The sequence below is a fragment of the Bradyrhizobium sp. genome, assembly GCF_036009065.1.
In the GTDB taxonomy this organism is placed as follows: Bacteria; Pseudomonadota; Alphaproteobacteria; order Rhizobiales; family Xanthobacteraceae; genus Bradyrhizobium.
Genome location: NZ_DASYMN010000040.1, coordinates 1 through 57,208, shown reverse-complemented (window position 1 = coordinate 57,208; position 57,208 = coordinate 1). Strand labels below are relative to the sequence as shown.

Genomic DNA, 57,208 nt, shown 5'->3' with positions numbered 1-57,208 from the left:
CGTCGACCAGTTCGCGCTGGCGAGTTTTAGCGAGGATCACAGGGAAGGCGTGGCGGCGTTTTTGGGCCGACGAAAGCCGCGCTTCAAGGGGCGCTGAGCGCCGCTTTGCATTCCTTGACGGCACCGCCATCCAGGCAGGCTTCGCGGTGGCCGCCTTCTCATCGGAGCAACGGGGTTTTTGTCCGGTCGGCCCTCATGCGGCATAGCGACGCGAGCACGCTATAAAAATGCAATTTTAGATGATCTTACCTTAAGTTGAATACAAAAGATGTTAAGCGCGGAGCTGAACAAGAGGGGGCAGATTACATGTGGCAGCTTCTGAAAAGAGCGATTGGGATAGTCGTAATTTTCGTTTTAGGGGCCATGCCAGCTTCGTCGAACGGCGGCTTGGCGGTCACCAACATGCCCGTCGGGAGCTTCGCCGGCTGGGCCGCTACCGCCAACGTCAATATCCTCCTCGGTGACTTCAACGGTGACGGCTTGACCGATGTGGTCCTGATCGGCGCTGCCGGCTGGACCACCATGCCGGTCGCTTTCTCCAATGGAGACGGCACTTTCAACGTCACCAACTTGCCGATCACGAACTTCGCCGGCTGGGCCGCTACCGCCAATGCCCAGGCGATCGTCGGCGACTTCAACGGCGATGGGCTGGCCGACGTGGCTCTGACCGGCCCCTCCGGCTGGTCCACCCTGCCGGTGGCCTTCTCCAATGGCGACGGTACTTTCAACGTCACCAATCTGCCGATCACGAACTTCGCCGGCTGGGCCACCACCCCCAACGTCCACGTTCTCGTCGGTGATTTCAACGGCGACGGCAAAGCCGATGTGGCGCTGACCGGCCCCGCGGGCTGGGCCAGCTTGCCGGTCGCCTTCTCCAACGGGAACGGCAGCTTCAACGTCACCAATTTGTCCATCATCAACTTCGCCGGCTGGGCCGCGACCGCGAATGCCAAACCGCTGGTCGGCGACTTCAACGGCGACGGCAAAGCCGATGTGGCACTGACCGGCCCCGCCGGCTGGGCGAGCTTGCCGGTCGCCTTCTCCAACGGGAACGGCAGCTTCAACGTCACCAATCAGCCAATCGCCAGCTTTGCTGGCTGGGCCGCGACCGCCAATGCCAAGCCGTTGGTCGGCGACTTCAACGGCGACGGTAAAGCCGATGTGGCGCTGACCGGTGCCTCCGGTTGGTCCACCTTGCCGGTGGCCTTCTCCAGCGGCAATGGCAGCTTCAACGTCACCAATCTGCCGATCGCCAACTTTGCCGGCTGGGCCGCCACCGCCAATGCCAAGCCGCTCGTTGGCGACTTCAACGGAGACGGTTTGACCGACGTCGCGCTGACCGGCGCCTCTGGTTGGAGTACCTTGCCGGTGGCGTTTTCCAACGGGAGCGGCAGCTTCACCGTTACCAATCAGCCGATCGTCGACTTCGCCGGCTGGGCGGCTACCGCCAATGCCAAGCCGCTCGTTGGCGACTTCAACGGCGACGGCAAGGCCGATGTGGCCCTGAGCGGCCCGTCCGGCTGGGGCACATTGCCGGTGGCGTTCTCGCTGTCCCGCGCCGGCGGCGTGGTGAACATGGTTCCGGCAAGCCTCAGCGGCGAGACCAACCAGGACAGCGAGCCGTTCCTCGCGGTCAACCCCGACTTCCCGCAGCGAATGGTCGGAACAGCCTTCACGCCCAACCCCGCCGGCTGCGGCGCGACGGCTCCCGTCTATGTGTCACAGAATTCCGGCTTCACCTGGGTCCTGAACAACATCCTGCCGAGTTGCGGCCCGTTCGGAACCGGAGACATCACAGTGGCGGCCGCGCGGGCTGCGACCGGCAACAGCCTATACGGCGGCATCTTGAAGATTCCAGGCAACCTGCTCCTCAACGAGATGTTCACGTCGGACTTTACGACGTCCACGCTGATGACCGTCCAGGCTTCCCGGAGCCAGGTCGATCAGCCCTTTGTGCAAAGCCAACGTACCAGCAGCATCGACCACGTCTTCGTTGGCAACAACGATTTCGCAGCAGCCCCGAAGACCGCGACGGTAGACGTTTCGGCCAACGGCGGCGCCACGTGGAATTCGGTGCGGATCGACAAACGCAACAGCACCTGTGGTCAGGACTGGCCATCCATCCGGCCGGCGGCGGCGCCGGACGGCACCGTGTACGCAGCGTTTCTCCGTTGCACGAATTGGAACGGCTCGGTTGCGACCATCGAGGTGGTGGTGGTGCGCGACGACACCTGGGGGGTCGGAGCCAACCCGTTCACCGCGTTGGTCGACCCGGGCGACAGCGTGGCCGGGATGCGCGTCGTCACCGGCGTGACGATCCCGTGGGTGAACGGCCCCGCCCTTGGCAATCAGCGGATCGGCTCGACCCTGTCGCTTGCCGTTGATCCGAGCAACTCGGACATCGTCTATGTGGCTTGGGCTGATCGGGTAGGCTCGGGCGACATCTACACCGTCCACGTCCGGCGTTCCACCAATCGCGGCGCCAACTGGTCCGCCGGCGACTTGCTGACGGCCACCAACGCGACCAATGTCGCCCTTGCTATCGGCGCGAACGGCACCGTCGGCGCGCTCTACCAGCAAGTGACCGGCAGCGGCGCTAACCAGCGATGGGTTACCAGCCTCGTACAGACGAAAAACGCCTTCGTGACGCGCCAGTATTCTGTTCTGGCCACCACCCCGGCGACGCCGCCGGGGGCGCCGGCGCCGGCGTTTCAGCCCTATCTCGGCGACTACACCCACGTGGTCGCCGTGGGATCGGAGTTCCGCGGCGTATTTTCGGCCAACAATACCCCTAACCTCGCCAACTTCCCGCAAGGCGTGATCTACCAGCGGCAGGCCGATTTCACCTCGCAAACGTTGAAGAACGGTAGCACCACAGTGGGGATGTCGATCGATCCCTTCTTCTTCAGGGTGCCGATGATACACTGAGACAGAATGGCTTGAGCAAGGGAACGGAACACGGGCTGGAGCAGGAGACATGCGACCATGAGCGCGAATGAAAAAGCCAAGACGTCGCTTGCAGTCGCCGCAGTGGTGCTGCTCTCCTTCGCCGGCAATGGTGCAATGGCACAGCAGGGGGCATCAGTGACTCCGAGCATCGTGTTCGTGGGCACCGTCGAGACCCTGAAGGCGGTCACGTTGCCGAACGTGACGGTCACATCGAATACTTCCGTCGTTGCCGTCGACAGGGTGATCAAGAAGCCCGACGCTATTGCGTTGGACACCGGAGACAAAGTCACGGTGGTGACTGACGGAGGCGCTCCACTGCAAGAGGGGGCGCAGGGCTTGTTCTTCACGGATGGCTTGATATTCGGGGAGAGCTTAGCCGTGCGGGTGCTGAGCTGGGAACCGGTATTGGCAGCTGCGGCAGGCGCCGCCGAGGACACCCGGGTCTCGGCGCAGGTCGGTGCATCCGCGGACAGGGAACTCCAGACCGCGCTGGAAAGCGCCGACCTTGTCGTCGTGGGTCGCGTCAAACGCGTGCAGGCGCCGAGCGCGTTGGCGTTGGCGCCCGAGAGGAGGCGGGTCACCGAGCACGATCCGGAATGGCGTGAAGCGATCATTGAGGTTGAGAGCGCCCTGAAAGGCGCCGCAGACCTGCGGGAGGTCGTCGTCCGCTTCCCGGCCTCGGTTGACGTCATGTGGGCAGCCAGCCCAAAGTTTACCGAGGGGCAGGAGGGCACGTTCCTCCTGCAGCAAGACCGGCTAACGGGCGCTCCAGCAGCAGTGCTGGATGGCAGGCCGGTCAGCGCCTATACGGCCGTCAGTCCGAAGCACGTGCTGAGCAGTGGAGATGCTGCAAGAATCAAGACGCTGCTTGGCAAGTAGCGCAAAAACGCGATGGGTGAGTACCCCACCGCCACGGCTAAGCCAACTGCAGTGACGCTGGGCACGAAATTCGCGGTGCAGCCGCCGATTCGGTCGCCATGACCAAGCTGACCGTCAATCGCCTGGTGCATGCGCTGGACAATCTCGCCAGCCATGTGGACCTCGACCAGTTCGCGCCGGCGAGTTTTAGCGAGGATCACAGGGAAGGCGTGGCGGCGTTTTTGGGCCGACGGAAGCCGCGGTTCGAGGGGGCGCTGAATGCAAATCAGACTGGAGGCATGGCCATGATGAAACTAAAACCGAACTGCGAGTGCTGCGACCGCGACCTGCCGCCGGAAAGCGCGGAAGCGCGGATCTGCAGCTTCGAGTGCACGTTCTGCGCGGATTGCGCCGCCACGGTGTTCGGCGGGGTCTGTCCGAACTGCAGCGGCAATTTCGTCAGCCGCCCGATCCGGCCGCCAGCGATGCTGGCGAAATATCCGGCGTCGGTTGAACGGCACCTGCGGGAGCAGCCTTGCGTGGCGTAAGATGGGTGTGATCCGCGATGGATTTTGGCACTAGGTCCGATTTATCACAAGCTATCTAATCGATCTTATAGGCATTATTCTATCTACAGTTGCTTAGTTCTGGCGCGGCCGGCTGCATTCCTAGGTGTCGATCCTGCCGATACGCGAGAAGATCAACAGTAAGCTCAGCGCGACTACAGCCGTTAGCGCTCCGATCCAACCGAGATCGCTCGCGGTCCCCCACGAGAGGGTCAGGCCGCCCAGTAAGCTGCCTGCCGCCATTCCGAAATACAGGGCAGAAGCGTTGAGCGAGAGCGCTACCATCGGCGCATCAGGCGAAATTCTGACGAGGTGCGCGTTCTGAGCGGGGGGGAATGCCCAAGCCGCGATGCCCCATGGCACCATGAGCGCCAGCAAGATCAATGAAGAATGTGGTCCCGGCGCGATCTTTGACGTGAGCGAGATTGCGCTAAGGACCAGTATGCAGACGGTAAGGGCATAGGCCGTTGTCCTAATCGAGCCGATGCGGTCGAACAGAATGCCGCCTATAATGTTGCCCGCGGCCGCTGCGGATCCGAACAGAAAGAGCGCGAGACTGATCCCCGTGGCCTCAATACCAGCAAATGCGAATGCGGTCGACAGATATGGAAACACGGTGAACCCGCCCATCGCCCACAGCAGAGTAACCAAAAGTGCACGCAGCACTTTTCCGCGACCCGGGACGGCAAGACGCTGCCCCAGGCTTGCAGTTGTGCGCGGTAGGCCGCGTGGCAGGCCGTAGGCGAGACCGACCACCGCCAGCGCACTAAGCGCCGCAATGAGCAGGAAGATCGAGCGCCAGCCCACTTGATAGCCGATGAGGGTGCCGAGCGGAACCCCGAGAGCGGTTGCGATCGTCAAGCCGGAACTGACGGTAGCGATGGCGCGCCCGCGATGTTCCGACTCAGATACAGCAACGGCGACCGCATTCGCAGTAGGCATAAAGAGACCCGCTGCGAGCGCCATCAGGACGCGGGCTGCCACGAGGTGGCCAAAGTTAAGCGAAAAACCAGCCGAAAGATTGGCCAGAGCAAAGCTGATGAGAGCGAATAAGAGGAGGGTCTTGCGATCGAAATTGCTGAAGAGCACCGCCAGAATAGGCGAGCCGATCGCGTATGTCAGTGCGAACACTGTTGCGAGTTGCCCCGCGACTGCCGCCGAAATCCCGAGATCGGCAGACAGCATAGGCAGCAGTCCGGTTAGCAGAAAGGTCTCGGTGCCGATCGCGAAAGCGGATAACGCCAACCAAAACAGAATCATTTCCGACGTCCGGCGTTCGCGAAGGCAACCCGCACTCGACGCCCCTGAAATATCGGCCTGCCAAAAAGCTCAATAGCTTCAGCGGAGCCACTGATAAAATCAATAAGAGGCTCAGTGACAAAATCAAACGCGAACGACCCAAGCCCGATCGCCTTCAGTCCGCAACTAATTCGCATAAGGTATATTATGGAATATTTATATTCATAGCAAATCCAAAAGCTTAGATAGACTTTTATCTAAATCACATGAGTTTGCAGCGAACGAACGCTCAAACGCAATCAAGCCACGTTTGGACCTCCGCCATCGATATCGGCCGCACCCGACTGCACACTGCAATAAGCCCATGCCGAGATGACTGATGACCCAGCGGCGGCCGGTCCTTATGGTCGTTCTCACAAGAACAACAACCGTCAGGGAGACAACCAGATGAGCTTTTCACGACGCACGCTGTTGAAGGCATCGGCCGCGACCGCGGTGATGGGCAGCGTCGGTGCGCCTTACGTGGCGCGCGCGCAAGCGGCCGAATTCACTTACAAATACGCCAACAACCTGCCGGATTCGCATCCGATGAACGCCCGCGCCAAGGAGATGGCGGCGGCGATCAAGACCGAGACCAATAGCCGCTTCGACCTGCAAATCTTCCCGAACAACCAGCTCGGCTCCGATACCGACATGCTGAGCCAGATCCGTTCCGGCGGCATCGAATTCTTCACGCTGTCCGGCCTGATCCTGGCCACCCTGGTTCCGGCCGCGTCGATCAACGGCATCGGGTTCGCGTTTCCGGATTACGACACGGTCTGGAAGGCGATGGACGGCGAGCTCGGCGCCTATATCCGCGGCGAGATCGGCAAGGCCAATCTCGTGGTGATGGACAAGATCTGGGACAACGGGTTTCGCGAAACCACCTCGTCCAGCAAGCCGATCAATGGCCCCGACGATTTCAAGGGTTTCAAGATCCGCGTTCCGGTTTCCCCGCTCTGGACCTCGATGTTCAAGGCGTTCGATGCCGCCCCTGCCTCGATCAATTTCAGCGAGGTCTATTCCGCGCTGCAGACCAGGATCGTCGAGGGGCAGGAAAATCCGCTGGCGATCATTTCGACGGCAAAGCTCTACGAAGTGCAGAAATTCTGCTCGCTGACCAACCACATGTGGGACGGTTTCTGGTTCCTGGCCAACAAGCGCGCATGGGAGAAGGTGCCGGAGGATATCCGCGCCATTGTCGCCAAAAACATCAATGCTGCCGCCGTAAACGAACGTGCGGATGTCGCCAAGCTGAATGCCGGCTTACAACAGGAACTGGCAGGCAAGGGCCTCATCTTCAACCAGCCGAATGTCGCGCCATTCCGCGAAAAACTGCGTGCGGCCGGGTTCTACGGCGAATGGAAGGCAAAATACGGCGAACAGGCCTGGGAGCTGCTGGAGAAATCCGCCGGCAAGCTGTCGTAACGGGTCGTCCAGGGAATCGAGATGGCGCACGCCGAATTCTCGCAAGCTTCGGCCGGTGAGGCGGCTGTTGAATCCCCTCGCCGCCGTTCGCTCGCGGCGTCGCTCGAGGCCCGGCTTGGAATGCTCGTCGAAATTCCGGCGGCCCTGCTGGTGGTCGCGGAAATCGTCATTCTGTTCGCGGGCGTGGTCGCCCGCTACGGGTTGCACCGGCCGCTGATCTGGTCGGACGAACTGGCGTCGATCCTGTTCCTGTGGCTGGCGATGCTGGGCGCCGCAGTCGCGTTTCGCCGCGCCGAACACATGCGGATGACCGCCGTCGTCGCCAGCACGAAGCCCGCGACGCGCGCTTATCTCGACGTGGTCGCGACCTGCGCCGCGCTGGCGTTCCTGCTGCTGATCGCGTGGCCGGCTTTCGAATACGCCTACGAAGAAAGTTTTATCACCACGCCTGCATTGCAAATCCCCAATATCTGGCGCGCGGCGGCGCTGCCGGCCGGCATTGGCCTGATGGCGCTGTTCGCGTTCCTGCGGCTGGCGCGGGTTGGCGACGTCAGGACCCTGCTTGGCGCCGTGCTGTCGGTGGCGCTGCTGATCGCCGTGTTCTGGCTGGCGCAGCCGTGGCTGCGGCCGCTCGGCAATATCAACCTGATCATTTTCTTTGTCGGCGTCGCCGGCTTCTGCGTCTTTACCGGGGTGCCGATCGCGTTCGGGTTTGGCCTTGCGATCTTCGGCTATCTGGCGCTGACCACGCGCACCCCGCTGATGGTGCTGGTCGGCCGCATGGATGAGGGCATGAGCCACCTCATTTTGCTGTCGGTGCCGCTGTTCGTATTCCTCGGCCTATTGATCGAGATGACCGGCATGGCGCGCGCCATGGTGGCGTTTCTGGCTAGCCTGCTCGGCCATGTCCGCGGCGGCCTGCACTATGTGCTGGTCGGCGCGATGTACCTGGTGTCGGGCATATCAGGCTCCAAAGCCGCCGACATGGCGGCGGTGGCGCCGGTGCTGTTTCCGGAGATGAAGGCGCGCGGCGCCAAACCCGGCGATCTCGTCGCCCTGCTCGCGGCCACCGGCGCCCAGACCGAAACCATCCCACCGAGCCTCGTGTTGATCACCATCGGCTCGGTGACCGGCGTCTCGATTGCGGCGCTGTTTACCGGCGGCTTGCTGCCGGGGGTGGTGCTGGCGATCACGCTGTCGGCGCTGGTGTGGTGGCGCTATCGGGGCGAGGACCTCAGCCACGTCAAGCGGGCGAACGGCGGCGAGATCGTCAAAACCCTGGTCATCGCCCTGCCCGCGCTCGCGCTGCCGTTCGTGATCCGCTACGCCGTTGTCGAGGGCATCGCGACCGCAACCGAAGTATCCACCATCGGCATCGTCTATGCGTTCGTGGTCGGCCTGTTGGTCTATCGTCACTTCGACTGGCGGCGGCTGATGCCTATGCTGGTGGAGACGGCATCGCTGTCCGGGGCGATCCTGCTGATCATCGGAACCGCGACCGGCATGGCATGGGGACTGACGCAATCCGGGTTTTCGCGTGCGCTGGCCGCCGCGATGACCGGGCTGCCCGGCGGCTCGGCGACATTTATCGCCGTTTCGATCGTGGTTTTTGTCATCCTCGGCAGCGTGCTGGAGGGAATTCCCGCAATCGTGTTGTTCGGCCCGCTGCTGTTTCCGGTCGCGCGCCTGGTCGGCGTCCACGAGGTGCACTATGCGATGATCGTGATCCTCGCCATGGGCATCGGGCTGTTCGCACCGCCGTTCGGCGTCGGCTATTATGCCGCCTGCGCCATCGGACGGGTCGATCCCGTCGAAGGCGTCCGCCCGATCATGGGGTATCTGCTTGCGCTGCTGGCCGGGTTGATTATCGTCGCGATATTCCCGTGGATTTCGATCGGATTTCTGTGAACCGTAAAATGGATCGAAGCGATGAGTGATCAGGGCCATTACAGCATCGGGCTGGACAAGACGCCGGCCAATTTCGTGCCGCTGTCGCCCTTGAGCTTCCTCGAGCGCTCCGCCGCGGTCTACCCGAACCTCACCAGCGCGGTGTATGAAGGCCGCGTCTTCACCTGGGGTCAGACCCACGAGCGCTGCCGGCGTTTTGCGTCATTCCTGGCAAAGCGCGGCATCGGCCGTGGCGATACGGTGGCGGCGATGCTGCCGAACATCCCGGCGATGAACGAGATTCACTTCGCGGTGCCGATGACGGGCGCTGTCCTGAACACACTCAACATTCGCCTCGAAGCAAATACCATCGCCTTCCAGCTCGACCACGGCGGCGCCAGGATCATCCTGGTCGACCCGGAATTTACCGGGGTGATTTCCGAAGCTCTGGCGCTGATGAAGGGTCCGAAGCCTGCCGTCATCGACATCGACGACGCGGCTTTCCCCGGTGGAAAGCGGATCGGCGAGATCGAATACGAAGCCGCCGTGTCGCAAGGTGACCCCGACTTTGCCGCAAGGCCGCCGCAAGACGAATGGGATGCTATTGCGCTCAGCTATACCTCGGGCACCACCGGAAATCCGAAGGGGGTCGTGACCCACCATCGTGGCGCCTATCTCAACGCCGTCAGCAACATCCTCGCCGGCAATCTCGGACAGCATCCGGTCTATCTGTGGACCTTGCCGATGTTTCACTGCAACGGCTGGTGCTTTCCATGGACCGTCGCTGCAACGGCCGGCATCAATGTTTGCCTGCGCAAGGTTGACCCGGCGAAAATCTTTGAGCTGATTGCTGAACAGAACGTCACTCACATGTGCGGCGCGCCGATCGTCTACAACACGCTGATCAACGCGCCGGACGCGCCGAAAGGGAAATCATCGAGGCCGGTGGTCGGCTTGATCGCCGGCGCCGCGCCGCCGGTCGCAGTGCTGGAAGGTGCCGAAAATATCGGGATCAGGCTGACGCACGTCTACGGCTTGACAGAGACCTATGGTCCCGCCTCGGTGTGTGCCGAGCAGCCGGGCTGGAACGATCTGCCCGCCGACGCGCGCGCGCAAATGAAGCGCCGCCAGGGGGTGTCCTATCCTTTGCAGGAAGCCGTAACGGTGATCGATCCCGAGACCATGAGGCAAGTGCCGCGCGACGGCGAGACCATCGGCGAGGTGATGTTCCGCGGCAACATTGTGATGAAGGGTTATCTGAAAAACGAAAAGGCCACGAAAGAGTCGTTTGCCGGCGGCTGGTTTCACACCGGTGACCTCGGCGTGCTTGACGAGCATGGCTACGTCATCATCAAGGACCGCTCCAAGGACATCATCATCTCCGGCGGCGAGAACATCTCCTCGGTCGAAGTCGAGGACGTGCTCTACAAGCATCCGGCGGTGCTGTTCGCCGCCGTAGTAGCAAAACCCGATGCGAAATGGGGCGAGGTGCCCTGCGCCTTCCTCGAACTGAAAGACAACGCGACCACGACCGAGGCCGAGATCATCGCGTTCTGCCGCGCTCAGATGCCCGGCTTCAAGACGCCGAAGGCGGTGGTGTTCGGAACGATTCCGAAGACATCGACCGGCAAGATCCAGAAATTCATGCTGCGCGATCAGGTCAAATCGGCGAAGGCGATATCGGCGTGAGGTCCGTGCCCCGGACGCAGCGCAGCGCGTAGCACTTGCGAACCGATGCGCTGCAGAGCCAGGGCCGTGACGAGCACAATTCTCTCGTCATGCGCGGGCTTGACCCGGGCATCTATCCCTCTTCAGAAGAGTCTTGCAAAGAAGATGGATGGCCGGGTCGAGCCCGGCCATGACAATTCAGTGTTTGGTACGGTCCCGGCTCAGCGGAACGGCATGAAGAATGCCGCACCGCGTCCGGGACACGCCTCACTCCAGCGTCAGCCGCATGCCGTCATAAGCCGGGATAACACCTGGCGGCAGGCTGAGACGCAGCACCTCGTAATCCAGATCCGAATGCATGTTGGTGATCACGGCGCGTTTCGGCTTGAACCGGTCGATCCATGACAGCGCATCGTTGACGCTGAAATGGCTAGGGTGACCGGTGTAGCGCAGCCCATCGATGATCCAGAGGTCGAGATTTTCCAGCGCCGGCCAGCTCTCCGGCGGGATGTCGCTGAGGTCGGGCGTGTAGGCGGCATCGCCGATCCGGTAGCCGAGCGCCGGAATGTTGCCATGCTGCAGGATGAACGCCGACAGCCCGAGCGGGCCGCCCTTCCCCGCAATGATCCGGGTTTCGCCGGCCTCGACGGCAAAATGTTCGAGAATGGGTGGGTAATCGCTGCCCTCCGGTCTTTCGAAGCAGTAGCCGAAACGCGGCAGGATGTGACGGGCGGTCGATTGATTGAGATACACCGGAATGCGCCGGCGCTGATGCAAGACCACCGAACGCAGATCGTCGATGCCATGAGTCTGGTCGGCATGTTCGTGGGTGAGAAACACTGCATCGATGTGGTCGACATTGGCGTCGATCAACTGTTCGCGCAAATCGGGTGAGGTGTCGATCACGACCCGCGTGACGCCGCTTTCCGTCGTCCGCTCGACCAGCAGTGAACATCTGCGTCGCCGGTTTTTCGGATTGGTGGGATCGCACGCGCCCCAGCCCAGCGCAGGCCGCGGCACACCGGCCGACGATCCGCAGCCGAGAATTGTCAGCGTCAGCGTCATGCCATCGCGTCCGCGCGCGGCACCTTGGCGAACAGGCGGAAGAAGTTTTCGCTGGTCTCGCGCGAGATGTCATCCAGCGAGACTCGGCGCGTTTCCGCCAGCACTTTTGCGATTTCCACGACGTATGCCGGCTCGTTGCGCTTGCCGCGAAATTTTCCCGGCGCCAGATACGGCGCATCGGTCTCCACCATGATGCGGTCGGCCGGAAGCTCCGCCGCGAGGTCGCGCAGCGGCTGCGACTTCTTGAAGGTCAGGATGCCCGTGAACGAAATCGACAGCCCCAGTGAGATCGCTTTCATCGCCAGTTCCCGCCCGCCGGTGTAGCAATGCAGCACGGCGCGAAACGGTCCCTTGGACATTTCGTCTTCCAGGATACGGCCGCAATCGTCGTCGGCGTCGCGGGTGTGAATCACCAGCGGCAGGCCGGTGACGCGGGCCGCGGCGATATGGACGCGAAAACCGCGTTCCTGCGCCTCGCGGGAGCCATGCTGGTAGAAATAATCCAGCCCGGCTTCGCCCAAAGCCACGACTTTTGCATGCTTCGTCAGCTCAACCAATTTCTCTGCGGGAATGCCATCTTCCTCATCGGCGTGGTGCGGATGGGTGCCAACGGAGCAATAAACGTTTGGAAAACGTTCAGCGATCGTGAGCAAAGTATCGAGATGCTTGACCCGCGTGGAGATCGTGACGATGCGCCCTATTCCCGCCGCCGCGGCGCGCGCAACAATGGCATCCAGATCGCCCGCGAAATCCGGAAAATCGAGATGGCAGTGGCTGTCGACAAGCATGGAGTTTTGGCCGTTCACGCCGCTGTGGGTTCGATGTAACGCGGGAAAACCGGCGTCGGCGGAGGCAACGTTATGCCCGGCGTGATGCGTGCCGCGCTGCCGAGCGCTGCGAAGTCGCGTGCACCCGCGGGTATGCCGAGGCTATCGAGCAGCTTCGCCGACGATTCCGGCATCACCGGCTGCCCTAGAATCGCGATCTGCCGGATCACCTCGGCCGTCACGTACAGCACGGTACGCTGACGCGCCGGATCGGTCTTCGCCAGCGCCCATGGCGCCTCGCCCGCGAAATAGCGGTTGGCTTCCGCCACCACGGCCCACACCGTGTTGAGCCAATGGTGAATCTGCTGCGTGCTCATCGCGGTGCGCGCAAGCCCGATCATGCCGTCGGCCTGCACCAGGATCGCCTTGTCGTTTTCGCTCAAATCGCCGGGCTCCGGCAATACGCCGTCAAACTGCTTGGCGATCATCGACAGCGAGCGTTGCGCCAGATTGCCAAGATCGTTGGCGAGATCGGCGTTGGTGCGCGCGACGATAGCCTCGTGGTTGTAGCTGCCGTCCTGCCCGAACGACACCTCGCGCATGAAGAAATAGCGTACTTGATCGACGCCGTATTGATCGGCCATGGCAAATGGATCGACCACGTTGCCGACCGATTTCGACATTTTCTCGCCGCGGTTCAGCAGAAATCCGTGACTGAACAGGCGCTGCGGAACGGCGACGCCGGCCGACATCAGGAATGCGGGCCAGTAGACGGCGTGGAAGCGAACGATGTCCTTGCCGGTCACGTGAAGGCTAGCCGGCCAGTAACGCTTGAAACTTTCGCTCTCGACGTCCGGATAGCCGGCGGCGGTGATGTAATTGGTCAACGCATCCATCCAGACATACATCACATGTCCGGGCGCACCGGGTACCTTGATGCCCCAGTCGAAGGTGGTGCGCGAGACCGAAATGTCCTGAAGGCCGCTTTTGACAAAGCTGGCGACCTCGTTCAGCCGTTCGCGCGGCAGTACGAAATCGGGAATGCTCTCGTAAAGCTCGAGCAATTTGTCCTGATATGCCGACAGGCGGAAGAAATAGGATTCTTCCTCGGTCCACTCCACCGGCGAGCCCAGCGGCTCGCGGCGGATTCCGTCGTCGCCGAGAACGGTTTCGCTCTCGTCGAAATAGCCTTCCTGACGAACCGAGTACCATCCGGCGTATTTGTCCAGGTAGATGTCGCCGTTTTTCTCGATCGCCATCCACAACGCCTGGCAGGCGCGCTCATGACGCGGCTCCGTGGTGCGGATGTAGTCATCATATGAGATGTTGAGCGCCGCCATCATGTCGCGAAAGCGCGCCGAGTTGCGGTCTGCAAGTTGCAGTGGCGTGAGGCCTTCCGCGATGGCCGTTTGCTGCATTTTCAGGCCGTGTTCATCCGTTCCGGTGAGGAAAAGCACGTCGAACCCGTCGAGCCGCTGAAAGCGGGCGATCGCGTCGGTTACCATGGCGGTGTAGGCATGGCCGATGTGCGGCGCGCCATTCGGGTAGAAGATCGGCGTGGTCAGAAAATAGGCCGGTCGGGCTGAATTGGTTGCGGACGCCATGGCTTTGCTTTGAAGACCTAGGATCAAATGAGTGGGCTGGACCTGCGCGAAATCATGGTCGCGTCGATTAGCGCGTCGCTTCCGCGAGCATACCGAACACCGAGAAAACCAGCGGTTTTCGCTCCAGATTGTATTCTGCGGTGTCGCGCGCGGCGCGGCTGATCTTTTCCCATACCTCCGCCAGCCGCGCAAGGCGGGGAAGATTTGCGTTGGCATTGGCGCCGTCGGCGCGCAGGCGCTCGGCGATCCAGCGCTCGACGCTGTCGATGAAAGCCGCAAGCACCGCGCGGTCGCTCCCGCCGAGCGCATCGCCCAGGGCATGGAGCTCACGCGGATCGACCCGCGGCAAGCTGCTCAGCAGCGCCGCCGTGCGCTGGTGCAGCTTCAATGCGTCGCCGCCGAGCAAGGTCAGCGCGCGCGCAACGCTGCCCTCCGCCGCATCGGCGGCTTCCGCAAGCGCGGGATCATCGGCCCGCTTCTGCGCGGCTTCAGCCGCGGCGCGGACGACGTCGCTGGCGCCGAGGGGTCGCAGCGCCAGCTTGCGGCAGCGCGACTGGATGGTCGGCAGCACCCGCGCCGGCGCGTGGCTAACCAGGAGGAAGAGCGACTGCCGCGGCGGCTCCTCCAGAACTTTCAGCAGCGCATTGGCCGCATTGGCATTCAACTCATCGACGGTATCGACGACGCAGACCCGCCAACCCTCCACCGCCGCGGTCGAACCGAAAAAGGAGATCGTCTCGCGCGTCTCATCGACCGTGATGACGGTGCGCATCACGCCCTTGTCGTTGAGCGTCCGCTCAAGCGTGAGCAACCCGCCATGGGCGCCGGCTGCGACATGGCGGGCGACCGGATGCGACGGATCGACGGCCAGGGTTTTCGCGGCCAGGACGGCCGGGACCAGCGGATCGCGATGCGCGAGCACGAAACGCGCCATGCGATAGGCCAGGGTCGCCTTGCCGATGCCCTGCGCGCCGCCGATCAGCCAGGCATGCGGAATGCGCCCGCCGCGGTAGGCATTCAGCAACGTCAGTTCCGCATCGCGATGCCCGAACAGCGATGTGGTCTCGCGCGGGTGTTTGGCCTCGATGGGTGCTTCGACCTGACGTGCGCTCATGCGAGGTTGACCATTCTGGAAACATCGTGAGACAGAAAACGATCACGCACTGATGTCCAGATTCTCCCCGCCACGATGCCGGCGGCAGCGTTGGCGTCGATCAGCACGCAGCGCTGCGGCTCTGCCGACGCGATCTGCCGATAGGCCTCGCGCAGGCCTTGATGAAATTTGACGTCCTCCGCCTCGAACCGGTCCGGCGCGCCGGCGCCGCGCCGTGCCGCAGCGCGCTGCATCCCGACTTCCACGGGAACGTCGAGGATGATCGTCAAATCCGGCTTGAGATCGCCGATGGTGACCCGCTGCATCGCATTGAGAACCCCAGGCTCGACCTTGCCCAGCCTGCCTTGATAGACGCGCGTGGAGTCGAAAAACCGGTCGCATAGCACCCAGACGCCCTGATCCAGCGCCGGCTTGATCACCGCATGGACATGATCGTCCCGCGCCGCCGCGAACAGCAGCGTTTCCGCCTCGGGGCCGAGCAGCTTGCCCATTCCGGACAGCAGCAGATGGCGAATGATTTCGGCGCCCGGCGATCCACCGGGCTCGCGGGTGACCAGGGTGCGCAGATCGGCGCCGCTCAGGCGTTCGGCCAGCGTCTTGATTTGCGTCGACTTGCCGGAGCCCTCGCCGCCTTCGAAGGTGATGAATCGCCCGCGTGACGAGTCGTTTTTGGCGCCTGCCCGAGCCATCGTCAGAGCTTCTCGGCGCCCGCGCGAAACATCCCGATCACAAGTTCGCTGGCGCCGTCGATCGCCCGCCGCACCGTCGACCCCGTTGCGACCGATTCCGCCGCATATACCGGCGCTTCGACAGCGATGTTGGCGCCGCGCCAGACTTTTACAAAACCGACCCGCTGGCCGGGTTCGATCGGCGCGCGCACCGGGCCGCTATAGACGATGCGGGCGATCAGCTTGTCGCTGCCGTTCTTCTGTACCATCACCTTGATTGGCTCCGGGCTCGTCAGCTTGACCGACCGGCTCTCGCCGCCAAACACTTTTGCGTAGCCCACCGGCTGCTGCGCCGCGAACAGCGTTCGTGCCTCGAAATTGCGGAATCCCCATTCCAGCAATTTCTTCGCCTCGGTCACACGGTCGTCGGGATCATCGAGGCCGTTGACGACGACGATCAGCCGCATCCCGTTCTGCACCGCAGAGCCAACCAGGCCGTAGCCGCCGTCCTTGGTGAATCCGCTCTTCAGCCCGTCGGCGCCCTCCAGCGAATTGAGCAGCGCATTGCGATTCTGCTGGCGGATCTTGTTCCAGGTGAATTCCCGCTCGCCGAACATTTTGTAGAAGTCCGGATAGGTCTGAATGATGTGACGCGCTAGTTTTGAGAGCTCGCGAACGGTCATCCTGTTGCCGGGGTCCGGCAGACCGCTCGCATTGGCAAAGGTCGACTTCGTCAGGCCGAGTTCGCGGGCGCGCCTGGTCATCATTTCGGCAAAAGCTTTTTCGTTGCCGGCGATGCCTTCCGCCAGGATCATGCAGGAATCGTTGCCGTTCTGGATGATGGCGCCGCGCAACAAATCGTCCACGGGAACGCGGCTGTGAATCGCCGCAAACATGGTCGGCCCGCCGGCCGGGGCACCTCCCCTGCGCCAGGCATTTTCGCTGACCGGATACTGATCGGTGAGTTTGATGTCGCCCTGCTTGACGGCGCGGAAGACCAGCTCCGTCGTCATCAGCGTCATCATGCTGGACGCCGGCCGCAGTTCGTCCGGATTCTTCTCGAATAGCACACTGCCGCTGCCGGCTTCGATCAGGATCGCCGTGGGCGCGTCGGTATCGTAGCCGCCGTCATCCTTCTTGACGCCCTGCACGCTTTGGTTGGCCGCGAAGGCGATGCTGCCGCAGGCTATGCAGACAGCGACGACACCCGCGAGCAGGCCCCGCCCGCGGCGCAACCCGCTATTCATGAATAATTTGAGGGCCATGCGCGATGTCCTGAAAGCGGCATTTTAACAGTTGCAGGCGACGCAAACAACACTGGCCCGCACGATCACGGTCCGATCTCGAGCGATTGCGAGGGGTTACGATCAACCCTATCCTGCCGCGGCACAAGGCCACAAAATCTTTGAAACAAGGCGGAAAAGCGATGCAATCGTCACGGACCGTTTCCGCCAACCGCGTCGAGATTTTCCTGACCGAACAGGGCCAGGGCCCGCTGGTGCTGCTCTGCTATGGCTGGCCGGAACTGTCGTATTCCTGGCGGCATCAACTCCCGGCCATCGCCGAGGCCGGTTTTCGGGTTGTCGCGCCGGACATGCGCGGTTTCGGCCGCACCAGCGCGCCCGCCGACATCAATGCCTACAGCATCTTCGAGCTTGTCGGCGACATGGTCGCGCTGGTTGCGGCACTCGGAGAAAAGCAGGCCGTCATCATCGGCCATGACTGGGGCGCGCCGGTGGCATGGCATGCCGCCCTGTTCCGGCCGGATATTTTTCGCGCCGTTGCGGGCCTCAGCGTTCCGCCTCCCTTTCGCGGACGTGGCCGGCCGCTCGATACGCTGCGCGACAGCGGGATAACGAACTTCTATTGGCAGTATTTTCAGACGCCGGGCGTCGCGGAGCAGGAATTCGAACGCGATGTCGGCTTCACCATGCGCGCGGTGTTTGGCCGCGGATTTTCCAATCCGGCCGCGTCCCTGTTTGTCGAGAAAGGAAAAGGCTTTCTCGGCGACCCCTCGATTCCACGGCAATTGCCGGAATGGATCACCGAGCAGGAGCTTTCGCATTTCATCGAGGCGTTTGAGAAATCCGGTTTCCGCGGCGGGCTCAACTGGTACCGCAATATCGACCGCAACTGGGAACTGACTGCACCTTGGCAAGGCGCGCAAATCCATCAGCCGTCGCTGTTCATTGCCGGGTCGAACGATTCCGTCATCACCGGCTTGATCGGGGCCAAGCGCATCATGGAGCTGGAGCGAGTGCTGCCCAACCTGAAGCAGAGGCTGATCATCGATGGCGCCGGCCATTGGATCCAGCAGGAGCGCCCGGCGGAGGTGAATGCCGCGTTGATCGACTTCCTCAAGGCAAACGCTGGTCAGGCCTGAGCAGGCCGCTCAGTAGAGCCCGCGTCCCGACAGCAACTCGCTCGGGCCGCGCTGATCGACCGGCGCGTAGGCGGAGACAGGCCTGGCGCTCGGCGGCGCATAAGGGCCGTTATTGTCATAAGATACCGCGCGCGGGTTTTCGATCAGACGTCCGCCGGAATGCACGCGTCCCGATGCCGACATTTCCGACGTCGCATTGATCGACGCCAGGTCCGCCGACGTATTGCCGAGCGTATAGGGCCGCCCCTCCGGCATCGGAACTTCGCCGCGGATCGCGCGTCCCTGCAGCGGGATGTCAGGGACAAACGGTCTGGCCGAAGCCACCCTGACCATTGAGGGTGACGGCGCCGGCACGCCGGTGCGCAGCGTCGCCATCAGTTGACGATCGTCCGAGCCTTCCAGCGGCGCCCGCGCGACATATTCGACCCGCACCCGCGCAACGCCATTGCCCTTGAATTCGAGCAGCTCGGCCGCGCGGTTGGAAACATCGATCACCCGGTTGCCGTGGTACGGCCCGCGGTCGTTGACCCGGACAATCAGCGACCTGCCGTTGCTGAGATTTGTCACCCGGGCGTAGGACGGCATCGGCAGCGTCGGGTGCGCGGCGGTAAGCGAGGCCATGTCGAACACTTCGCCATTGGCGGTCAGCCGGCCGTGAAAATCATCGCCATACCAGGAGGCCATGCCCTCGGCACGGTAGCCGGCGTCCTCTTCCGGTACGTACATCCGGCCCGCAACCGTATAGGGCTTGCCGACCCGATACGTGCCGCCGCCCTTGGGCACCGGCTCGCCGAAGGCGACCACCCGCGGGCTGCTGGACACCCCGTATTTGGGGTCAACCCGGCTGAATTTTCCGTTTTGCGCGCAGTTCGCAACAAGGAGGCATGCGCCCGCAAGCGCAGTGGCGCGCACCGCCCTGCCAACACGATTTGACTGCCGAATCCCCATTCGCCCCAAAATACCATTCCGCCGGCCGCGTGCCTATGTCAGGCGTTCAACGGCCGCTTTTCCCGATGCGGCCCATCTCCGCATCAAGGTATGAATATAGCGCAGGGTGAACGCGGCGGAAATGGGGTGGGCTCGGACGTGGTGAAGGAATGGTTGCTCCCGCGGGCCATCCGGTTTCGTGCACGCGGGGACCGGAGCTGTCGCTTGCAATCGGCGACGCCTTCCCTCATGAGATTCGCATTGGAAGGGTGGCCGAGTGGTTTAAGGCACCGGTCTTGAAAACCGGCGTACCTGCAAGGGTACCGTGGGTTCGAATCCCACCCCTTCCGCCATATATCTGATTGTCTAGCCCGCATCCTCGACACCGAACTTATTTTCGCCCTTAACTATCCGTCCATCTGGCGATGGAGCGCTCATCCCTTGTTCACATTCGACTTCGTACTGTGCGCTACGACGTAACTTCCACTGGAGAAAACATGAAACTTAAATTCGCACTTGTTGGCCTTGTTGCGCTCGGCGGCGCGGCGCTCACTGCCGCAACGGCATCGGCCATGCCGCTTGCCCCGCTGTCGCCAATCGCAAATGTCGAGAGCGTTGCGCTGGTTTGCGGTCCGAACGGCTGCATCCGCACCCGGCCGGCCGTCCGATATGGCTACGGCGTCCGCCGCGGTTATGGCTACGGCGTGCGCCGAGGCGGCTACGCCTACGGAGTTCGCCGGGGCTATCGCCGCTACTGATCGGGAAAGAGGGCTTCGGCCCTCTTTTTTCGTTTGCCGCGGCCGCGTTCCGTCAGCATGATCATGTTTCCGCTGGTTTTAGCGGTGATCTCGTCTGCTCAATCCGGCCTTGAAGGCGGACGCAATGTGATCGATCCCGCGGTCCATAAAGTTACTTGGGCGCAGGTCGGGCGCGTTGCCGAGCCCGGCCGATACTTGTTCACGTTCGGCTGGCTGACGATCACCGCCGCCGATCTCGCGGTGTGGCAGCAATACCCGGATGCCGCTTTCACGCTGGTCGTGCAGTCCCCGTCCGAAGCGGTTGGGGAGTATCGTTTGGGCGCCTTCGTTTTGTGAGGGCGCCGGGGCGGTTCAGCTGACGTCTCAGTCCAATCCCCGCTCCCGGCTCAAACGAACCATCTGGTCGATGAAAATCGCCTTTTGTCGGGCATCCAGACTTGCAAACAGCGGCTCGGCCGCGTCGGCGACATTCCTCTGATCGACCGCGCGGTCGTTGAGGAACTGGGCCTCGTTGCGCATCTGCTCGATGATATCGTCGGGCGGATCGCGCCGTGCGCGCGCAATCCGCAGGTTCAGGCGATCGGCGCCGTTGTGGCCGAGGTAATGCATGGCGCTGTTGAACGCCGTCCAGTGCTTCTCCTGCTCTGGCGTCAACCGCAGTTCGGTCTTGATGCGGTCGATATAGGCGTCGCTGTTGGCGACGATCTGCTCCGCCGTCAGCTGCGGCTCGGCGGTTTGCACCGCGGCCGTTTGGGCTGCTTTGCCCTTTGCCGCTTTCGCTCCCTTTGCGGGACTGGCTTGTTTTGCTCCGGGCGGCGGTGTGGCTGCAGGCGCTTGCGCATTGTTGCCGGGAACTCCGAGCACGCCGGTGAAGACACCCACGACCCCGCCGATGGCGCCGCCCAGCACCCCGCCCACCGGCCCGGCGGCCTGGTTGCCCGCCTGCGCCCCCTGCTGAACGCCTTTGACCAATCCTTGGGCATGCGCAGCGGGCGACGCGGCGATGAATACCACGGCTCCGGCGACGAGCGCGAAATGCAATCTCCGGATCGTGCGCGTCGGCGGTCTCGGGCTGAGCATTAGCTGTTCTCCTTGGGCGAGCGCTCTTTTGCCGCGCTTTGCTGCGCGTCGAGGGCGATTCACACAATATCGTTTTCACCTCGCGCAAGTCCACGGCACGGACTGTGGCATCTCGCCGACACAGCCCCTGTGGCAATCGCGCACAGGCCGGCAGTGTGTGCAGCGCAGTATGTGCTCATGGACTGCAGCCTCATGCGAGGGAAACGCCTTGCCTGCCGTTTCCACACGCAACGTAAGTTCTAGAAGCCGCGACTAGCTGATTTCTCGACAGACGCCGGCAATTCTGCTCTGATTGTCAAAACGAAATCTCCGCAGCGCCCGGCAGTGCCCCAATTGCGGCGTCGCTGGCAGACGGAGAAACAAGAACAACAGTACAATTTAGCTCACCATGAATGGCTCACCAGGGAGAGAACGCCATGTCTCGGAGGAAGCTCACTCGACGGCAATTTGTTGCCGCTACCGCACTATCATCCGCGGCATTGATAACTGCGCCGTATGTTCGATCGGCAAATGCCGCCGGCAAACTCTCGTTGGGTCTTTGGGACCACTGGGTGCCCGGCGCCAACAAGGCCAGTACCGACCTCATCAATGAGTGGGCCGCCAGGGAGAAGGTCGAGGTTTCGATCGACTACATCCCGAGTCAGGGCAACAAGAACCTGCTGACGATCGCAGCCGAGGCCCAGGCGAAATCCGGCCATGACATCCTTGCGATGCCGACATGGTGGCCGCACGCCCAAGCCGACCTGCTTGAACCCGTGAACGAGATTGTCGAAGCGGTCATCAAGCAGAACGGCGACGTCAACGGCACCGTCAAATACCTCGGCAAGGCCGGCGAAAAGTGGCTGGGCGTCCCGGCCTGTATCGGCAGTCAGATCAAGGGGCCCTGCTCGCGAATCGATCTGATGAAGAAGCATGCCGGCATCGACGTTCAGGAGATGTATCCAGCCGGTGCACCGCCGAAGGCCGATGCCTGGACCACGGACGCATTCCTGAAGGCGGCCGAGGCCTGCCACAAGGGCGGCGTTCCGTTCGGCATCGGTCTCGGCGAGACCAGCGACTCTGTCGATACTGTCGGCGCTTTCTTCCTCGCGTTCGGCGCGCAGGTCGTCGATGCCAAAGGCAACGTCGTCGTGAAGAATGACAACGTGCGGCAGGCGCTCGAATATTACAAAAAACTGATGGCGTTCCTGCCCTCGGACGTGGCCGCGTGGGACGATGGTTCCAACAACAGGTGGCTGGTTTCAGGCAAAGGCGCGATGATCATGAACCCGCCGAGCGCATGGGCTGTGGCCAAGCGCGATGCGCCGCAGATCGCCGAGCAATGCTGGACCCACGGCTTCCCGGTCGGCCCGAAAGGCCGCTTTGCACCGTTCCTTCCGTATTTCTGGACCGTATGGAACTTCTCCAAGAACAAGGAAGCGGCAAAGAGCGTGCTGTTGCATCTGTCGCAACCGGCCGCGGTCGAGAAACTGGTGGCGGCGAGCGGCGGCTATGATTTGCCGGCGTTCGAGAAGCTCACCACCCTGAAGACATGGGCCGAGGAAAGCCCGCCGAAGGGCACGCTCTACCATTATCCAAATCCGCACCAGCATCAGACGCTTTCGATCGCGGCATCGCCGGCGCCGCCGAAGATCGCCCAGCAGATCTACACCCAGGCGACCCTGACCAAGATGTGCGTGCGTTTCTACCAGGGCGAAGCCATGGAGAAGACGCTCGCCTGGGCCGAAGGCGAACTCGAAGGCTTCATGCGGAGCTAAAGCGAAGGATTTGCGCCGCGGACACGCACTGCTCGCGTGCCGCGGCGCGAGCTCTCGCAACGACGTCTTACGTCAGCACCGGCCACGATGCCGGCTTCCCGTGGATACACCCGGAATGCCCGGGGCCGGTACTTCTGAAACAGGCGAGGAAGATGCCTCATGGTTGATGTCACGTTTCAGCCGAACCGCGTTGTCCAGCCGCGAACGGCGCGCAAGCGCGCCAGTTTACAGACCGCGTTAAAGCGAAAGTCCACCATGGCCTTTCTCATGACGCTGCCGCTGATCCTGTTGATCGCGCTGTTGGTGATTTATCCGGCATTCTATTCGCTGCACCTGGCAACGCTGAACAAGTCGATGCAGCGCTTTATCGGATTTGGAAACTTCCAGTTCCTTTTCAAGCGCGAGACGTTCTGGCTGGTGGTCCAGCAATCCTGTATTTTCGCGCTGACGGCGGTGTTTTTCAAGGCGCTGATCGGCTTCATCGTCGCCCACTTCGTCCATAACATTCCGGCCAAGGGCCAGCGCAAGTGGCGTGGAATGCTGCTGGTGCCGTGGGTCATTCCTCCGGCAATGAGCACGCTGGCGTGGCTTTGGTTGTTCGATCCGTCGTATAGCGCCTTCAACTATTTGTTGGCCGGTTTCGGCGTCGAGCGGATTCCATGGACCGGTGAGGCCGGCTGGGCGCGATTTTCGGTCATTCTGGTGAATATCTGGTTCGGCGCGCCGTTCTTCATGATCATGTATCTGGCCTCCCTGAAGTCGGTGCCCGACCAGCTCTATGAAGCCGCCGCCATCGACGGCGCCAACTGGTGGCAGCGCATCTGGTACGTGACGCTGCCGATGATGCGCAACATCATCGCGATCACGACGCTGTTTTCGCTGATCGCTACGTTCGCGAATTTCGATATTGTCCGGGTGCTGACAGCGGGCGGCCCGCTGGATCATACCCATATCTTTGCGACCTGGGCGTTCCGGATCGGCATCGAGGGCGGCGATATCCCGCTCGGCGCCAGCGTTTCGCTGTTCATGGTGCCGATTCTCGCGATCGCGGCGATCTTCATCCTGCGCGATATCAACAAACGCGGGAATGAAGCCTGATGGCAAGCACAGTAGTGATCGACAAGGCCGCGCCGACCCGCACGGTCAGATACGGCAGCATGAGCCGGGACCGCACCTGGGCGCTGCGATGGTCGTACTTTTTCCTGACGTTGTTTGCGGTCTTCTCACTGGTGCCGCCGCTCTACATGCTGATCACCTCATTGAAGACCAGCGCCGAGATTTCCGCGGCGACAAATCCCTGGTGGGTATTTCATCCGACGCTTTCCAATTACGTGGAGCTTCTGACCTCAAACCAGTTCCTCACGTTCTTTCGCAATTCGGCGATGGTCTCGATTTTCGTGGTCACCATCACCATGCTGATCAGCGTGCCGGCCGCGTTCGCGTTGGCGCGCATGCGGTTCTGGGGTTCGGCTACGCTCGCCACCGGCGTGTTTCTGACCTATCTCATCCCTGACACGCTGTTGTTTCTCCCGCTGTTCAAGATGTTCGTGGTGTTCAGCGATTTCACCGGGATTCCGTTGATCAACCGGTGGTACGTGCTGCTGATCGTGTATCCGACGCTGACCGTGCCGTTCTGCACCTGGATCATGATCGGCTACTTTGCTTCCATCCCCAAGGAGCTCGACGAAGCTGCCATTATCGATGGCGCATCCTGGTTCCAGACGTTGACGCGCATTTTCATTCCGGTGGCGTTGCCCGGGATCATCGCCGCGACCATCTTCGCCTTCACCGTTTCGTGGGCGCAGTTTCTGTATCCGCTGGTGTTCACGACGTCGACGGATCAACTCGTGATGCCGGTCGGCATCGTCACGAGCTTGATTAAAGGCGACGTCTTCGCTTGGGGGCAGATCATGACCGGCGCCCTGCTCGGCGCCGCTCCGCCACTCATCATCTACGCGTTTCTGATGGACTACTATATCGCCGGGCTCACCGCCGGCGCGACGAAGGGTTAGCATTCATGGCCGATGTTACGCTGCGTAAAGTCGTCAAGCGTTACGACGAGGTCGAGGCGGTGCGCGGCATCGATCTCGACATCGCCGATCATGAGTTTGTCGTGCTGGTGGGACCATCGGGCTGCGGAAAATCCACCACGCTGCGAATGATTGCCGGCCTGGAGGACATCACCGACGGCGACATCATGATCGGCGGCGATGTCGTCAACGACGTGCCGCCGAAGGACCGCGACATCGCCATGGTGTTTCAGAACTACGCACTGTATCCGCACATGACGGTCGCGGAAAACATGTCGTTCGGATTGCGCCTGAAGCGTTTTCCGAAAGCCGAGATCAAGACCCGGGTCGATGAAGCCGCCCGCATGCTTGACATCGCCGAACTCGTCGACCGCAAGCCGAAGCAGCTATCGGGCGGCCAACGCCAGCGCGTTGCGATGGGCCGCGCCATCGTCCGCCATCCAAAGGTGTTTCTGTTCGACGAGCCGCTGTCCAACCTCGACGCCAAGCTGCGGGTGCAGATGCGGATCGAAATCAAGAAAGTACATCAGAAAGTCCGCACCACCACCGTCTACGTGACCCACGACCAGGTCGAAGCGATGACGCTGGCCGACCGCGTGGTGGTCATGAACCATGGCCGCATCGAGCAGATCGGCACGCCGAACGAGCTCTATCACAAGCCTGCCACGCGCTTCGTGGCCGGTTTCATCGGCTCGCCGGCGATGAATTTCATCCCGTGCCGGCTGGAGGATGTTTCGGGCAAGCTGCACGTTCGGCTGACCGATCGCATTTCTTTTCCTCTCCCTCCGGCACGCGCCGCGAGATATCAGCCGATCAAACGAGACGAAAAATTGCTGCTCGGGTTGCGGCCCGAGCATATCGCCGAAGCAAGCGCGCATCCCGAGCCCGGCATTGAGGAATTCGAGACGGTGCTCGATGTGATCGAGCCGATGGGCATGGAAACGCTGGTCTATTTCACGCTGGAAGGCGCCCAGATTTGCGGAAAAGTTAATCCCAACGTGAATGCACAGGCCGGAAAGCCGCTCCGTTTGGCTGTGGACCTCAACAACATGCACCTGCTAAATGAGGCCAGCGGCGCCGTGATATGACGGCCGCATAACAAGAAGCGGCCGAGGGTGCAGGGCAATGGCGACCAACAAGAAGAAAATTCTGATCACCGAATCTTTTTCACCGAAGGGACGTGAACTGTTCAAAGACCGCGACGACATCGAAGTCGTCGAATTTCCCAACATGATTTCCGCCGCGGATTTCGAGGCGATGCTGAAGCAGCACGCGCCCGTTCATGGCGTGGCGCTGGGCGCAACCCGCTTCGGCGAGCCTGAACTCGAAGCATCGGGGGATATGAGGGTGGTGACCCGTATCGGGGTCGGCTACGACTCCGTCGATGTTCCGGCGCTGAGCCGCCGCAAGGTCCCGCTGATGGTCGCGGGTACCGCGAACTCGCCGTCGGTCGCCGAACAGGCGCTGTTCATGATGCTGACGCTGGCCAAACGCGCAGTGGAAATGCATGCGCTGGTCAAGGAAGGCAACTGGAGCATCCGGCTCGGCAAGTTGCCGTTCGACCTCTATGGCAAGACCGTTCTCATCGTCGGCTTCGGCCGTATCGGCACGCGCACGGCGAAACGCTGTCTTGCGATGGAAATGAGCGTTCTGGTCTATGACCCCTACAAGCCCGCTGAAGAAATCAAGGCCGCCGGCTGCGAGCCGGTTGCCGACCTCGACGGGGCATTGCCGCGCGCCGATTTCGTCAGCATCCATTGTCCCAAGACGTCCGAGACGGTCGGCATGTTCAACGCCGCGCGCCTGAAGCGCATGAAGGCCACGGCCTACCTGGTCAACACCGCGCGTGGCGGCATCATCGACGAACCTGCGCTGCACGACGCGCTGGTTTCCGGCAGGCTCGCGGGCGCCGGCCTCGACGTTTTCGAACAGGAGCCGCCGCCGGTCGGGCATTCGCTGTTCGAATTGCCCAATGTGATCATCGCGCCGCACGTGGCGGGCGTCACCCGCGAAGCGGTGGACCGGATGAGCGAGCAAACCGCCCGGAATATCCTGAGCGCGCTCGACGGCGAACCGATCCGGCAGAATGTCATCAACCAGGACGTGCTCGGTTGATGCACGAGCGCTAGCTCCGGTCGCTCGATCATATCCGGCTTTCGATACTTTATCGTCATCTGCGCGAGTAACATTCATGACCATCAAGGAATACGGCAGCTACGACGCGCTCGGCCTTGCCGATCTCGTCCGCACCAAACAGGTCAGCCCGCGCGAACTGCTGGATGAGGCTACTGCGCGGACCGAGAAAGTCGATCCGCAGATCAATGCCGTCGTCGTCAAGCACTGCGATTACGCGCGAGGGCAAATCGACAGGGGGCTTCCGGATGGCCCTTTTACCGGCGTGCCGTTTCTGCTCAAGGATCTGGACCTTCTTGAGGGCACACGGACCACTTCGGGCGCCAGCGTCTACAAGGACAATGTCGCCGATCATACCGGCACCCTCGCCCAGCGCTTTCTCAACGCCGGCGTGACCATCTTCGGCAAGAGTTCGAGTCCGGAATTCGGGTTGATGCCGACGACAGAGTCCCGGCTGTTCGGCCCGACGCGCAATCCATGGAATCTGGCGCATTCCTCCGGCGGCTCCTCCGGGGGTGCCGGCGCGGCGGTGGCCGCGCGCATTCTCCCCGTCGCGCATGCCAGCGACGGCGGCGGCTCGATTCGCATTCCCGCGTCGGCGTCCGGCGTGTTCGGTTTGAAACCGAGCCGGGCGCGCAATCCGCTCGGCCCCGACCGCGGCGAAGGCTGGGGCGGATTTTCCTGCGGTCATGTGTTGAGCATCAGCGTGCGCGACAGCGCGGCGATGCTGGATGCGATCCACGGGCCTGAAATATCGAGCCCATATATCGCGCCGCCGCCGGAACGGCCTTTCGCGCAGGAGGTCGGACGGGATCCCGGACGGTTGCGTATCGCGTTCACCGACAAGTCGCCCTATGGCGACCGCATCGATGCCGAAATCGCTGCGGCGGTGCGCGACGTGGCGGCGATGCTTGCCGGCCTTGGTCATCAAGTCGAGGAACGCGCGCCTTCGCTGCCCGCCGATCCGGCTGTGGTGATGTCGACCATTGTGGCTGCCAACACCGCATTGACGGTACGAACTGCCGAACAGCGTTTCGGCCGCGCCATGACCGGCAATGATTTCGAAACGCTGACGCTTGCAAGCGCCAACAATGCACAGAAGCAGACCGCGACGGATTACGTCGCCGCGCAGCTCAGCGCATTCCAGATCTTGCACAGCTTGGCAACGTTCTTTGAAAGCTGCGATGTTTTCCTGTCGCCGACGCTTTGCGCGCCGCCGCTCAAGATCGGCGAACTCGATACGATGTCGGACGACCTGTCGCATATCGCCCCGATCCTGCGGCGCTACATGCCGGGCACCAGCATGTTCAACATGTCCGGCCAGCCGGCGATGTCGGTGCCGCTGGCATGGAACGCGGCGGGGCTGCCGCTCGGCATGATGTTCGCAGCAAGACTCGGCGACGAGGCGACGCTGTTGCGGCTGGCGGCCCAGCTCGAACAAGAGCGGCCCTGGAAGGAAAAACGCCCGCCGGTCTGCGCTTAAAAAAGCCACAGCGATCCGAAATAAAACCAATATTCGCGGCTCGGCTGATGCCGGTCGCAGCGGATTGCGCACCAATTCGGGAGACTGCGTCTTGAACGAAAGCGACCCCACCGATCACGCGCTGGCGGCCATCGCCAGCATCCTTGACAAGCCGGAATCTCTTTCCTTTTCGGATGCTCCCATTCCTGTAGAAGAACCGGCGGTCTCCTCCCAAGTGGCCGAGGCCGATGGATACTCGAAGATGGGTCCGGGCCCGTTGCAGGCGATCCGTTTCAAATGGACGGTGCGGCGCGATGACCGCGGCGACTATTTCGTCGACGAGACCATCGGCGATAATTCCGTGCCGATCAGCAGCGGGCCGATGCCGCAGGATGCCGCCATCAAATTCGTCGACGACCGCGAGAGCCAAGCGCGGCTGCGGTTCGAAGGCATCAAGCGCGAGATGGCTGCTCGAGACGTAGCGGCATCGAATGCCGCCAACGATGCCGGCGAAATCTAGCCCCCGCGCAAAGCCCTATCCCCCAACGGCCACGGAATACTCCTCATCGGTCACATGCTCCATCCAGGTCACATGAGTCCCGTCCAGCGACTCATGCATCGCGATGTGAACCATGCCGTTGGTCGGCGAGGCGCCGTGCCAATGTTTTTCATGGGGCGGAATCCACACGGTATCGCCGGGGCGGATTTCCCGGACCGGACCGCCCTTGGTCTGCACCCGTCCGACGCCGGAAATGACAAAGAGCGTCTGCCCGAGCGGGTGGGTATGCCATGCGGTGCGCGCGCCCGGCTCGAATGCGACGCGTGCGGAATTGACCCGCGCCGGGGCCGGCGGCGTGTTGATCGGATCCTGCCAGACCGTACCGGTGAACCAATCGCTCGACGCGCGCCGGGTGGGCCGTGAGCCTGCGAGATGAATGTCCATCGAGTTTTCCTCTCCCTGTGAGTGAAATCCCTCATGGTGAGGAGGCGCTCTTGCGCCGTCTCGAACCATGAAGATGGCTCATCCTTCGAGACGCGCGTAAAAACGCGCTCCTCAGGATGAGGTCATTTCTTTGTAGCTGCGTAGCGCGCCTTGGTCTCGGCGTTCATTGGATACAGCCCCGGCAACGCCGCGCCGCCGTTGACCTGATCGACGATCCACGCCTCCATCCGCTCCTGCTCCGCCCCTTCGGCCAGAATTAGATCGAGAAACGCTTTCGGGATCACGACCGCGCCATCCTGATCGGCGACGATGATGTCCTCCGGGAAGATCGCGACACCGCCGCAGCCGATCGGCTCGCCCCAGCCGACGAATGTCAGGCCGGCGACCGACGGCGGCGCCGCGAAACCGTCGCACCATACCGGCAGGCCGGTACCGAGCACGCCTTCAAGGTCGCGCACCACGCCGTCGGTGACCAGGGCTGCGACACCGCGCTCGACCATGCGCGCGCACAGGATGTCGCCGAAGATGCCGGCATCTTTGACGCCCATGGCATCGACCACAGCAATGCATCCCGCCGGCATGGCTTCGATCGCCGTGCGGGTCGAAATCGGCGACGACCATGATTCGGGTGTGGCGAGGTCCTCGCGTGCGGGCACGAAGCGCAGCGTGAACGCTTCCCCGACCAGCCGCGGCTGTCCGGGCCGCAACGGCCGCGAGCCGCGCAGCCAGACGTTCCGCAGCCCCTTCTTCAGCAGGACGGTAGTGATGGTCGCGGTGGTCACGCGCGACAGGGTCGCAATAGCTTCTGGGCTCAAGGACATTGGAAGGGCTGCTCCGGTAAAGAATTGAGGGGCGCATCTTGCGGGGCGCGGCCATCGCGTCAAGGGGCGCAAAGTCGCCGCTGAGAGGTTCGCGGCGCATGGTGCGCGATTACCGGATCTTATCGCACATACGTGCATTAATTTATTGAAGTCGCGAGCTAATTTGCGCGAAGCGGATTCCACTGATGTGAAAAACGCGCTATGGCTGGGGTGTCTACCGACAAGCTGTGAGGCCATGGCCGCGACCCTCTCCCCGCCCCGCATTCTGCCCAGTGGCGACAGCGCCATCACGGTGGAATTCAGCCGCAACATCGATGACGAGGCCAACCGGCGGGTGCTGGCGCTCGATCGCACCATGGCGCGCGACGCGATTGCCGGCGTCACCGAGACGGTGCCGACCTACCGTTCGCTGCTGGTGCATTACGATCCGGTGCAGATCGGCTTTGAGGAACTCGGCGAGAAACTGACGGCGCTGACGCAAATACCGGTGCCGCCGACGCTCAGCACGCGGCGCTGGCGCATCCCCGTCACTTACGGAGGCGAGCACGGCATCGATCTCGAAAATGTCGCCAGAACCCTCGACACCACGCCGGACGATATCGTGGCGCGGCACGTCGCCGGCAACTACCGCGTCGCCATGATCGGATTTACGCCGGGCTGGTCCTACCTCAGCGGCCTCGAGGATTTCCTGCATATGCCGCGGCGGAAGAATCCGCGGCTATTGACGCCGGCCGGCACGATTTCGATCGGCGGCGTGCAAACCGGCGTGCAGTGCCTGGCCGGGCCCAGCGGTTGGCATCTGCTCGGTCGGACCGCCGTGCGAACCTATCAGCTGCACCGCGATCCGATTTTCCTGCTGGAGCCCGGCGACGCCGTGACGTTCACCGCGGTCGACGCAAAGACCTTTGCCGAACAGGATCGCGCCGCGGAAAACGGCGAGATCGTCGCAGAGTTGATAGCGTCATGAGCCAGCTCATCATATCGGCCATCGGCCCAGCGAGCTCCGTGCAGGACGGCGGACGCTATGGCGCCCAACGTTATGGTCTTGTGCCGAGCGGCGCGATGGACCGATTGTCGCTTGCGGCTGCGAATTGCCTGGTCGGCAACGCGCCGTTCACCGCAGCCATCGAGGTCGGTCCGCTCGGCGCGAGCTTTACCGGACGCGAAGGCGCGGTTCGCGTGGCGCTCGCAGGAGCTGCGCGCAACGCCGATATCGCCAAGCGCCCCGTTGCCTTCGATACATCGATGACGCTGGCGGATGGCGAAAGCCTTAACCTCGGCTTTGCGCGCGGCGCCACCTTCAGCTATCTCGCCATCGAGGGCGGCGTGCAGGGCGAGCCTATGTTCGGCAGTCTCGCCGTCAATGCCCGCGCGGGTCTCGGCAGTCCCTACCCCCGCCCGCTGCAGGCCGGTGACAAACTCCAGGTAGCGGCCGCGAGCGGCGCGCTCGAGCGCGCGATTGATCTTCCGGCCGTGACCGAAGGACCGATCCGTGTGGTGATGGGCCCGCAGGATGATGAGTTCGGCGACGCCAGGCAGCTATTCCTCGACAGCGAATGGAAAATTTCAGCGACCAGCGACCGCATGGGCTACCGGCTCGAAGGCCCCGCAATCAAGCACCTGCACGGTCACAACATCGTCTCCGACGGCACCGTGAACGGCAGCATCCAGGTGCCCGGTAACGGCGCGCCCATCGTGCTGATGCCGGACCGCGGCACCAGCGGCGGTTATCCCAAGATCGCGACCGTGATCACCGCCGATTTCGGGCGGTTTGCACAGACACCGGCAGGCCGCACGTTTCGGTTCAAGGCGATCAGCATGATCGAGGCGCAGGCCGAAGCGAGGAAAATCGCCGAATTGTTGCGCACTCTGCCCGGCCGCGTCCACGACGCGCAGAATACCATTCTCGATATCGAGGCGTTGCAAAGCGCGAATGTTGCCGGAGCCGCCGTCAACGCATTCGACGCGCGTACGTGGCAAATTCAGGCACAGGATTAACACAATCGTTCACAGCAGCAGGCACCACATCATGACAATCGATCTGAACTGCGATCTCGGTGAAAGTTTCGGCCCATGGGAAATGGGCAATGACGCCGCCATGATCGAGCTTGCCACCTCCGTCAACGTCGCCTGCGGCTTCCATGCCGGCGATGCCGATATCATGCGCAAGACGGTCGAGCTTGCAAAGGCGCGCGGCGTCAGCATCGGCGCGCATCCCGGCTATCGCGACCTGCACGGCTTTGGCCGCCGTCCGGTGCCCGGCATGAAATCGTCGGAGATCGAAAACCTGATCGCCTATCAGATCGGCGCGCTGCAGGCGATCGCAACGGCAGCCGGCCACAAGGTGACCCACGTCAAGGCCCATGGCGCGCTGTCGAATGTCGCCTGCGAGGACGACTTGACCGCGCGCGCCATCGCCAACGGCATCAAGGCGGTCGATCCCAATTTGATCTTTGTGGTGCTGGCGAACTCGAAACTGGTGCAGGCCGGCGAAGCCGCCAATCTGCCGATGGTGCACGAGGTGTTCGCCGACCGCGCCTATGAAGACGACGGCTCACTGGTGTCGCGGCGCAAGCCCGGCGCGGTGCTGCACGATGCAGCGCAGATCGCGCAGCGCGTGGTGCGTATGGTGCAGGATGGCGCCGTTGTTTCAGTGACTGGGAAAGTCATCAAAATGCGCACCGACACCGTATGCATTCACGGCGATACGCCGGGCGCCGTCGATATCGCGCGCGCGGTGCGGCAAGCATTGAAGGAAGGCGGGATAGAGGTCGCGCCGTTCGCAAGGCCGAACTAGAACGGGTGAACCGACAGCGTGCCGAACACCACGGCGGCGATCATGGCCAGCGATCCATAGAGCGCGGCGGTATGCAACCCTCGTCCAGTTCGTCTCGAGAGCGAGCGCGCATAGAAGTGCAGACGGGCTTCCGCAGTTAGTTCTCGCATGGTCGCTCTCCAACGCAGCATGTGCGTTAGAGGAATGCCGATTTTGACCAAGTGCAAGCCAGACCGTGAAATAACGACGCCGATTCCGCCAATAAGCCGGTTGGCAGGCTAAAATTCTCTCTCGAGATTCCCGTCGAGAATTTTATTCGCTCCAATTTAATGCGAATTGGAACCCGTCAGTAGACGTCCTGCTGGAACCGGCCTTTCTTTTTGAGGTCGGCGACGAACAGCACCGCTTCGTCGGTCGACCGCGCGCCGAATTGGGCGACGATATCGACCAGCGCGCGCTCGACATCCTTCGCCATCCGCGTGGCGTCGCCGCAGATATAAATGTTGGCGCCTTCGGCGAGCCAGGTCCACAATTCGCGGCCGACCTCGCGCATGCGGTCCTGCACATAGAATTTCTTGTCGCCGTCGCGCGACCACGCAAGCGACAGGCGTGTCAGCAGGCCGGACGTCTTCATCGCGTTGAGTTCGTCGGCATAGAAGAAATCGCAATCGCTGCGCTGGTGGCCGAAGAACAACCAGTTCTTGCCCACGGCGCCGGTCGCGCGCCGGTCGTGCAGGAAGGCGCGGAACGGCGCGATGCCGGTGCCGGGTCCGATCATGATGATTGGCGTTTTCGGATCCTGCGGCAGCGCGAAGCCATGTGCCTTCTGGACGTAGACCTTGACCTCATCGCCGGGATTGATGCGCTCGGCGAGGAAAGTCGAAGCAAGCCCTAGCCGCTTGCGCTTGCCAATGACGTAACGCACGCAGTCAACCGTCAGCGACAGCTTTCCCGGCGTCGCATTGTGCGACGATGAAATCGAATACAGCCGGGGCTGCAACGGCTCCAGCGCCTCGACAAACGCTTCGGGATGCGGCCGTACGCCCGAAAACTTTTGCAACGCCGCCATCACGTCTAATACCGCGGCGTCGCCGTCAGGATCATCGCCCTGGGCCAGCGCGCGGGCCTTTTCACGCCGCGCACCGCCGGTGATGAACGACAGCAGTTCGAACAGACTGTCCGGCGCGGGCGCCAGCGAGACCTCATCCTGCAAGACTTCACGCAAGGTCTTGCCCCTGACTTCCGTGGTGTGTGACGCGCCGAGCAGCGCGATGATCTGGTCGACATGGCCGAGATCGTTGCGCGCGAAAATGCCGAAGGAGTCGCCGACGACGTAGTCAAGGCCACAGCCGGTGAGGTCGAAATCGATATGCCATGTCTCCTTTTCCGAGCCGGGTTTGTTCAAAAGGCGGCGCGATGCGAACGCCGCCGGCGCGGGATTGTCTCGCGAGCGGCCGACTTCGGCCGTGGTTGCCGGCGCTGCTGCGGCGCGCGCGACCACCGCTGTGGATGAAGCCGGCGGCGCCTTTTCCAGTTCCTCGTTCAGCGCCTTGAGCATCCGCGCGGTCTCCTTGCCGCCGGGAACGCAGAGGTTCAGTCGCGTTTCGGATTTACCGGCGATCGCGTCGGAATAGTCGTGGCAGTTGTAGCCGCACTGGCCGCAATCCTGCTGCGCCATCGCCGCCATCATCCGCCGCCGCAGCGGGCGGCCTTCGGCCAGCTTCATGCGGTCCGCAATCGGCATGGTCTGGTTATGCCACGGTGCGTCGCCGTCGCCGCCGTCACCCAATGGGCCTTGCAGCACGGCAGCGCCCTGCTCCGCCGACAGCGGCGCAGGGCCGTCTGTTGATAACAGACCCGCGAAGAAACCGTTCAGCCAGGAACGCTGCGCTTCGGAAAATGGCGCTGACGATGGAATGATTTCGGTTTTCGGCGGCGGCGTCATCTGGTTCATGCGGAAGCCTCCGCGTCGGCAAGTTTACGCAAGGTCTCGCCGTCGTGGCGCCGCGCAAAGCTCAGGAAGGTTTCATCCGCCGACGCGCGATGCGACAGGTACGCCTTCAATAAATTCTCGACGGTTTTGGGCGCGTCGGCGGCCTTGAGGTCGTGATAGACCTCCTGGCCGACATCGGCGTGCGGCCCAAAACCGCCGCCGGCGAACAGATGATAGCCCTCGACGGTGTCGTCCTCCTCGCCGGCGGGCACTTTTGCCGCGATCAGGCCGATATCGCTGATGTAATGCTGCGCGCAGGAATGGTGGCAGCCGGTAAGATGGATGTTGAGCGGGGTCTCGACAGGCACGCGCGGCTCGCACCAGTCGCCGATCTCCGCGGCATGGCGCTTGGTGTCCGCGGCCGCGAACTTGCAGCCGGCATTGCCGGTGCAGGCGATCAGCCCGGCGCGGATGTTTGAAGTCTTGACCGCAAGGCCCGTCGCCTCAATCGCGGCAATCGCCAGCGCGACGTTCTCGTCGCGCACGCCTGGGATCAAAAGGTTCTGCCAGACCGTGAGACGGATGTCTCCGTCGCCGAGGTCCTGGGCGATTTTGGCAAGCCCGCGCATCTGCGCGCAGGTGACCTTGCCGAGCGGCAGCGACACCCCGATCCAGTTCAAGCTTTCCTGCTTCTGCTTGTGCACCCCAATATGCGCCATGCGGTCGAAGGCCGGACGCGGCACCAGGGCTTCGGACGGTACGCGGGTGAATGCCTCGCCGAGCTTGTCTTCGACAAGCCGCAGGAATTTCTCCATCCCGATGCCGTCGATGACATATTTCAGCCGCGCCTTCAGGCGGTTGGTGCGGTCGCCGAGATCAATGAACACCCGCACGATGGCGTCGGCGACTTTTGTGGCGTCTTCGGGCTTGACGACGATGCCGGTCTCTTTCGCAAAATCCTTGTGGCCGGTGATGCCGCCGATTCCGAGCCGAAACCAGATACCGGGCTCGACCCCAAAACCGCCCTTCACCTCAACGGCGGCGAAGGCGATGTCGTTGGTATCTTCCAGCACCGCGATCTTGCCGGCGCCATCGAAGGCGACGTTGAACTTGCGCGGCAGCCCGGTGAGCGAACGGTCGTTGAGGATATGGTAGTGCCATTCCCGCGCGTAGGGTCGGGTGTCGAGCAATTCCTGCGGATCGATGCCGGCCGTCGGCGTTCCCGTGACGTTGCGGATATTGTCGGCGCCCGAGCCCCGCGAGCACAGGCCGAGGTCCTGGATGCCCTCGATCAGTTCGACCGCGTGCTTGGGCGGAATTTCCCGCACCTGCAGATTGGCGCGGGTGGTGACATTCGCGAAAGGCCCGCACAGCCGCTCGGCGAGATCCGCCATCCCTGAAAATTGCCAATGTTTCAGGATTCCGTTCGGAATCCGCAGCCGGCACATGTAGGAATCCTGCGCCGGCGCCACATAGAACAGGCCGTAATAGCGCCAGCGGAAATTATCCGCCGGCGAGGGCGGCGCGTTGGTGAGTGCCTGCTCTTTCAAACGCGGATAGGCATCGAACGGATGCTCCTCGCGCTTGTATTTTTCGGGGTCGGCGAGCTTCTTGCCGCTGGTCAACACCTTGTCCTGGGCCTTGACGTGTGCGGCATCCGGGCCGGTCGGCTCAGCGCCCGCCTTGGCTGATGCTGCGCCAAGTCCCCTTCCGGCGCGGCTGATCTGCAGGCCCGAGGCGAACCCTTCGAGATAGCGTTTCTGCTCGTCAGTGAAGTCGATGGAGAGGGTTTCGATTTTCATTGCTAACGACGAAGCTCCTGCTGCCACTGCTGCGGCTCAACGGAACGGATTCTGACCGCGCGGAAATCGAGTGATTTCCAAAGAGCGGTCCGACCAGCCTCGTTGCTGCGGAAATCCATCTTGACAAAACCAGCGGTATCCATGGCGGCTGGCTGCACTGCAACATTCAAGTTGTGTGCCAGCCTGTAATTTTGATAAAAATAATAAATTTCAAAGGCTTGCGTGATACGGGCCAATTGGCGAAATCGCGATCTCAGCTGATTCTCGCGCACAACGCCTAAAAACTAGCCTGTTGCGCCTCGCTCAGGATTGCGTCAGGTGGTGCCTCAGGGTTTTCGGCGGCCAATTTCGAACGCAGCCAGATGACCCGCGATGTCGTCGGCGTCGAATGCCGGACCGGCGAACGCGCCTATGGCGTCGGAACCCCTTTTCCCGGCATTTCCTGCAATATCCAAAGCTGCCTCGTAAAGGTCCGGACGGAATACCGCCTTGGCGACTTCGAGCGCCTCGGGGCTGATCGAGGCCTGTCCCCAGCGCACCATCTGCGCATAGAGCCAGGCTGCCTGCACCGGATCGGGCCGTGCCGCCCCTTCCCGTCCGACCAGCAGATAGCGGCTGCTTTCGCGCATGGTCCCGTCCGGAGAAATTTTCAGGTGGCCGTCCAGCGTGCGCAGGATGACATCGGCATCCACGCCGATCCGCTCCGATTGTGCCAGCATCCGCGCGACCTCGGCGCGATTTTTCGGATCCTCGATGAATTCGGCGGCGCGAAAATGCGCCCGGATCAGCGCGGCTACCAGGTCCGGATTCTTCTCTGCCCAGTCCCGCCGCACCGCCAGTACCTTCTCAGCGGCACGGACCAGAATGTCGGCGACGAAATGCAGGATATGTCCGACACCGAGATCGACCGCGACGGAATTCCAGGGCGCGCCGACGCAAAAAGCATCGACGTGTCCACTGGCGAGACTGTCCACCATGTAAGGCGGCGGCAGCACCACCAGACGAACGTCTTCATCGGGATCGACGCCGCCTGCGGCCATCCAGAACCGCAACTGATAATTGTGCGTCGAGAATGGAAATGTCATGCCGAAGGTCAGGGGTTCGGCGCCGCGCTTGCGCCTTGCCGCGACCACGCGCGCGAGCGCCAGCGCGGTGACCATCGGATCGAACCGATTACCGTCTATCTCGCTCATGATCGCGGCATGCAGCGCGGGGGACACCGTGATCGCATTGCCGTTGAGGCCGAGATTGAACGGCGCCACGATCGGCACCTTGACATGGCCGAGCCCGAGACTTGAAGCGATCGCGACCGGCGCCAGCAAATGGGCGGCATCGAACAGGCCGATATTCAGCTTGTCGCGGACATTGGACCATGACACTTCCCGTACCAAGGTGACGTCGAGCCCTTCCGCGGCAGTGAACCCTTTATCGACGGCGACAATCAGCGCCGCGGCGTCAGCCAGCGGAATGAAGCCAATGTGAAGCGGCTGACCGGTCATTTCAGCAGCTCCGACGCGGTGACGATCGACTGGGCGATTTCGCCGATTTTCTTTTTCTCGCGCATCGCGGTGGATCGCAGCAGCACATAGGCCTCGTCTTCGGTCAGCCCTTTCAGCTTCATCAGGATGCCTTTGGCGCGATCGATCACCTTGCGGTCTTCCAGCGCGGATTTGGTGCGCTCGAGTTCGTCCTGTAATTTGGAGAATGCATTAAAGCGCGAGATGCAGAGATCGAGGATCGGCTTGATGCGTTCCTTCTTCAAGCCGTCGACGATGTAAGCAGAAACCCCGGCATCGACCGAGGCCTGGATCGATGCCGAATCGCTCTGGTCGACGAACATCGCGATCGGCCGGCGCACTGCGCGGCTGACCTGGAACATCTGTTCCAGCACGTCGCGGCTGGGATTTTCCAGGTCAATCAGGATCACATCGGGATCGAGCGCGTAGATACGGGCCAGCAGGTTGTGCATTTCGCTGATGTGGGTGACACCGACGAAGCCCGCCTCCCGCAACCCTTCTTCGAGGATCGCGGCCCGGATCGGGCTTTCGTCGACGATGACGATCTTGGGAGACTGGTCGGCGGTCATCGATCACTCGCATTCCGGCAAAAATATCCATAGCACGCACAAAGGCCGCTTAAAGCCTTGTAATGTTGGGCCATTGGGACTAGCTCCTGCCCATCAATCAGGCAGATCAGACATGCAGCAGGCCGCCGCGCCCAAAGTCAGCTTTGTATCCTTGGGATGCCCCAAGGCGCTGGTGGATTCCGAGCGCATCATCACGCGGCTGCGCGCCGAGGGTTACGAACTCGCGCGAAAACACGACGGCGCCGACCTCGTCATCGTCAACACCTGCGGTTTTCTCGACAGCGCCAAGCAGGAATCGCTCGGCGCCATCGGCGAAGCGATGGCGGAAAACGGCAAGGTCATCGTTACCGGCTGCATGGGCGCGGAGCCCGAACAGATCGAGGCGGCCTATCCCGGCGTGCTCTCGATTACCGGGCCGCAGCAATATGAGAGCGTGCTCGCTGCCGTGCATCGCGCGCTGCCGCCGCTGCACAACCCGCATCTCGACCTGGTGCCGCCGCAGGGTATCAAGCTGACGCCGCGGCACTACGCTTACTTGAAAATTTCAGAGGGCTGCAACAATCGCTGCAGCTTCTGCATCATCCCGAAACTGCGCGGCGATCTCGCCTCCCGGCCGGCGAACGACGTGCTGCGCGAAGCCGAAAAGCTGGTCAACGCCGGCGTCAAGGAATTGCTGGTGATCTCGCAGGACACCTCGGCCTATGGCGTCGACCTGAAATATGCCGCCAGCCCATGGAGGGATCGCGAAGTCCGCGCGAGGTTTTTCGATCTGGCGAAAGAGTTGGGCGAGTTTGGCGCCTGGGTGAGGCTGCAATATGTCTACCCCTACCCGCATGTCGATGAAGTGATCGGCTTGATGAATCAGGGCAAGATCCTGCCCTATCTCGACATTCCGTTTCAGCACGCAAGCCCCGAAATCCTCAAGGCAATGAATCGCCCCGCCGCGCAGGACAAGACGCTGGGGCGGATCAAAAAATGGCGCGAGGAATGCCCCGATCTGACGCTGCGCTCGACCTTCATCGTAGGCTTTCCAGGGGAAACTGATTCCGATTTTGCCTATTTGCTCGACTGGCTCGACGAAGCCGAGATCGACCGCGTCGGCTGCTTCAAGTATGAGCCGGTCGCCGGAGCTGCCTCCAACGCGCTCGGCCATCCCGTGCATGAAGAGGTAAAACAGCAGCGCTGGGACGCGCTGATGGCGCGGCAGCAGAAAATCTCGGCGCGCCGCCTGAAGCGCAAGGTCGGCACGAGGCAGCAGGTCATCGTCGACGAAGTCGGCCCCACCGTGTCGAAGGGCCGCTCCAAAGCCGATGCGCCGCAGATCGACGGCGCGGTGTATCTCTCAAGCCGCCGCCCGCTGCGGGTCGGTGAAATCGTCACCGCGAAGATCGAGCGCGCCGACGAATACGACCTGCATGGCAGCGTGTCGGGTTTCTAGCCCCACTTGACAGCGCCGGCCGTTCGGCTGTATGGCCGCGCTCATGACATTCAACCGGACCAAATCCCGCGCAGCTTTACGTCGTCGCTCGTTCGACGATGATGGGTCGCGCCGTGTCCGACGACAGAGCTGAAACAGATCAGCTTCAAGTTTTCGAGAAGGCCGCACCCTCAAAGTGCGGCCTTCTCGCGTTTTGGCCGACTTTTCAATCAAACCGCAGAGAGTTTTGACATGACCATTGCCACACATCCGTTCGACGCGTTGATGGACATCGCGGCGCGACCGCCGGTCGTATTCGTCAGGGGAGAAGGCTCCTGGCTGTGGGATGAGGCTGACAAGCGCTATCTGGATTTTGTACAGGGCTGGGCGGTCAATTGTCTCGGCCACTCGCCGCCTGGAATCGTCGAAGTGCTTGCAGATCAGGCCAGGCTGCTGCTGACGCCGAGCCCCGCGTTTTACAACGCGCCGAGCGCGAAGGCGCCTACGAGATCATCACTTTCGAAGGCGCGTTTCACGGCCGCACGCTGGCGACCATGTCGGCTTCTGGCAAGAAAGCCTTTGAGCCGCTGTTCGAACCCAAGGTGCGCGGCTTTCCGAAGGCCAGGCTCAACGATATCGCCTCCGTGAAAGCGCTGATCAATGACAAGACCGTCGGCGTGATGCTGGAGCCGATCCAGGGCGAAGCCGGCGTGTGGCCGGCGACGGACGCGTTCGTGCGCGAGCTGCGGACGCTGACAAGGGCGCACGGCCTGTTGCTCATCTTCGACGAGATCCAGACCGGCATGGGCCGCACCGGAAAGCTGTTCCATTACCAGCACGCCGGCATCGAGCCGGACATCATGACTCTCGGGAAAGGAATCGGCGGAGGCGTGCCGCTCGCGGCCTTGCTGGCCACCGAAGCGGCTTCCTGTTTCCAGCATGGCGACCAGGGCGGCACGTTCAACGGCAATCCGCTGATGTGCGCGGTCGGGCTCGCGGTCCTCGAACATGTCGGCCGGCCAGACTTCCTGAAATCGGTGACTGACACCGGATTGCTCCTGGCCAGCGAGTTGCAACGGATTTCCGGGCGGCATGGTCTTGGCGAGGTCCGCGGCAACGGATTGCTGCTAGCGCTCGATTTGAAACGCCCGATCGGCGCCGCCATCGTCGCGCAAGCGCTGGAAAATGGCGTGCTGCTCAACACGCCGCAACCGGACGCGCTGCGCTTCATGCCCGCGCTCAACGTCACCCACGAGGAGATCGCCGAGATGATCGACGGGCTGGACGCGATCCTGGTGAAGATGGGCGCGGCATAGGATCCGAGAGACACACTGCCGTCATCCTGAAGTGTTCGCCGTTCTTCACGGCGAGCCTCGAAGGATGGGCAACAGGCGCGTGCGACCATCCTTCGAGGCTCGCCGAAGACGGCGAGCACCTCAGGATGACGGCTCAGTTCTCTACGGCTTCAAAATCGCCGCGCCGGTGGTCGCCCGGCCTTCCAGATCAGTATGCGCCTTGGCCGCATCTTTCAGCGCATAGGCGTGATTGATCGGCACGTGCAGCTTGCCATTGATGACAGCCGCGAACAAGGTATCGGCGCCCTCGAGCAGTTCCGAGCGTTTGCCGACATAGTCATTCAGCTTCGGCCGCGTCGCGAACAGCGAGCCATGGTTGTTCAACTCGGCAATCGAGAACGGCGGCACCGGCCCTGATGCATTGCCGAAGCTGACGAACAATCCGCGCGGCTTCAGGCACGACAACGAGCCCGGGAATGTGGTCTTGCCGACGCCGTCATAGACCACATCGCAAAGTTCGTTGCGGCTGATCTGTTTCACCCGCGCGACGAAATCCTCCTCGTTGTAGAGAATAACGTGATCGCAGCCATTGGCCATCGCCAGATCGGCCTTGGCTTTGGAGCCGACCGTGCCGATCACATGGGCGCCGAGCGCCTTGGCCCACTGGCACGCCAAAAGTCCGATGCCGCCCGCCGCAGCGTGGATCAGCACCCGATGTCCCGGTTCGACCTTGAAGGTCTTGTGCAGCAGGTACCACACCGTCAGACCCTTCAGCATCAGCACCGCGCCCTGCTCGTAGGTGATGTGGTCGGGCAGCTTTACAAGCTTGTCGGCGGGGATGTTCCGCTCGGTGGCATAGCCGCCGAGATTGAAATAATAGGCGACCCGGTCGCCGGGATGAAAATTTGTCACGCCGGGCCCGACGCTGAGAACTTCACCCGCAGCCTCATTGCCGGCGATGAAGGGCAACGCCGGCGCCTTGTAAAGCCCGGTGCGGAAGTACACGTCGATAAAGTTCAGGCCGACGGCATGCTGCCGTATGCGCACCTCTCCGGGGCCCGGCGCCGGCACATCCACGGATTCATAGGTCAGGACTTCCGGCCCACCGACCTGATGGACACGCACAGCCTTGGTCATTGCTCATTCTCCCTGCGATTTTCTTGAGGACAAGCGATAGCCATTGAGGCCTGGTTGTCAACTCCGGGCATGGCAGCATATGGCGATCAAGCGGCCTTCTTGCGCTTGCGCCTGCGATTGCGTTGGGCCAGCACATTGAAGAACTCCACGGCGGCCGCGAACAGGATGGCGAAGTAGATGTAACCGCGCGGGATGTGGAACTGGAATCCGTCCGCCACCAAGGCGAGGCCGATCAGCACCAGGAATGCCAGCGCCAGCATCTTGGTGGTCGGATGATCCGCCACGAATTTCGCCACCGGGCCGGACGACACATACATGATGACGCATGCGATAATGACCGCGGCGACCATGATTTCGATATCCTGCGCCATGCCGATCGCGGTGATGATGGAATCCAGCGAGAACACCATGTCGATGATGATGATCTGCACGATGACCCAGAAGAATGCGTTCGGCTGCACCTTGGCATCGACTTCCCCATGGTGCGCCTCGACTTCGCGGTGAATCTCGTGGGTCGCCTTGCCGATCAGGAACAGCCCGCCGCCGATCAGGATGATGTCGCGCCACGACAGCGCGACGCTCTTCACCGTAATGACCGGCGCGGTGAGGCCGATTAGCCATACCAGCAGGCTCAACAGCAAAATGCGGAACACCAGCGCCAGCGCGAGGCCGATCTGCCGGGCGCGCTTTGCCTGCTGCTCCGGGATGCGCGACACGATCACCGACAGGAAGATCACATTGTCGATGCCGAGAACGATCTCCAGCGCCGTCAGGGTCAATAGTGCGGCCCACGCTTCCGGGCTTGTCAGCAATTCGATCATGCGTTGGCCGGTCTCAATAGGCGGATCACCGCGTCGCTGGCGACCACATAAAGGCCGATCGCGCATAGCGCGACCGTCACCGGCATCGCGACGTTGAAATCATACAGCAGCGTGATGACGACGAGCACCGCCCAGACGCCGATCAGGGACAGCGTCAGCCCGCGCAGGCGCGTGACGCGCACCGGGTGAATGACGTTGAACGGCACGAAGGTCAGCACGATGAGCACGGCAACAAGGAGACTTGAAAGCGCCGGCGACAGCTGCAGCAGGAACAGATAGAACGCCACCGCATTCCATAGCGCCGGAAAGCCGCGAAAATGATTGTCGGCCGTCTTCATGCGGCGATCCGCAAAATACAGCGCTCCGGTCACCACAATGCCGACGCCCAGCAGCGGCGCCGTCGGAGGCAGCAGCAGGCCGCTCGCAACGATCGCATAGGCCGGCACGAACACGTAGGTGACAAAATCCACCACGAGATCCAGCATCTCGCCCGACCACTCCGGCAGCACCCGCACCACATCGAGCCGCCGTGCGATCGGTCCGTCCAACGCGTCGACCACCAGCGCTGCGGCAAGCCACGCGAACATCGCGGTCCAGTGTTCGCGCACCGCCTCTAGCAAGGCGATCAGCGCAATGCCCGCGCCCATCGCCGTGAAGATATGCACGGAGAATGCAGCGGCGCGCGCCGTCCGGGATATCGATGCAGAATCGTGCCGGCTTGATGGGTCCATCTCTCGGACAGTGCTATCAGGAATCGTCTGGAATTGCACATCGGGGCTTGCGGCGTTCCGCCGCGCAAAGGTGCGGGAACATTATCGTGAGAGTGCGGGGTTGAAAATATCAGCGCAAACGTCAATTGTCTGTCGATGAGTGACGCGTCCGCCGAACGGGAGGGTTACGACGTTGCCGTGGTCGGCGGCGGGCCCGCCGGACTCGCGGCGGCGATCGCGCTTGCTGACGCCGGCGCGAGCACCGCATTGATCGCCCGCCGCGCGCCGTATGGCGACAACAGGACCACGGCGCTGCTTGGCGGCTCCGTCGACTTCCTGCAGCGGCTCGATGTCTGGCGCCGCTGCGAGGACAAGGCGGCGACGCTACGTGAGATGCGGCTGGTTGACGATACCGGCCGCCTGATCCGCGCGCCGGAAGTCAAGTTTTCGTCCGAAGAAATCGGCCTCGATACATTCGGCTACAACATCGAAAACCGTGTGCTGATGGATGCGCTTGAGGAGCGCGCGGCCGAGCTTGCAAATCTCATCCGGTTCGATGACGAGGCAGAAAGCGTCATCCATCGCGATGCGCATGCCCTCGTCCGCATCCGACAGGGACGGTCGCTGTCCGCGCACCTGGTGGTCGGCGCCGACGGCCGGCGTTCGCTGTGCCGGAAAGCTGCGGGCATCGCCGTCAAGCGCCGCGATCTCAATCAGGCCGCGCTGACCTTCAACATCGCGCACGCGCGATCGCATCGAAGTGTCTCCACCGAATTTCATAGCCCGTACGGACCGTGCGTGTTCGTTCCGCTGCCGGGCGACCGCTCCAGCGTGGTGTGGGTCACGGCCCCGAATGAAGCCGAGCGGCTGATGGCGCTGAGCGATGACGAACTCTCGGAAGCCGCCGAGCGGCAATCACATTCCATTCTCGGCCGCGTCAGTGTCGAGCCGGGACGTCACCTGTTTCCGCTGGCGATCGAGCAACCCCGGCAATTCGCCAAGGGGCGCATCGCGCTGGTCGGCGAAGCCGCGCATGTGTTGCCGCCGATCGGCGCGCAGGGCCTCAATATGGGGCTGCGCGATGCCGCCGATATCGCCGACATTGCCCGGGAGGCGATGCTGCAAGGCGAGGATCCCGGCTCGCCTCAGGTGCTGACTCGTTTCGATTCGGCGCGGCGTTCCGATGTGGCCAGCCGGACGTTCGTCATCGATATGGCGAACCGCTCGCTGCTTTCGGATTTTCTGCCCGTGCAGTCGTTGCGCGCGGCCGGACTGCATCTGATCGGGGCGATCGGCCCGCTTCGCCGCCTCGCCATGCGTGAAGGTTTGGCGCCGTCATGGCGGCCGGCCCCGCAGTTCAAGGAAACACCAGCTGGCCCGACGTGATCAGCCACATCAGGCTGGTCAGTGTAATGACGGAAGCAAACGTTCCGATCAGCACCGCCACCGATGCTGGCTCGATCCAGGTATCGAATTGTCGCGCGATGACAAAAACGTTCAGCGCCGGCGGCAGCGACGCCATCAGCACGGCGGTTGCCGCCCACTGCGGGGTGAACGGCCCGAGCAGCAACATCAGCGCAACCACGATCAGCGGATGAATGAGCAGCTTCACCGCGATGACGCCGGGCACCTCCCACGGGATGCGGCCGAACGGCCGCAGCGCCACGGTGACGCCGAGAACGAACAAGGCCACCGGCGCTGCGGCGTTTTGCAGGAATGCCAGCGTATTCATGATCGCGACCGGAAACTCAAGATGCAGCGCCGCGGCGAGGGCTCCGCCGCAGGCCGACATGATCAGCGGATTGAGCACGATCTGGCGGACCACGATGCCGAGCGTGTGCAGCACGGACCGGCGCTCGCCGGTGAACGCGATCAGCAGCGGCACGATCGAGAACAGGAAGATGGCGTCGCAGCAAAAGATCAACGCAGTGGGCGCGGCGGCCTTCTCACCCAGCACCGCCAGCGCCAGGCCCGGACCCATATAGCCGATATTGCCAAACGCGCCGGCGAGGCCGGCCAGCGTCGCTTCACGGAACGACAGCCGCCCGAGCAAACGCCCCACAATCATGGCCAGAACGAACGCGCTGGCGGTGCCGAGCGTGGTCGCGATCAAGAATGGCGGGTTGTTGAGTTCCGCAAACGGCGTCTTCGACATGATCCCGAACAGTAACGCAGGCAACGAGACGTAGAGCAGGAAGAAGTTCATCCACGCCAGGCCCGTCTCCGGCAGATTCTTCGATTTGCCGCAGGCAAAGCCGATGAAGATCAGTCCGAAATACGGCAGCGCGAGATTGAGGATATCGAGCATGAGCGAAGCGTCTTTTGTTGGCTATTCGCCTCGTATCAGGCGCTCGGCGGGTTGGTTGCGGGAGGATTAATTCGTCGGTTTGCCCCTAGCATCGGCCACAATCATGGTCTATTCGACGAGTTATGACAAAAACGCGGACCGCCAAATTCCAGATCGGGCAGATCGTTCGTCATCGGATCTTTTCGTTCCGGGGCGTGATCTTCGACATCGATCCGGAATTTAACAATACCGAGGAATGGTGGCTGTCGATCCCGGAGGACGTCCGTCCTCACAAGGACCAGCCGTTCTACCACCTGCTCGCGGAAAATTCTGAATCCGAATACGTCGCCTATGTTTCGGAGCAGAACCTGCTGCCCGACGATTCCGGCGAGCCGATCCGGCATTCGCAAGTCGCGGAGATTTTCGTCAAGGACAAATCCGGCAGCTATCGGCCGCGCAATCCTTCGCTGAACTAGAGCTTCCGAATTAACCGTCATCCTGAGGAGCGCGCCCTTTTGGGGGCGCGCGTCTCGAAGGATGGGCAACGAGCGCAAGTGGCCATCCTTCGAGACGCCGCGCAAGATGCGCGGCTCCTCACGATGACGTTCCAGCTTTTGTTCGAGAAAAAAGGCGCCCTGATTGGAGCGCCTTTTTCGTTTGCAGACGACAGTGTTACTTCGCGGCCGGATTGGCCGCGCCGCCGGCGGGCTGGTTGGCCTCGAGCTTGGCGCGCGCTTCGGCGGCGCGCTTCTGCAGCTCTTCCTGCAGCTTCTTCTGGGTTTCCTCGAAAACCTTCGGATCGGTCGGCGGGCCGTCATAGGCCTTGGCGAATTCCGCCAGCGGCAGCGGCAGCGTCAATGGAGCGCCATTGGAGTTGATCGCCTGGACCACCAGGTTCTGTCCCTTTTTGAGGTTGCCGATCAGTTCCGGCGTCACGTCATAGTCGGACATGCAGCCATTCTGGAAGCAAATCACATAAGGAGCCTGCGCCGGCGCATTGGCGTCGACGATGACGCGGGTACCGTGAACGAGCTGCATGCCGAGGGGGAGCGTGACACGCAGGATCTTCTTCGGATCGCCTTCCGGCTCGATGATCACCGCGGCGATCACGGGCTGGCCCGATTCGATGCGGCCGTCCTTGCCGGTGAAGCAAACCTGCTTGGCGCTTGCATCCTGCCCCTTCAGGCAGAATTTGGTCCACGGCGCGTAGATCAACTGAACCTGGTCGGCGGCCGGCTGGGCTCCCGCGGCGGGGGCGGGTGCGGCCGGTGCCTGCGCAGCGGGGGCCGGGGCTGGCGCCGCTTTCGGGGCGGCCTTGGGTGCCGCAGCCTTGGGAGCGGCTTTGGGTGCCGGCGCGGGTGCACCGGGCGCTGGAGCGGGTGTCTGGGCCTGGGCGTCGGGAATGAGGCAGGTTGCTGTCAATGCCGTCGCCGCCAGCAGGGCCAAAACCCGCCCACGCGGCCAGGCCGACGCGGCCAAGATACGGAAATTCATTGCGGAAAACCCTTTCTGAACGGTGGCGCTCGAAACCGCGACCAAGGCGCCGAAAGCTGCCGCTTTGAGCGGCTGTCTCTTTGCCAAATGAGGCGGTTGCGTGACAGGCCGCGCTGTCATGGTCAATTGCACGCCTTCAATACAGCGGCGGGCGAAAAGATCAATGGCGACAGCCATCTTAACGCCCTCGGCATTGCGCGCAGCGTCAGCGCCTATGGTAAAATTTCGTTGTGAACCAACCCGAATCAAACCGCCGCCTTGTCCAGCGAAATTCGCGGCCGGCACGGCGCCGCGCGTTTTGCCTGGTGGCCACCCTCGGCCTCCTGCCGGGGATTGCCACCTGCCCTGCCGCCGCGCAGCCGAGCTACGCCATCGCGATGCACGGCGCAGCGGCGTTGCCGGCCGACTTTTCCCATATGCCCTATGTCAATCCCGGCGCGCTCAGGGGTGGCCGGCTGGTGCAGGGCCTGCTTGGCACGTTCGACAGCCTCAATCCCCTGATCGTCAGGGGCCTTGCGGTCCAGCAGATCCGCGGCTTCGTGGTCGAAAGCCTGATGGCGCGCGGCAATGACGAGCCGTTCACGCTTTACGGCCTGCTCGCCAAGAGCATCGAGACCGACGATGCGAGATCCTACGTTACCTTCCGGCTCGACCCCAAGGCGCGTTTCTCCGATGGCGAGCCGGTGCTTGCCGAGGACGTGGTGTTTTCGTGGGCCTTGCTGCGAGACAAGGGCCGTCCCAATCATCGCTTGTACTACGCCAAGGTAGCCAAGGCCGAGGCGCTGGATGCGCGCACGGTGCGGTTCGATCTCGGCGGCGCCAACGACCGCGAACTGCCCCTTATCCTTGGGTTGATGCCGGTGCTGCCGAAGCATGCCGTCGATGTCGCGACTTTTGAGGAAACCTCGATGACGGCGCCGATGGGTTCGGGGCCTTATCGAGTGACCGCGGTCAAGCCCGGCGCAAGCCTGACGCTGACGCGTAACGCGGATTACTGGGGCCGCGATCTGCCGGTCAACCGCGGCCTGTGGAATTTCGACGAGATCAGGCTCGATTTCTACCGGGAGGCTAACGGCGCGTTCGAGGCGTTCAAGCGCGGCCTGTACGATTTCCGCGTCGAGCACGAGCCGCTGCGCTGGCACGACGGCTATGATTTTCCTGCCGTCCGCAATGGCGAGGTGATCCGCGACGTCATCAAGAGCGGCATGCCGCAGCCCTCGGAATTCCTGGTGTTCAACACAAGGCGGCCGATGTTTTCGGACATCCGCGTGCGGCAGGCGCTGACGCTGCTGTTCGATTTCGAGTGGATCAACCGCAACTACTTTTTCGGGCTCTACGGGCGCGCCGGCGGCTTCTTCGCCGGGTCCGAATTGTCGGCCTACGCCCGCGCCGCGGATGACCGCGAACGTTTGCTGCTGAAGCCTTATGCATCCCGCATGCCCGCGGACATTCTTGACGGGACCTGGCGTCTCCCCGTCAGCGACGGCTCGGGCCGTGATCGCACGACGTTGCGCAACGCGCTCGCCCTGTTGTCTCAGGCCGGTTACGATCTCGACGGCACGGTATTGCGCCAGCGCGCGACCAGCGCACCTCTCAGCTTCGAAATTCTGGTGACGACGCGCGATCAGGAACGTATCGCGCTGGCGTTCCAGCGCGACCTCAAGCGCGCCGGTATCGAGGCCACAGTGCGCGCGGTCGATGGCGTGCAGTTCGATCAGCGGCGTCTCAGTTTTGATTTCGACATGATCCCGAACCGCTGGGATCAGTCGCTCTCCCCCGGCAACGAGCAATCCTTCTACTGGGGTTCTGAAGCCGCCGACAATCAGGGCACGCGGAACTACATGGGTGCAAAAGATCCGGCTATCGACGCCCTGATCGCGGCGATGCTGGAGGCGCGCGAACATCCTGACTTCGTGTCCGCGGTGCGGGCGCTCGACCGCGCCTTGATGTCCGGCTTCTATGCAATTCCCCTGTACAACGCGCAGGAACAATGGATCGCCCGCTGGAATCGGATAGAACGGCCGGCAGTCACCGCGTTGTCGGGGTATCTGCCGGAAACCTGGTGGCAAAAGCCCGAGCCAAGTCAAAAGTGATCCTGTGATCCAGACCGCTGCACCGCCAACACTAGACGGCTTGTTTCGCCGGCTGCTGGCGCGCCAGCCGGATGCGCTGGCGCTGGCCGACCCACCCGACAAGCCCCGCGTCACCGGGCAGCCGCAGCAACGCCTGACATTCGCGCAAGCCGACCGGGCAATCGCCGCACTGGCGGCGCATTTTGTCGAGGCCGGATTGCCGGCCAATTCGGTGATCGCGGTCCAGCTGCCCAACACCGTCGAATTCGTTCTGACGGTGCTGGCCGCGCATCGCGCCGGACTTGTGGTGGCGCTGTTGCCGCAGCTATGGCGGCAGGCGGAAATGACGGTGGCGCTCAATCGCACCGGCGCGCGCGCGGTCGTGACCGTGAGCCGGATAGACGGCGTTAGCCACGCCGATTTGGCCATGAACGCCGCGGTAGAGGCGTTTTCGATCCGCCACGTCTGCGGCTTCGGCGACGATCTGCCGGAAGGCATGGCCTGCCTCGACGATGTGATCGCAAACGGGCCTGCCGCCGCCCCCACCGCGACGCAGGACGGCCGCCGTGCCGCGATCATTTCCTTCGACGTCACGGCGGAAGGGTTTCGCGCGGTGCCGCGCACGCACCTGCATCTGATTGCCGGCGGCCTCGCGATCTTCCTCGAAAGCGGCGTGCCGCAGGGCGCGACCATCGTGTCCGCATTCGCGCCATCGTCATCTGCGGGCCTCACATCGTCGTTGGTGATCTGGCTGCTGAGCGGCGGCGCGCTTATCCTGCATCATCCCTTCGATGCCGGCGTGCTGGAACAACAGATCGGCGAACAGGGCTGCAATGTCCTCGTTGCCCCCGCGACGCTGGCCTTGCGGCTGGCCGAGGCCGGGATGCTGTCGCGGATGCCGGCGCTGCGCCGCGTGATCGGGCTCTGGCGCGCGCCGGAACAGGTGGCCTCGTCACCGCCATGGTCGACTGGACAGGCCACGCTGACCGACGTCTATTTGTTTGGCGAGGCCGGTCTGTTTGGCGCCTGCCGGGCGGACGATGGCGCGCCGAACCCAGTTCTGCCAGGACCGCAACGCGCGCCTCGGGATGCGGAGGACGCCTCGATCACCGGCGAGATTCTGCTGACACCGAAGGGAACGCTGGCGTTGCGCGGGCCGATGATTCCCGTTGCCGCCTATGCGACAGCAACCCCTTCGGGCAATTTCCTGATCGCGCAGCCCCTGCTCGACCATGTCGATACCGGCTATGCCGCGCGGCTCGACCGCACAACCGGCGCGCTCTGCATCACCGCGCCGCCGTCCGGGATCATGGCCGTCGGCGGCTACCGTTTTCTGGCGCACGACCTGCAGGAGTGGGCCAAGCGGCTCGGACAGGGCGCGCTGCTCACCGCGCTGCCGGATCGCTTGAGCGGCCACCGCCTCGCCGGCCGCGCCCAGGACAATGCCAGGGCCCGCGAAGCATTCTTAGAGCTTGGCCTCAACCCGTTGATGTCCGAAGCATTTCGCGACTCGCGCGCCGCATCCGGCTGATCGAAATCCACGGCGGACGTTGACGCGGCATTAAGGGCGGCGAATTAGGATTCCCGTATTCATTGTCCGCGCTCGCCCGAGTTCGAGATGTCCCAGCAAGGCCTGATTCTGATCGTGTCGTCCGGCGAGCCTTCGCCGCTGGCGGCAGCGCTGTCCGAAACGAAAATGTTTCCCGTGATCGAAACCAGCTGGACCGAGGCCGCTCACGCTGTCGAACAGTTGCAGCCGGCTGCCCTGCTGGTGTCGGGAGATGCCGGACCGGGATTGGCGGCGCTTGCTGCGCAAATCGCGGAGATCAAGCCTTACGTGCCGCTTGTCGTCATCGATCCCAAGGGGGCATTGCCCGAAAACGCGCTGCCATTTTCCTCGACCGGCGGCAGCTTCGAGCGCTTGAGCGGACGCCTTCGCGCCGCGCTGCGGGTGCGCTCGCTCCATGCCACCGTGCTGCGTCGCATGCTCGACGATCCCATCGCGCAACCGGCATTGACGGACCCCGATCCGATCCAGGATGCAACCGTGCTGCTGATCGGCCGCGGCGCGGCCTATCCGGCGCTTTCGGTTGCGTTGGGTGAGCGAATGGGCGTGGTCGGCGCGCTCAGCATCGAGGCGGCCGCCAAGCACCTGAATGTGCGCGATCTCGACGGCATTGTACTGGCTGAGGGTTTCAGCCCGCGCGTGCTCGACGCCTTCCTCACGGTGCTCGCCGAAGACGTCCGGTTCCGCCATCTCCCTGTGGTGGTGAGCGTCGAGGGCCTGACGCCGAGCTACGATCTGCCGAACCTCGAACTGATCAGCGGCGAGCCCGCCCGCATTGCCGCCAATGCCTTGCCGCTGATCCGCCAGCACGCATTCGAGGCCGGTTTGAGCCGCGCGCTGAAGTCGATCGATGCCGGCGGGCTGCTCGATACTCGAACCGGTCTGCTGACTCTCGCGGCCTTCAACCGCGACTTTGCAACGGCGGTCTACCAGACCCAGTCGCGCGGCGGCGGGTTGTCGGTGGCGCGATTTTCGTTCGGCCCAAGCCACGAACGCGCGCAGCTCGATGGCGGGCGTATCATCAGCCGCCTGATGCGGCAGATGGATTTTGGCGCGGTGCAGGACGACGGATCGATAGTGGTGGCGTTCGCCGAAACCGATCTGCGCAATGCACATATGATCGCTCGCCGGCTTGGCAGCGTCATGAAGCACACGATCCATACCAAGCGCGCGCAGCGCGTCGAGCCGGACGTGACCGTGGCGACGTTACTGGCGACCGATTCGGCAAAGTCGATGCTGGCGCGCCTCACCGCCGAGGGCCGCCGCGCGGCTTCCTGAACTTTCGGAAATGGCGCTGGCCGTGTGACTCGTGCCCCGGACGCAGCGCAGCACGAAGTGATGCGCTGCAGAGCCGGGGTCGTAACGACGGCAGCATTCGTGACGGTCCCGGCTCTGCGGAGCAGCGTGAAGAACGCTGCACCGCGTCCGGGACGCGATGGTCTCACGCCGCCTTGCGATCCTCGGCGAGGTTGGCGAGCTGCCGCAGGATTTCGGTAGTGCCCATCAGCCGCTCTTCCGGCGTTTCCCATTCCTGGAAGAACACCACCTTCATGTCGGGCCGCACCTTGGCCGCCTGTCCGTGCTGCCGGATGAAAGTGACCAGCCGCTCCGGCTGCGCGAACTTGTTGTCGCGGAACGTAATCACCGCGCCCTTCGGTCCGGCGTCGACCTTCTCCACATTGGCTCTGCGGCAATAGCCCTTGATCGCGGCGATCTTGAACAGATAGCGCACCTCGTCCGGCAGCACGCCGAAGCGGTCGCGCAGTTCGGCGGCGAAATTGTCGATCTCGTCGTCGGTATCGAGGTCGGCCAGCCGCCGGTACAGCGACAGCCGCACCGCGAGGTCGGCGACGTAATCCTCCGGAATCATCACGGGCATGCCGACCTTGATCTGCGGCGACCAGCGGTCCGCCGCAGGTTCGGTTACGCCGGCCTTGAGGTTGAGGATCGCCTCCTCCAGCATCGATTGATAGAGCTCGAAGCCGACTTCCTTGATATGCCCTGACTGTTCCTCCCCGAGCAGGTTGCCGGCGCCGCGGATATCGAGATCGTGGGAGGCGAGCTGGAAACCCGCGCCGAGGGTTTCCAGCGACTGCAGCACCTTCAGCCGCCGCTGGGCTTGCGCCGTGATCTTCTGCTGCGCCGGCAGCGTGAACAGCGCATACGCCCTCAATTTGGACCGCCCCACCCTTCCGCGCAGCTGATAGAGCTGCGCAAGGCCGAACATGTCGGCGCGATGTACGATCAGCGTGTTGGCGGTCGGAATATCGAGGCCGGACTCGATGATGGTGGTCGACAGCAGGACGTCGTATTTGCCGTCGTAGAAAGCCGACATGATGTCCTCGATGACAGTCGGCGCCATCTGCCCGTGCGCGACGGCGACCTTCATCTCCGGAACATGCTTGTCGAGGAAGTCCTTGACGCCTGCGAGATCCTCGATCCGAGGCACGACATAGAACGCCTGGCCGCCGCGATAGCGCTCGCGCAGCAGCGCTTCGCGGATCATCAAGGGATCATGCGGCGCAACGAAGGTGCGTACCGCCAGGCGGTCCACCGGCGGCGAGGCGATGATCGACAGATCGCGCACGCCGGTCAGCGCCAGCTGCAGCGTGCGCGGGATCGGCGTCGCGCTCAACGTCAGCACGTGGACCTCGGCGCGCAGCTGCTTTAGCCGTTCCTTGTGAGAGACGCCGAAATGCTGTTCCTCGTCCACGATCAGCAGGCCGAGGTCCCTGAACTTGATTGACTTGCCCAATAGCGCGTGGGTGCCGACCACGATATCGACCACACCCTCGGTGATGTCCTTCTTCACCTGCGTCAATTCCTTCGGCGCGATCAGCCGCGAGGCCTGCGCGACCCGCACCGGAAAACCGCGGAACCGCTCGGTGAAAGTTTTGGCATGCTGCCGCGCCAATAGCGTGGTCGGCACCACCACCGCGACCTGCTTGCCGTCGAGCGCGGCTGCGAAGGTTGCGCGCAACGCGACCTCGGTCTTCCCAAAGCCGACGTCGCCGCAGATCAGGCGGTCCATCGGCCGGCCGCTTTCGAGGTCTTTCAGGGTGGCGTTGATGGCGCCGAGCTGGTCCTCGGTCTCCTCGTAGGGAAAACGCGCGCAGAACTCATCATAGGTATGCGGTTGCACCGGGAACCTCGGCGCCTCATGCAGATGCCGCTCGGCGGCGATCTTGATCAATTCGCCGGCGATCTCGCGGATGCGGTTCTTGAGTTTCGCCTTGCGTGCCTGCCAGCCGCTGCCGCCGAGCCGGTCCAGTTCGACATTGGCGTGGTCGGAGCCGTAGCGCGACAGCAGCTCGATATTCTCGACCGGCAAAAACAGCTTGGTTTCGGCCGCATAGTGCAGCTCCAGGCAATCGTGCGGCGCACCGGCGACCTCCAGCGTCTGCAGCCCGACGAAGCGGCCAATGCCGTGCTCGACATGGACGACGAGATCGCCCGCGGCCAGGCTGGTGACCTCGGAAATGAAATTGTCCAGCTTGCGGGCCGCTTTCCGCGGCCGCACCAGGCGGTCGCCGAGAATGTCCTGCTCGCTGATGACGGCGATATGGTCGGTCTCGAAGCCGGATTCCATCCCGACCACGGCCAGCATCGCCTCGTTGCGCGGCGTGGCCTGCACGGTGCGCCAGGCATTGACGCTGGTAAGGTTATGCAGTCTGTGGTCTTTCAGCATGCTCGCCATGCGGTCGCGGGAGCCTTCGCTCCACAGCGCGATCACCACTTTCTTCCGCTGGGCCTGCAACGCCTGCACATGGGCGACCACGACCTCGAACACATTGATCGAACTGTCGGCGCGTTCGGGCGTGAAATTACGGCCCTGCCGCGCGCCGGCATCGACCACGCCAGCCTTGTCCTCGGGCACCGCGAACGGCGTCAGCCGTGCCAACGCGGCCTCGCCGAGACGTTTGGTCCATTCGTCCTCGGTGAGATAAAGCCTGTCGGGCGGCAGCGGCTTGTAGACCGCGCCGCCGCCGGGGTGCTCCATCGCTTCGCGCCGCGCCTCGTAATAGTCGGCGATCTGCTTGAAGCGCTCGCGCGCGGCGTCTTCGCCTTGCGGCTCGATCGCGATTGGCGCATCGCGGAGATAGTCGAACAGCGTGTCCATCCGCTCCTGGAACAGCGGCAGCCAGTGTTCCATGCCAGGATGGCGGCGGCCTTCGCTGACCGCCTCGTACAGCGGATCGTCGCGCTCCGGCGCGCCGAAGGCTGCGACATAGCCCATGCGAAAGCGCCGGATCGTCTCGGTGACCAGCTGGAATTCCGAGATCGGCACCAGATCGAGGCCACGCATGTCGAAATGCGTGCGCTGGGTTTCGGCGTCAAAGCTGCGGATCGATTCCAGGCTGTCGCCGAAGAAATCGAACCGCACCGGCTGGTCGAGCCCCGCCGGAAACAGATCGAGAATGCCGCCGCGAACCGCGTATTCGCCGGGTTCGCGCACCGTGGAGGAGCGGCTGTAGCCGTTGTGCTCCAGCCAGGCGATGATGCTGTCCATCGGCACCACATGGCCGGGCGCCACCGACAGCGCCTGCGCTGCGATCATCTCGCGCGCGGGCACGCGCTGCACGATGGCGTTGACGGTGGTCAGCACGATCAACGGCTTGTCGCTGCCCTGCAGGCGCGCGAGTCTGGCGAGCGTGGTCAGCCGTTGCGCCAAAATGCCGCCATGCGGCGATACCCGGTCGTAGGGTTGGCAATCCCATGCCGGGAATTGCATCACCGACAGATCAGGCGCGAAGAATTCCAGCGCCCGGGCGAGCTGCTGCATGCGCGGACCGTCGCGGCACACCACGGCAAGGCTGACGGCCGGCGGTTTTGGCCGCGCCGCGACGGCGCGCGCGAGATCGGAGACGACCAGGCCTTCGGCGCCCTCGGCGACATTGGCCAGGGTCAACGCGCGTCCGGGGCCGAGCAACTCCGCCGGCGATCGGGTCGGCGATTTCATGCGTCGTGATCCATGACGCGAAACGACTTGATGCGGTCGAACAGCGCGGTTCGGTACTCCGGCGCAAGCACAGCGCCGCTGCTCAAGGCCGCGTACAGGTCGGGCTCGGGTACCTCGATCAGGTGGTCAAGCTGGGTCAATTCGGCGTCCGTGAGATCGGCGATGGCGGCATCGGCGAAGCGGCCGAGAATGAGGTCCATCTCGCGGGTGCCGCGATGCCAGCAGCGGAACAACAGCCGCTTGCGGCGGTCATCGAGGCCGTCGCTCGATCGTGTCGATCCCGTCATTTGTCCATTCCATCCGAACGCCAAAAGCCCGGACGTGCCGGGCGGGGTTGATATAACGATGGCGGTCATGATTGTCAGCCCTTCCCTCCTGCGAATTATCAACCGTGTCGTCATTGCCGGGCTCGACCCGGCAATCCATCTCTCAGCGTCATTGCCGGGCTTGACCCGGCAATCCATCTTCTTCGAAAGAGTCTTCTCGAAGTGTGATGGATACGCGGGTCAAGCCCGCGTATGACGTGGTGTGTGGGGTGGGCGCTGGTGCATTTCATCGCACTGATTGCTCCGGGCAAGCGTCATCGCCGCCCGCAAATCCCTTCGCGTGAATGGTGGGTTCAGTGAACCTCCCTCGAGAAGAAAAGAGGGAGGCGGAACGCCGAAAGGCGCACCTTGGTAACAGCCGCGGCTTGATTGCCGGATC

The 57,208-nt window shown here is 62.9% G+C and carries 50 protein-coding genes, 1 tRNA gene and 2 pseudogenes (1 of these 53 cut by a window edge); 29 read left to right on the top strand and 24 right to left on the bottom strand.

Features of this window, described 5'->3' with window-relative positions; genetic code table 11:
- From VGP39_RS02890 to VGP39_RS02870, 5 genes and pseudogenes are all read left to right on the top strand, one after another.
- On the top strand, positions 1–97 hold the 3' end of the coding sequence (locus tag VGP39_RS02890; RefSeq protein ID WP_327566605.1) for an enoyl-CoA hydratase/isomerase family protein. Its footprint begins 662 nt before the window's first position; 97 of the gene's 759 nt are visible here — the last part of the coding sequence; the start codon falls outside the window, past its left edge; its stop codon occupies positions 95–97.
- A gap of 209 nt (positions 98–306) precedes the next feature.
- Entirely contained in the window at positions 307–2,928 is a 2,622-nt protein-coding gene (locus tag VGP39_RS02885; RefSeq protein ID WP_327566592.1) for a VCBS repeat-containing protein, read from the top strand.
- Between the two features lie 57 nt (positions 2,929–2,985).
- Positions 2,986–3,828, top strand: coding sequence for a hypothetical protein (locus VGP39_RS02880; RefSeq protein WP_327566591.1), 843 nt, complete (start codon positions 2,986–2,988; stop codon positions 3,826–3,828).
- Between the two features lie 63 nt (positions 3,829–3,891).
- A pseudogene (locus VGP39_RS02875) lies at positions 3,892–4,079 on the top strand (enoyl-CoA hydratase/isomerase family protein); the annotation flags it as partial.
- A gap of 33 nt (positions 4,080–4,112) precedes the next feature.
- Positions 4,113–4,355, top strand: a complete 243-nt coding sequence (locus VGP39_RS02870) for a DUF1272 domain-containing protein (protein WP_327566604.1) — start codon at positions 4,113–4,115, stop codon at positions 4,353–4,355.
- 120 nt (positions 4,356–4,475) lie between these two features.
- Here the strand turns inward: VGP39_RS02870 and VGP39_RS02865 are convergent, their stop codons facing one another.
- Complete coding sequence (locus VGP39_RS02865; RefSeq protein ID WP_327566590.1) at positions 4,476–5,633, bottom strand: MFS transporter; 1,158 nt, start codon at positions 5,631–5,633, stop codon at positions 4,476–4,478.
- 426 nt (positions 5,634–6,059) lie between these two features.
- On the opposite strand from VGP39_RS02865, the gene VGP39_RS02860 reads away from it, so the two are divergent.
- Genes VGP39_RS02860 through VGP39_RS02850 form a run of 3 tightly spaced genes read left to right on the top strand, consistent with a single transcriptional unit; the run spans position 6,060 to position 10,655 of the window.
- A complete protein-coding gene (locus VGP39_RS02860; RefSeq protein WP_327566589.1) occupies positions 6,060–7,079 on the top strand; it encodes a TRAP transporter substrate-binding protein in 1,020 nt (339 codons plus the stop codon).
- Positions 7,080–7,100: 21 nt separating this feature from the next.
- A complete protein-coding gene (locus VGP39_RS02855) occupies positions 7,101–8,987 on the top strand; it encodes a TRAP transporter large permease subunit (RefSeq protein ID WP_327566588.1) in 1,887 nt (628 codons plus the stop codon).
- A gap of 21 nt (positions 8,988–9,008) precedes the next feature.
- Complete coding sequence (locus VGP39_RS02850) at positions 9,009–10,655, top strand: acyl-CoA synthetase (protein ID WP_327566587.1); 1,647 nt, start codon at positions 9,009–9,011, stop codon at positions 10,653–10,655.
- Between the two features lie 246 nt (positions 10,656–10,901).
- Here the strand turns inward: VGP39_RS02850 and VGP39_RS02845 are convergent, their stop codons facing one another.
- The 6 genes from VGP39_RS02845 to VGP39_RS02820 form a co-directional block, all read right to left on the bottom strand.
- Positions 10,902–11,699 carry an MBL fold metallo-hydrolase gene (locus VGP39_RS02845; RefSeq protein WP_327566586.1) on the bottom strand — a complete coding sequence of 266 codons (798 nt, stop codon included), beginning with the start codon at positions 11,697–11,699 and terminating at the stop codon, positions 10,902–10,904.
- A complete protein-coding gene (locus VGP39_RS02840) occupies positions 11,696–12,487 on the bottom strand; it encodes a TatD family hydrolase (protein ID WP_327566585.1) in 792 nt (263 codons plus the stop codon). The genes VGP39_RS02845 and VGP39_RS02840 overlap by 4 nt, the downstream gene beginning before the upstream one ends.
- A 14-nt stretch (positions 12,488–12,501) precedes the next feature.
- Entirely contained in the window at positions 12,502–14,070 is a 1,569-nt protein-coding gene (gene metG, locus VGP39_RS02835; protein ID WP_327566584.1) for a methionine--tRNA ligase, read from the bottom strand.
- 67 nt (positions 14,071–14,137) lie between these two features.
- Positions 14,138–15,184 carry a DNA polymerase III subunit delta' gene (locus VGP39_RS02830; RefSeq protein ID WP_327566583.1) on the bottom strand — a complete coding sequence of 349 codons (1,047 nt, stop codon included), beginning with the start codon at positions 15,182–15,184 and terminating at the stop codon, positions 14,138–14,140.
- Complete coding sequence (tmk, locus tag VGP39_RS02825; RefSeq protein WP_327566582.1) at positions 15,181–15,873, bottom strand: dTMP kinase; 693 nt, start codon at positions 15,871–15,873, stop codon at positions 15,181–15,183. The genes VGP39_RS02830 and tmk overlap by 4 nt, the downstream gene beginning before the upstream one ends.
- 2 nt (positions 15,874–15,875) lie before the next feature.
- On the bottom strand, positions 15,876–17,027 hold the full coding sequence (locus tag VGP39_RS02820; protein ID WP_327566603.1) for a D-alanyl-D-alanine carboxypeptidase family protein: 1,152 nt from the start codon (positions 17,025–17,027) through the stop codon (positions 15,876–15,878).
- Between the two features lie 251 nt (positions 17,028–17,278).
- On the opposite strand from VGP39_RS02820, the gene VGP39_RS02815 reads away from it, so the two are divergent.
- Positions 17,279–18,235 carry an alpha/beta hydrolase gene (locus VGP39_RS02815; protein WP_327566581.1) on the top strand — a complete coding sequence of 319 codons (957 nt, stop codon included), beginning with the start codon at positions 17,279–17,281 and terminating at the stop codon, positions 18,233–18,235.
- A gap of 9 nt (positions 18,236–18,244) precedes the next feature.
- Here the strand turns inward: VGP39_RS02815 and VGP39_RS02810 are convergent, their stop codons facing one another.
- Positions 18,245–19,183, bottom strand: a complete 939-nt coding sequence (locus VGP39_RS02810) for a septal ring lytic transglycosylase RlpA family protein (RefSeq protein ID WP_327566580.1) — start codon at positions 19,181–19,183, stop codon at positions 18,245–18,247.
- A gap of 242 nt (positions 19,184–19,425) precedes the next feature.
- On the opposite strand from VGP39_RS02810, the gene VGP39_RS02805 reads away from it, so the two are divergent.
- From VGP39_RS02805 to VGP39_RS02795, 3 genes are all read left to right on the top strand, one after another.
- Positions 19,426–19,515: transfer RNA gene (locus VGP39_RS02805), tRNA-Ser, on the top strand.
- A gap of 144 nt (positions 19,516–19,659) precedes the next feature.
- A complete protein-coding gene (locus VGP39_RS02800; RefSeq protein WP_327566579.1) occupies positions 19,660–19,920 on the top strand; it encodes a hypothetical protein in 261 nt (86 codons plus the stop codon).
- A 126-nt stretch (positions 19,921–20,046) separates the two neighbouring features.
- The gene (locus VGP39_RS02795) at positions 20,047–20,256 is read left to right on the top strand and encodes a hypothetical protein (RefSeq protein ID WP_327566602.1); all 210 of its coding nucleotides are present in this window, start codon (positions 20,047–20,049) and stop codon (positions 20,254–20,256) included.
- Between the two features lie 27 nt (positions 20,257–20,283).
- On the opposite strand, the gene VGP39_RS02790 is transcribed toward VGP39_RS02795, so the two are convergent.
- Positions 20,284–21,000 carry a Spy/CpxP family protein refolding chaperone gene (locus VGP39_RS02790; RefSeq protein ID WP_327566578.1) on the bottom strand — a complete coding sequence of 239 codons (717 nt, stop codon included), beginning with the start codon at positions 20,998–21,000 and terminating at the stop codon, positions 20,284–20,286.
- A 416-nt stretch (positions 21,001–21,416) separates the two neighbouring features.
- Here VGP39_RS02790 and VGP39_RS02785 point away from each other — a divergent pair, with 416 nt between their 5' ends.
- The 7 genes from VGP39_RS02785 (at position 21,417) to VGP39_RS02755 (ending at position 28,902) form a co-directional block, all read left to right on the top strand.
- Entirely contained in the window at positions 21,417–22,757 is a 1,341-nt protein-coding gene (locus VGP39_RS02785) for an ABC transporter substrate-binding protein (protein WP_327566577.1), read from the top strand.
- A 159-nt stretch (positions 22,758–22,916) separates the two neighbouring features.
- Complete coding sequence (locus tag VGP39_RS02780; protein WP_327566576.1) at positions 22,917–23,855, top strand: sugar ABC transporter permease; 939 nt, start codon at positions 22,917–22,919, stop codon at positions 23,853–23,855.
- On the top strand, positions 23,855–24,769 hold the full coding sequence (locus tag VGP39_RS02775; RefSeq protein WP_327566575.1) for a carbohydrate ABC transporter permease: 915 nt from the start codon (positions 23,855–23,857) through the stop codon (positions 24,767–24,769). Before VGP39_RS02780 ends, VGP39_RS02775 begins: the two co-directional genes overlap by 1 nt.
- 5 nt (positions 24,770–24,774) lie before the next feature.
- Positions 24,775–25,875, top strand: coding sequence for a sn-glycerol-3-phosphate ABC transporter ATP-binding protein UgpC (locus tag VGP39_RS02770; RefSeq protein WP_327566574.1), 1,101 nt, complete (start codon positions 24,775–24,777; stop codon positions 25,873–25,875).
- Positions 25,876–25,912: 37 nt separating this feature from the next.
- Positions 25,913–26,902: a hydroxyacid dehydrogenase gene (locus tag VGP39_RS02765; RefSeq protein WP_327566573.1), complete on the top strand. Its 990-nt coding sequence runs from the start codon at positions 25,913–25,915 to the stop codon at positions 26,900–26,902.
- 76 nt (positions 26,903–26,978) lie between these two features.
- Complete coding sequence (locus VGP39_RS02760) at positions 26,979–28,403, top strand: amidase (protein WP_327566572.1); 1,425 nt, start codon at positions 26,979–26,981, stop codon at positions 28,401–28,403.
- Positions 28,404–28,494: 91 nt separating this feature from the next.
- On the top strand, positions 28,495–28,902 hold the full coding sequence (locus tag VGP39_RS02755; RefSeq protein ID WP_327566571.1) for a hypothetical protein: 408 nt from the start codon (positions 28,495–28,497) through the stop codon (positions 28,900–28,902).
- A gap of 15 nt (positions 28,903–28,917) precedes the next feature.
- Here VGP39_RS02755 and VGP39_RS02750 read toward each other — a convergent pair whose 3' ends face one another.
- A complete protein-coding gene (locus tag VGP39_RS02750) occupies positions 28,918–29,325 on the bottom strand; it encodes a (R)-mandelonitrile lyase (RefSeq protein WP_327566570.1) in 408 nt (135 codons plus the stop codon).
- A gap of 122 nt (positions 29,326–29,447) precedes the next feature.
- Positions 29,448–30,146: a ribonuclease activity regulator RraA gene (locus VGP39_RS02745; protein WP_327566569.1), complete on the bottom strand. Its 699-nt coding sequence runs from the start codon at positions 30,144–30,146 to the stop codon at positions 29,448–29,450.
- A 235-nt stretch (positions 30,147–30,381) separates the two neighbouring features.
- Here VGP39_RS02745 and pxpB point away from each other — a divergent pair, with 235 nt between their 5' ends.
- The 3 genes from pxpB to VGP39_RS02730 are packed head-to-tail and all read left to right on the top strand — an operon-like array spanning position 30,382 to position 32,943.
- Positions 30,382–31,113: a 5-oxoprolinase subunit PxpB gene (pxpB, locus tag VGP39_RS02740; RefSeq protein WP_327566568.1), complete on the top strand. Its 732-nt coding sequence runs from the start codon at positions 30,382–30,384 to the stop codon at positions 31,111–31,113.
- Positions 31,110–32,144 carry a biotin-dependent carboxyltransferase family protein gene (locus tag VGP39_RS02735; RefSeq protein WP_327566567.1) on the top strand — a complete coding sequence of 345 codons (1,035 nt, stop codon included), beginning with the start codon at positions 31,110–31,112 and terminating at the stop codon, positions 32,142–32,144. The genes pxpB and VGP39_RS02735 overlap by 4 nt, the downstream gene beginning before the upstream one ends.
- Before the next feature lie 31 nt (positions 32,145–32,175).
- Complete coding sequence (locus VGP39_RS02730; RefSeq protein WP_414644545.1) at positions 32,176–32,943, top strand: LamB/YcsF family protein; 768 nt, start codon at positions 32,176–32,178, stop codon at positions 32,941–32,943.
- On the opposite strand, the gene VGP39_RS02725 is transcribed toward VGP39_RS02730, so the two are convergent.
- From VGP39_RS02725 to VGP39_RS02700, 6 genes are all read right to left on the bottom strand, one after another.
- Complete coding sequence (locus VGP39_RS02725; protein ID WP_327566566.1) at positions 32,940–33,092, bottom strand: hypothetical protein; 153 nt, start codon at positions 33,090–33,092, stop codon at positions 32,940–32,942. The two genes, VGP39_RS02730 and VGP39_RS02725, sit on opposite strands and share 4 nt — an antisense overlap.
- A gap of 176 nt (positions 33,093–33,268) precedes the next feature.
- On the bottom strand, positions 33,269–34,876 hold the full coding sequence (locus VGP39_RS02720; protein ID WP_327566565.1) for a sulfite reductase subunit alpha: 1,608 nt from the start codon (positions 34,874–34,876) through the stop codon (positions 33,269–33,271).
- Positions 34,873–36,657, bottom strand: a complete 1,785-nt coding sequence (locus tag VGP39_RS02715) for a NirA family protein (RefSeq protein ID WP_327566564.1) — start codon at positions 36,655–36,657, stop codon at positions 34,873–34,875. Before VGP39_RS02715 ends, VGP39_RS02720 begins: the two co-directional genes overlap by 4 nt.
- Before the next feature lie 2 nt (positions 36,658–36,659).
- Positions 36,660–36,893 (bottom strand): hypothetical protein, encoded by a 234-nt coding sequence (locus tag VGP39_RS02710; RefSeq protein ID WP_327566563.1) that lies wholly within the window; start codon positions 36,891–36,893, stop codon positions 36,660–36,662.
- 90 nt (positions 36,894–36,983) lie between these two features.
- Entirely contained in the window at positions 36,984–38,156 is a 1,173-nt protein-coding gene (locus VGP39_RS02705) for a CmpA/NrtA family ABC transporter substrate-binding protein (protein WP_327566562.1), read from the bottom strand.
- Positions 38,153–38,743 (bottom strand): ANTAR domain-containing response regulator, encoded by a 591-nt coding sequence (locus VGP39_RS02700; RefSeq protein ID WP_327566561.1) that lies wholly within the window; start codon positions 38,741–38,743, stop codon positions 38,153–38,155. The genes VGP39_RS02705 and VGP39_RS02700 overlap by 4 nt, the downstream gene beginning before the upstream one ends.
- Positions 38,744–38,855: 112 nt before the next feature.
- Here VGP39_RS02700 and rimO point away from each other — a divergent pair, with 112 nt between their 5' ends.
- Both rimO and VGP39_RS02690 read left to right on the top strand, forming a co-directional pair.
- Positions 38,856–40,181 carry a 30S ribosomal protein S12 methylthiotransferase RimO gene (gene rimO / locus VGP39_RS02695; RefSeq protein ID WP_327566560.1) on the top strand — a complete coding sequence of 442 codons (1,326 nt, stop codon included), beginning with the start codon at positions 38,856–38,858 and terminating at the stop codon, positions 40,179–40,181.
- 231 nt (positions 40,182–40,412) lie between these two features.
- A pseudogene (locus VGP39_RS02690) lies at positions 40,413–41,476 on the top strand (aminotransferase class III-fold pyridoxal phosphate-dependent enzyme).
- A 141-nt stretch (positions 41,477–41,617) separates the two neighbouring features.
- Here VGP39_RS02690 and VGP39_RS02685 read toward each other — a convergent pair.
- From VGP39_RS02685 to pcsA, 3 genes are all read right to left on the bottom strand, one after another.
- Positions 41,618–42,592 (bottom strand): quinone oxidoreductase, encoded by a 975-nt coding sequence (locus VGP39_RS02685; protein ID WP_327566559.1) that lies wholly within the window; start codon positions 42,590–42,592, stop codon positions 41,618–41,620.
- 86 nt (positions 42,593–42,678) lie between these two features.
- On the bottom strand, positions 42,679–43,413 hold the full coding sequence (locus VGP39_RS02680) for a TerC family protein (protein ID WP_327566558.1): 735 nt from the start codon (positions 43,411–43,413) through the stop codon (positions 42,679–42,681).
- The gene (gene pcsA / locus VGP39_RS02675; protein WP_327566557.1) at positions 43,410–44,144 is read right to left on the bottom strand and encodes a phosphatidylcholine synthase; all 735 of its coding nucleotides are present in this window, start codon (positions 44,142–44,144) and stop codon (positions 43,410–43,412) included. Before pcsA ends, VGP39_RS02680 begins: the two co-directional genes overlap by 4 nt.
- A 135-nt stretch (positions 44,145–44,279) precedes the next feature.
- Between pcsA and VGP39_RS02670 the strand changes: the two genes are divergently transcribed.
- Positions 44,280–45,509: a UbiH/UbiF family hydroxylase gene (locus tag VGP39_RS02670; RefSeq protein WP_327566556.1), complete on the top strand. Its 1,230-nt coding sequence runs from the start codon at positions 44,280–44,282 to the stop codon at positions 45,507–45,509.
- Here VGP39_RS02670 and VGP39_RS02665 read toward each other — a convergent pair.
- On the bottom strand, positions 45,481–46,431 hold the full coding sequence (locus VGP39_RS02665; protein ID WP_327566555.1) for an AEC family transporter: 951 nt from the start codon (positions 46,429–46,431) through the stop codon (positions 45,481–45,483). The two genes, VGP39_RS02670 and VGP39_RS02665, sit on opposite strands and share 29 nt — an antisense overlap.
- A 122-nt stretch (positions 46,432–46,553) precedes the next feature.
- On the opposite strand from VGP39_RS02665, the gene hspQ reads away from it, so the two are divergent.
- Entirely contained in the window at positions 46,554–46,886 is a 333-nt protein-coding gene (hspQ, locus tag VGP39_RS02660) for a heat shock protein HspQ (RefSeq protein WP_327566554.1), read from the top strand.
- 196 nt (positions 46,887–47,082) lie between these two features.
- Here the strand turns inward: hspQ and VGP39_RS02655 are convergent, their stop codons facing one another.
- The gene (locus tag VGP39_RS02655; protein WP_327566600.1) at positions 47,083–47,904 is read right to left on the bottom strand and encodes an invasion associated locus B family protein; all 822 of its coding nucleotides are present in this window, start codon (positions 47,902–47,904) and stop codon (positions 47,083–47,085) included.
- A gap of 305 nt (positions 47,905–48,209) precedes the next feature.
- Between VGP39_RS02655 and VGP39_RS02650 the strand changes: the two genes are divergently transcribed.
- The 3 genes from VGP39_RS02650 to VGP39_RS02640 all read left to right on the top strand — a co-directional run bounded on the left by VGP39_RS02650 (position 48,210) and on the right by VGP39_RS02640 (position 52,821).
- The gene (locus VGP39_RS02650; RefSeq protein ID WP_327566553.1) at positions 48,210–49,997 is read left to right on the top strand and encodes an extracellular solute-binding protein; all 1,788 of its coding nucleotides are present in this window, start codon (positions 48,210–48,212) and stop codon (positions 49,995–49,997) included.
- A 4-nt stretch (positions 49,998–50,001) separates the two neighbouring features.
- On the top strand, positions 50,002–51,507 hold the full coding sequence (locus tag VGP39_RS02645) for a class I adenylate-forming enzyme family protein (protein WP_327566552.1): 1,506 nt from the start codon (positions 50,002–50,004) through the stop codon (positions 51,505–51,507).
- A gap of 87 nt (positions 51,508–51,594) precedes the next feature.
- Positions 51,595–52,821: a GGDEF domain-containing protein gene (locus VGP39_RS02640; protein ID WP_327566551.1), complete on the top strand. Its 1,227-nt coding sequence runs from the start codon at positions 51,595–51,597 to the stop codon at positions 52,819–52,821.
- 163 nt (positions 52,822–52,984) lie between these two features.
- Here VGP39_RS02640 and mfd read toward each other — a convergent pair whose 3' ends face one another.
- Both mfd and VGP39_RS02630 read right to left on the bottom strand, forming a co-directional pair.
- A complete protein-coding gene (gene mfd, locus VGP39_RS02635) occupies positions 52,985–56,503 on the bottom strand; it encodes a transcription-repair coupling factor (RefSeq protein ID WP_327566550.1) in 3,519 nt (1,172 codons plus the stop codon).
- Entirely contained in the window at positions 56,500–56,790 is a 291-nt protein-coding gene (locus VGP39_RS02630) for a succinate dehydrogenase assembly factor 2 (RefSeq protein WP_327566599.1), read from the bottom strand. Before VGP39_RS02630 ends, mfd begins: the two co-directional genes overlap by 4 nt.
- Positions 56,791–57,208: the final 418 nt, after the last annotated feature.

Excerpts from the sequence above, each read along its gene's own strand:
- VGP39_RS02815 (WP_327566581.1), top strand. The coding sequence starts at position 17,279 with ATGCAATCGTCACGGACCGTTTCCGCCAACCGCGTCGAGATTTTCCTG.
- pcsA (WP_327566557.1), bottom strand. The coding sequence starts at position 44,144 with ATGGACCCATCAAGCCGGCACGATTCTGCATCGATATCCCGGACGGCG.
- VGP39_RS02870 (WP_327566604.1), top strand. The coding sequence starts at position 4,113 with ATGATGAAACTAAAACCGAACTGCGAGTGCTGCGACCGCGACCTGCCG.
- VGP39_RS02765 (WP_327566573.1), top strand. The coding sequence starts at position 25,913 with ATGGCGACCAACAAGAAGAAAATTCTGATCACCGAATCTTTTTCACCG.
- VGP39_RS02640 (WP_327566551.1), top strand. The coding sequence starts at position 51,595 with ATGTCCCAGCAAGGCCTGATTCTGATCGTGTCGTCCGGCGAGCCTTCG.
- VGP39_RS02780 (WP_327566576.1), top strand. The coding sequence starts at position 22,917 with ATGGTTGATGTCACGTTTCAGCCGAACCGCGTTGTCCAGCCGCGAACG.
- VGP39_RS02810 (WP_327566580.1), bottom strand. The coding sequence starts at position 19,183 with ATGGGGATTCGGCAGTCAAATCGTGTTGGCAGGGCGGTGCGCGCCACT.
- VGP39_RS02720 (WP_327566565.1), bottom strand. The coding sequence starts at position 34,876 with ATGAACCAGATGACGCCGCCGCCGAAAACCGAAATCATTCCATCGTCA.
- mfd (WP_327566550.1), bottom strand. The coding sequence starts at position 56,503 with ATGAAATCGCCGACCCGATCGCCGGCGGAGTTGCTCGGCCCCGGACGC.
- VGP39_RS02735 (WP_327566567.1), top strand. The coding sequence starts at position 31,110 with ATGAGCCAGCTCATCATATCGGCCATCGGCCCAGCGAGCTCCGTGCAG.
- VGP39_RS02725 (WP_327566566.1), bottom strand. The coding sequence starts at position 33,092 with ATGCGAGAACTAACTGCGGAAGCCCGTCTGCACTTCTATGCGCGCTCG.
- VGP39_RS02855 (WP_327566588.1), top strand. The coding sequence starts at position 7,101 with ATGGCGCACGCCGAATTCTCGCAAGCTTCGGCCGGTGAGGCGGCTGTT.
- VGP39_RS02655 (WP_327566600.1), bottom strand. The coding sequence starts at position 47,904 with ATGAATTTCCGTATCTTGGCCGCGTCGGCCTGGCCGCGTGGGCGGGTT.
- VGP39_RS02830 (WP_327566583.1), bottom strand. The coding sequence starts at position 15,184 with ATGAGCGCACGTCAGGTCGAAGCACCCATCGAGGCCAAACACCCGCGC.
- hspQ (WP_327566554.1), top strand. The coding sequence starts at position 46,554 with ATGACAAAAACGCGGACCGCCAAATTCCAGATCGGGCAGATCGTTCGT.
- rimO (WP_327566560.1), top strand. The coding sequence starts at position 38,856 with ATGCAGCAGGCCGCCGCGCCCAAAGTCAGCTTTGTATCCTTGGGATGC.
- VGP39_RS02865 (WP_327566590.1), bottom strand. The coding sequence starts at position 5,633 with ATGATTCTGTTTTGGTTGGCGTTATCCGCTTTCGCGATCGGCACCGAG.
- VGP39_RS02760 (WP_327566572.1), top strand. The coding sequence starts at position 26,979 with ATGACCATCAAGGAATACGGCAGCTACGACGCGCTCGGCCTTGCCGAT.
- VGP39_RS02705 (WP_327566562.1), bottom strand. The coding sequence starts at position 38,156 with ATGACCGGTCAGCCGCTTCACATTGGCTTCATTCCGCTGGCTGACGCC.
- VGP39_RS02785 (WP_327566577.1), top strand. The coding sequence starts at position 21,417 with ATGTCTCGGAGGAAGCTCACTCGACGGCAATTTGTTGCCGCTACCGCA.
- VGP39_RS02850 (WP_327566587.1), top strand. The coding sequence starts at position 9,009 with ATGAGTGATCAGGGCCATTACAGCATCGGGCTGGACAAGACGCCGGCC.
- VGP39_RS02845 (WP_327566586.1), bottom strand. The coding sequence starts at position 11,699 with ATGACGCTGACGCTGACAATTCTCGGCTGCGGATCGTCGGCCGGTGTG.
- VGP39_RS02840 (WP_327566585.1), bottom strand. The coding sequence starts at position 12,487 with ATGCTTGTCGACAGCCACTGCCATCTCGATTTTCCGGATTTCGCGGGC.
- VGP39_RS02730 (WP_414644545.1), top strand. The coding sequence starts at position 32,176 with ATGACAATCGATCTGAACTGCGATCTCGGTGAAAGTTTCGGCCCATGG.
- VGP39_RS02750 (WP_327566570.1), bottom strand. The coding sequence starts at position 29,325 with ATGGACATTCATCTCGCAGGCTCACGGCCCACCCGGCGCGCGTCGAGC.
- VGP39_RS02885 (WP_327566592.1), top strand. The coding sequence starts at position 307 with ATGTGGCAGCTTCTGAAAAGAGCGATTGGGATAGTCGTAATTTTCGTT.
- VGP39_RS02670 (WP_327566556.1), top strand. The coding sequence starts at position 44,280 with ATGAGTGACGCGTCCGCCGAACGGGAGGGTTACGACGTTGCCGTGGTC.
- tmk (WP_327566582.1), bottom strand. The coding sequence starts at position 15,873 with ATGGCTCGGGCAGGCGCCAAAAACGACTCGTCACGCGGGCGATTCATC.
- VGP39_RS02770 (WP_327566574.1), top strand. The coding sequence starts at position 24,775 with ATGGCCGATGTTACGCTGCGTAAAGTCGTCAAGCGTTACGACGAGGTC.
- VGP39_RS02680 (WP_327566558.1), bottom strand. The coding sequence starts at position 43,413 with ATGATCGAATTGCTGACAAGCCCGGAAGCGTGGGCCGCACTATTGACC.
- VGP39_RS02880 (WP_327566591.1), top strand. The coding sequence starts at position 2,986 with ATGAGCGCGAATGAAAAAGCCAAGACGTCGCTTGCAGTCGCCGCAGTG.
- VGP39_RS02775 (WP_327566575.1), top strand. The coding sequence starts at position 23,855 with ATGGCAAGCACAGTAGTGATCGACAAGGCCGCGCCGACCCGCACGGTC.
- VGP39_RS02685 (WP_327566559.1), bottom strand. The coding sequence starts at position 42,592 with ATGACCAAGGCTGTGCGTGTCCATCAGGTCGGTGGGCCGGAAGTCCTG.
- VGP39_RS02745 (WP_327566569.1), bottom strand. The coding sequence starts at position 30,146 with ATGTCCTTGAGCCCAGAAGCTATTGCGACCCTGTCGCGCGTGACCACC.
- pxpB (WP_327566568.1), top strand. The coding sequence starts at position 30,382 with ATGGCCGCGACCCTCTCCCCGCCCCGCATTCTGCCCAGTGGCGACAGC.
- VGP39_RS02700 (WP_327566561.1), bottom strand. The coding sequence starts at position 38,743 with ATGACCGCCGACCAGTCTCCCAAGATCGTCATCGTCGACGAAAGCCCG.
- VGP39_RS02860 (WP_327566589.1), top strand. The coding sequence starts at position 6,060 with ATGAGCTTTTCACGACGCACGCTGTTGAAGGCATCGGCCGCGACCGCG.
- metG (WP_327566584.1), bottom strand. The coding sequence starts at position 14,070 with ATGGCGTCCGCAACCAATTCAGCCCGACCGGCCTATTTTCTGACCACG.
- VGP39_RS02790 (WP_327566578.1), bottom strand. The coding sequence starts at position 21,000 with ATGCTCAGCCCGAGACCGCCGACGCGCACGATCCGGAGATTGCATTTC.
- VGP39_RS02800 (WP_327566579.1), top strand. The coding sequence starts at position 19,660 with ATGAAACTTAAATTCGCACTTGTTGGCCTTGTTGCGCTCGGCGGCGCG.
- VGP39_RS02630 (WP_327566599.1), bottom strand. The coding sequence starts at position 56,790 with ATGACGGGATCGACACGATCGAGCGACGGCCTCGATGACCGCCGCAAG.
- VGP39_RS02715 (WP_327566564.1), bottom strand. The coding sequence starts at position 36,657 with ATGAAAATCGAAACCCTCTCCATCGACTTCACTGACGAGCAGAAACGC.
- VGP39_RS02665 (WP_327566555.1), bottom strand. The coding sequence starts at position 46,431 with ATGCTCGATATCCTCAATCTCGCGCTGCCGTATTTCGGACTGATCTTC.